Origin of the sequence: Streptomyces sp. NBC_01288, from assembly GCF_035982055.1 — a bacterium.
GTDB lineage: Bacteria > Actinomycetota > Actinomycetes > Streptomycetales > Streptomycetaceae > Streptomyces.
In genome coordinates this window covers 742166-799110 of the sequence record NZ_CP108427.1, presented here as the reverse complement: position 1 = coordinate 799110, position 56945 = coordinate 742166, and the positions used below count along the sequence as shown (strand labels likewise).

Sequence of the window (56945 nt, the reverse complement as noted above, 5' to 3'; positions counted from 1 at the left end):
CGGCCACAAGGCCCTGGGTCGCCGGGCCGGCCGCAAGACCCGCTCCGGCGTGGGCTACAGCTACCTGCACAACGCCGTCGACGATCACTCCCGCCTCGCCTACAGCGAGATCCTCACCGACGAGAAGAAGGAAACCGCAACCGCCTTCTGGAGCCGGGCCCGGACGTTCTTCGCCCAGGCCGGGATCACCGTCCAGCGGGTACTGACCGACAACGGCTCCTGCTACCGCTCACGCGACTGGCGCGATGCCCTCGCCGCGGCCGGGATCACCCACAAGCGAACCCGCCCCTACCGGCCGCAGACCAACGGCAAGGTCGAACGCTTCAACCGCACCCTGCTCGACGAGTGGGCCTACGCCCGCCCCTACCGCACGGAGACCGAACGACGCGACGCGTTCCCCGGCTGGCTGCACACCTACAATCACCACCGCGGACACACCGCGCTGAAAGGCCAACCACCCGCCAGCCGCGTCCCCAACCTCACAGGGCAATACACCTAGGGCTCGCGCTCCACGAGTTCCCTCGGTCGCTTGTGCGCGGTGAGTGTGTGGAGTTCGGCCTGGTCGAGCGGCCGGTGCAGTTCCACGTACTCGCCGTGCGGCAGGCGCTTGATCACGCCTGTCTCGCGGCCGTGCAACACCAGTTCCGTGTCCCGGAGTTGGAGACCGAGGCAGATGCGGCGGGTCACGACGAATGCGACCGCCGGGACGACGAACACCGCCACCCGTACCGCCCACGTCACCGTGTTGATCGACAGGTGGAGGCGGGTCGCCACGATGTCGTTGCCGCCGCCGGCGAGGAGGATCAGGTAGAGGCTGATCCAGGCCACGCCGATGCCCGTGCGGGTGGGGCGGTTGCGGGGGCGGTCCAGGAGGTGGTGTTCGCGTTTGTCGCCGGTCCGCCAGGACTCCAGGAACGGGTACACGCCGATGAAGACGAGGAGGAGGGGGAAGACGACGATGGGGATGAGCACGCCCAGCACCAACGTGTGGCCCCACAGCGTGACTTCCCAGCCCGGCATGACCCGCACCAGGCCCTCCGCGAAGCCCAGGTACCAGTCCGGCTGGGCACCCGTCGAGACCTGGTCGGCGCGGTAAGGGCCGTACGACCAGACCGGGTTGATCGACGCCACCGCCGCGAGGAGGGTGAGGGCGCCGAAGACCAGGAAGAAGAAGCCGCCCGCCTTCGCGAGGTAGACCGGCATGAACGGGGTGCCCACCACGTTGCGTTCGGTGCGGCCGGGGCCCGCGAACTGGGTGTGCTTGTGGTAAACGACCAGGAGGAGGTGGACGACCACAAGTGCCGCCATGATGCCGGGGATCAGCAGCACGTGGAGTGAGTAGAAGCGGGACACGATGTCGTGGCCGGGGTACTCGCCGCCGAACAGGAACATCGAGAGGTACGTCCCGACGATCGGGACCGAGAGCAGCGCGCCGTCCACGAAGCGCATGCCCGTGCCCGACAGCAGGTCGTCCGGGAGCGAGTAGCCGAAGAGGCCCTCGAACAGACCGAGGAACAACAAGGTCCAGCCGAACAGCCAGTTGAGCTCGCGCGGCTTGCGGAACGAGCCCGTGAAGAAGTGCCGCATCATGTGCGTGAGCATCGCGGCGATGAACACCAGCGCCGCCCAGTGGTGCAACTGCCGGACCAGCAGCCCGCCCCGCACGTCGAAGCTGAGGTGCAGCGTCGAGGCGTAGGCGTCGGACATGCGGATCCCGTTCAGAGGCACGTAACTCCCGTGGTACGTCACCTCGTTCATCGACGGGTGGAAGAACAGGGTGAGGTAGACGCCCGTGAGGATCAGCACCACGAAGCTGTAGAGGCAGATCTCGCCGAGCAGGAACGACCAGTGGTCCGGGAACACCTTCCGCAGATACCGCTTGCCGAGGGTGTGGATGCCGAGGCGGCCGTCGAACCAGTCGGCGACGCGTTCGCCCCGTGAGGGGTCGGGGGTGCCGGTCACTGGTCGTCCACCTCGTCGTCCTTGTGCACGTGTGTGAGCTTCTCGGGGTTGGTCACGATGTAGACGCCGGACACCTGGTCGCCCTCGGGCGTGAGGTCCATGACCATCACCGCGTACGGCGAGTCGCCCTCGAACAGCACGGCCGCGTCGTCGCCGTTGACGCGCCGGTAGCGCAGCTCCAGGTCCTGCGGGCCGCGGCGCCGGGCCGCGAACGAGTTGATGAGGCGGACCGCCTTGTCCCGCCCGTGCACCGGGCGCAGTCCCGCCGGCTTCCGATTGCCCCCGCTGTCGGTCCACACCGTGACGTCCGGCGCGAGGATCTCCATCAGCGAGGCGATGTCCCCGCCGATCGCGGCCCGCACGAACCGCTCGGTCGCCTCCCGCCGCACCCGGGGATGGGCCTCGTACAGCGGCCGCCGCGCGTGCACATGGGCCCGCGCCCGATGCGCGAGCTGTCGTACGGCGGCCGGGGTGCGGTCGATGATGTCCGCGATCTCGGTGTGGGCGTACCCGAACACCTCGTTGAGGACGAAGACCGCGCGCTCCAGGGGCGTGAGTGATTCCAGGACGACCAGCATCGCCATCGAGACCGACTCGGCGCGCAGGGCGGGGTCCTCGGGGTCGCCGTCGGCGGGCTGGTCGACCAGCGGCTCCGGGAGCCAGGGGCCCACGTACGTCTCGCGGCGGCGGGTGATCGTGGCGCGGCGCTGGAGCGCGTGGTTGACGGCGATGCGGACGAGATAGGCGCGCGGGTTGGTGATCGTGTCGAGCGGGGAGCGTCGGGCGCGGGCCGTCCAGGAGAGCCAGCTTTCCTGGAGGACGTCGTCGGTGTCGGCGACGCTGCCCAGCATGTTGTAGACGAGGCCGAACAGCAGCTCCCGATGGTCCATGAAGACAGTGGTCGCCTCAGTGGTCGCCTCATCGGTGACAGCGATCTCGGAGAACTCGGACATGTGTGCGCCTCCCCAGTGGCGTGCTCACTACTGCGAGGGGCGGCGGGGCTCGGAATGTGACAGCCGACGGCCTGAATGTGACGTACGTCTCGGGAAATTCGCGCGGTGTCACACCGTCGAGCGCCCGGCCCTCTTGAACGCGAGTCCGACCCGTCGTCGGACGCGCAGTCGGACGTAAGGAGTCGACATCGTGTTCAAGAAGTGGCACGGCAACCCCTGGGCGATCCTCATCACGCTCTCGCTCGGGTTCTTCATGACCCTCCTCGACCTGACGATCGTGAACATCGCGATCCCCCAGCTCGGCGAGGACCTCGACGCGTCGCTGGACGAGATCCTGTGGATCGTCAACGCCTACACGCTGGCGCTGGCCGTCCTGTTGATCACCGGCGGACGCCTCGGCGACCTGCGCGGCAAACGGAACCTGTTCGCCGCCGGAGTCACCGTCTTCACCCTGGCCAGCCTCGCCTGCGGCCTCGCGCAGGACCCCGCCCAACTCATCGGGTTCCGCGTGGTCCAGGGGCTGGGCGCGGCACTGCTCATGCCGCAGACCCTGTCGATCATCGCCGAGGTCTTCCCGGCCGACCGGCGCGGTGTCGCGATGGGCATCTGGGGCGCGGTGGCGGGCGTGTCCGGCGCGCTCGGCCCGATCCTCGGCGGGGTGCTCATCACCCATCTGTCCTGGCGCTGGATCTTCTTCGTCAACCTGCCGATCGGCGCGCTGGTGCTCGTCCTCACCATGGCGATCATCCCGGGCGCCCGGCGCACGGTACGGCGCCGCTTCGACACCCTGGGCGTCACCCTCGCCTCAACTGCCCTGTTCTGCCTGGCGTTCGGGCTGACCGAGGGGCAACGGTACGACTGGAACGCGTGGATCTGGAGCCTGTTCGGCGCGGCCGTCGTCCTCTTCGCCGGCTTCCTGCTGCACGAGCGCGGACAGCAGGACGGCGAACCCCTCGTCCCCTTCTCGCTGTTCAAGGACCGCGACTTCAGCCTCGTCAACTTCGTCGGCGTCACCGTGTCGTTCGGCGTGGTCGGGATGTTCCTGACGCTGACGATCTACCTCCAGTCCGTGCTCGGCTTCAGCGCGCAGAAGGCCGGGCTCGTGCTGTTGCCGGTGGCGCTCGGCTCGTTCGTCATGGCCGGGCCCGCCGGGGCGCTCGCGGACAAGGTCGGCGGCAAGTTCATCCTGATGGGCGGGCTGCTCGCCTGGGCGGGTGGGCTGGTGTGGGTCGTCGGTGTCGCGGACGTCGGTACGGGGTGGTTGACGATCGCGTTCCCGTTGTTCCTCACGGGGTTGGGCGTCGGCTGCACCTTCGCGCCGATGGCCACGGAGGTCATGCGTAACGTCCCGCCCCGGCTCGCGGGCGCCGCGTCCGGTGTCACCAACGCGCTCCGGCAGGTCGGTTCGGTGCTTGCCGGTGCGGTGATCGGAGCCGTGCTCCAGGCGCGGCTCGCCTCCTCCCTGACCGAGCAGGCACAGGCTCGTGCCGGTCAACTCCCCGCCGCCTACCGGGAGTCGTTCGTCGCCGCGTTCTCGAAGGCGGAGTCCGACGTCGGTGCCGGGCAGCAGGGTGGCGCGCCGGCCGGGGTTCCGCAGGGCGTCGCCGACCGCATGCGTGTCCTCGGCGGCCAGGTGTTCGGCCACGGCTTCGTCCACGCGATGGGGCCCGCCGTGTACGTCGCCGTCGCCGTCCTGCTGGCCGGCGCGCTCGCGTGTCTCGCCGTACGGCGACACCACGGGGCGTCCGCCAACCCGCACGCCCTGCCCATGTCCGAGCCCGAGTTGGAGGAAGCCGCACGATGACCATCGACTTCACGCCCATGTACGCCTCCCACGACGCGTTCCGGCGCGACCTGGAGCGGCTTGCCGCGGCGGTCGCGGAAGGGCGGGCGCATACCGGTCCTGTTCGCGCCGGGTGGGAGAACTTCAAGCACCAACTGCACGTCCATCACACCGCGGAGGACAGCGACTTGTGGCCGCGGGTTCGGGAACGGGTCGCGGGGCGGGTGCGGGACCTTGCGCTGCTCGATGACATGGAGGCCGAACATGGGCGTATCGACCCGCTGTTGGCCGCGGTGTCCGCTGCGCTGGCTGAGCGGGCGTTCGAACTTGCCGATCTTGTAAGGGCGTTGCGGGCCACGCTCGACGATCATCTCAAGCATGAGGAGGACGGGGCGTTGCCGTTGATGGGGGAGGTGCTGACCGGGGCGGACTGGGGGGCCTTTACCGGGCGGATGCGGGAGACGCAGGGGCTGCGTGGGGCTGCGGTGTTCGTGCCGTGGCTCGTGGACGGGGTGTCGGCGGTGGACCGTGAGCGGTTCCTGGGGGCTTTTCCCGCGCCGGTGCGGGTGCTCAACCGGGTGTTCTGGGAGGGGAGTTATCGGCGGCGGGGGCTTTGGGGCGGCTAGTGGGTGCGGGTCCGGTGGGGGCTGGTCGCGCAGTTCCCCGCGCCCCTGAGAGACCTGGCTTCGCCGGTCTCCGTGGGGCGCCCGTCCCGCGCCCCTGAAGACGGGGATCTGGCTTCGCCGGTCCCCGTCTTCAGGGGCGCTCCTCACGTCGCGTCGTGGAACACCAGCCCCAGCGCGTGGCGTTGGCCGGTGCGTACGGTGCTGACGCCGTGTCGCATCGCGCCGGCCGACCAGCCGCGTTTTGTTCGAACCGGTCGGTCCCGGGCGATGGGCAGCAGGCGTGGGTAGAGCGCGGCGCGCAGGGCGGCGACCGGTGCGGGCAGGTCGTGGGCGAAGTAGCGGTACGCGCCGGAGCCGAAGCGGTGCCGGGCCATGTCGACCGTGGTGCGGAACAGTTCCGGCTTCTCGTAGAGGGCTGCCAGGTCGTGGCACTCGGCCGGCGTCAGCAACTGTGCGGTCGGCGCGCTGCCGTACAGGTCCAACTCCTCGGCCAGAGCCGACCAGTTGGTGTTCTCCGCGCGCCGACGCGCCTCGGTGATGCGCATGACCTCCTCCTTTCGTCAGCCGAGCATCGGCTGCAACGCGCCCTCGTGGGTGAGCAGTTGGACCTTGCGTTCGATACCGGCGGCGTACCCCCGCATCGAGCCGTCCGCGCCGATCACCCGATGGCACGGGCGCACCAGCAGGAGCGGGTTGGCGCCCAGGGCCGCGCCCAGCGCCCGGACTTCGGCGCGCGGAACGCCCAGGCGTTCGGCGAGGGCGCCGTACGTCGTCGTCGTGCCGTACGGGATCGAGTCCAGGGCCTGCCATACCCGCTGCTGGAACTCCGTTCCCTCGGCGGCGAGGGGGAGTTCGAAGTGGGTGAGGTATCCGGCGAAGTACGCGGACAACTGGCGGGTGGCCTCGCTGAAGGCCCGGTCGTCGCGTTCCCAGTCGGCACCGATGGCCGGGTGGTCCGGCATGGTCAGGGAGGTGAGGATGGTGCCGTCGGCCGACCTCTCGCCGGTCAGGAGCAGCTCGCCCACGGGGCTGTCGGTGAGTGTGTAGATCGTGGTCATGGGGACGATTCTGCTCCGGAATCCTGGTCGGGACCGGCGGGATTCGGACATGGAGGTGCGACCCGCTCGGTACCGTCGGGCGTAGCTCTTGACCTGGGGGTATTTACGGTTAAGTACCCGAGCGGTACCGTGTTGGCATGCCAGCTCTCAACGTGGAGTTCAGCGACCGCGAGCTAGAGGACCTGCGGCAGATCGCCAAGGAGCGCGGTACGTCGATGAAGGCTCTGGTGCGTGAGGCGGCCGCGGCCGACATAGCTCGCCACCGGGCACTTCAGGAGGGCGCCGAGGCCTTCCGCCGGTTCTTCGCCACGCATGCCGACGAATTCGCCGCCGCGTTCCCAGACGACGAACCGGCGGCCAAGGGCGAGGGGCGGGTCGCCTGACGCATGCCCGTCACTCCGGTCATCCATATCGACGTGCCCTGGCTGCTCCAGCGCCATGAGGAAGTCCTGCCGGACCAGCCCACCATCAACGACTTCTCGGCGTTAGTGGCGGCCGTCGCCCGACATCGCGTCGACCCGCCCCGCCTCGGCATCGACTCCGACCCGGCCTGGCGGGCCACCGCCCTGCTGCACACCCTCGCCCTGCTCAAGCCCCTGCCCTCGGCCAACGCCCGCTTCGCCTGCGCCACGGCCGTCGCCTACATGTTCGTGAGTGGCGTCGGCATCGATCCGCCCTACGGCGCCCTCGTCGACCTCGCCCGCGATCTGATCTCCGGCAAGACGGATGTCTACGGCGCGGCGGACCGGCTGCGTTCCTGGCAGATCTGAGAGGCAGATCTGAGAGGCAGGCCTGAGAGGCAGGCCTGACAGGTAGGTCCGCCTAGCGGTCCTCGTCGAGGCGGGCGATTTCGTGGCGCCCAAGCGGAGTTCCCTGCGGGGGCGCTTCGCTGGACGCGGGCCGGGTGTCGCTTTGGCGGGGTGCTTCGCCGGCCGCGGTTCGCCGGTCGCTCCGATGGGAGGGCTCGCCGTCCGCCGCCCGCAGGGTTCCCTCGGAGGGCGTCTCGTCGGACGCGGCCGGTGAATCCTCCCGCCGGGGTGTCGCGCCGGACGCCGTCAGGCTGCCCAGCAGCCCCAGCAGTTCCGCGCTGCGGGTGCCCGGCTCGGCGTGGAAGACGACCAGGCTCAACGCGTTCGTGCCCGGGATCTCGAACTTGTTCGACCGCAGCTCGAAGTCGCCGACGAGCGGGTGGGTGAGGAGACTGGTCCGGCCGAGCATGGGCCGGACCTCGTGGCGGCTCCACAACAGCCGGAAGCGATCACTGCGCACGGACAGCTCGCCCACCAGCTCCACCAGTCGGGGTTCGTCGACGTCGGGGCCGATGTGGCCGCGCAGGGTCGCCACACCCTCGGCGGTCAACTCATCCCAGTCTCGGCGCAGTTCACGCTCGGCGGGGTCGAGGAACACCGCACGGAGGAGGTTCACGCCCGGCGTGTAGTTCGGGGACAGCGCCCGGCACAGCGCGTTGGCCGCGAGGCAGTCCGTGAACCGGTTCTGCACATACGCCGGGTGGCCGGACCAGGTGTCGAGCAGTTCGCGGACGCTCGTCGGGACCGCCTCGGGCTGCCTGACCCGCCGACGGGACACGGCCGGCCGCTCCGGCCGTGCGAGGCTCAGCAGATGGGCGGTCGCGGAGGCGTCCAGGCGCAGCACCCGGGCCAGCGCCTCCAGCACCTGCGCGGACGGGTTGCGGTCACGGCCCTGCTCCAGCCGCAGGTAGTAGTCGGAGCTGATACCGGCCAGCAGGGCGACCTCCTCCCGGCGCAGCCCCGGCACCCTGCGCAGCCCACCGCCGCTCAGGCCCACGTCCTCGGGCCGGACCCGCTCCCGGCGGGCCCGCAGAAACTCCCCGAGCGCGTTCATGCTGTCCACACCCACCACCGTAGGTCCGAATCCGCAGGGGTGCGTGTCCCTGTCACCACCAGGAACATCCGGGTACTGCCTGCCGGGCCGGGACAGGAGCAGAGTCGATGGCAGGACGCAGCACGCATCACCCATCGAAAGGCGCGCCATCATGGCCGACACCGTCTCCGGCGGCACCCTCACCCCCGCCGAGGGCCTCACCCTCACCCGCATGGGATACGGCGCCATGCAGCTCGCCGGCCCCCACGTCTTCGGCCCGCCGGAGGACCGCACCGAAGCGGTGGCCGTCCTCCGCGAGGCCGTCGAGCGGGGCATCACCCACATCGACACCAGCGACTTCTACGGCCCCGTCGTCGTCAACGAGATCATCCGGGAGGCGCTCCACCCCTACCCGGACGATCTGCACATCGTGACCAAGGTCGGCGCCCGGCGCGGCCCCGACGGCGGCTGGATCATGTCCCGGCACCCCGAGGACCTCAAGGCGCAGGTGTACGACAACCTCCGCAACCTCGGGCTCGACGCGCTCGACGTGGTGAACCTGCGGGTCGGTACCGATCACGGCGCCCACGAGGAGTCGATCGGGGAGGAGTTCGGGGCGCTCGCCGAAATGCAGAAGGCCGGGCTGATCCGGCACCTCGGGGTGAGCACGGTCTCCGCCGCCCAGCTGACCGAGGCCCAGGCCATCGCGCCGGTCGTCACCGTGCAGAACCTGTACAACCTGGCCAACCGGGAGGACGACGCCCTCGTCGAGCGGTGTGCCGCCGAGAACATCGCGTTCGCCGCGTACTTCCCGCTCGGCGGCTTCACCCCGCTCCAGTCGCGGACCCTGTCCGAGGTGGCCGCGCGGCTGGACGCCTCGGCCCAACAGGTCGCCCTCGCTTGGCTGTTGCAGCGGTCGGACACGACCGTCCTGATCCCCGGCACCTCCTCCCGCGCTCATCTGCGGGACAACATCGCCGCCGCGGACCTGGTGCTGCCCGCCGACGCGATCGCCGAACTCGACACCATCGGTGCGGCCGCGACCTGACGCGGAGGAGGGCGGGGGTGGGCCGCCCCCGCCCTCGGGGCCGCCGACCGAGGGCGGGAGGAGCAAGGTCGGCGGCCGTTTGGCGCGGGAGAGCCGCCGTCCAGCGCGTGGCCTCCGAGAAGGGCCGAACCCAGTGGACCGCGGTGAGTCGTGTGCCGGGAGCGTGCGCGGCGCACCGGCGTGTGCGCATGGTTCACACGGGGCGCATGGAAAGTCGAAAGCCGATGCTGGTGAACCGAGTTGTCACCGCATCTGACTTTCTTTCAATGGTATGGAAGTTACCCAAGTGCCTTGTTGGGTCGGGTGGGTTGTGCAAGGGTGAAACACCCGCGCGGGGGCTAATGCCCGGGGCTCATTGGCTTGTTGATGAACCGAATCCGAGGAATCCACTCTGTGTCCATCCCGCCTCCTCCTCGTCCTCCTTACCCGCCGCCGGACGGCGGGGCCCCCGAGGAATCCGACGAGACCCTGGCCGCCCGGCTGCGGGGCCGTCCGGAGGGTGAGGCCGCTCATTCCGTCGCGCTGCTCATGGCGCGGCACTGGCGGCCGGTCGAGGATTACGCGGGCATCTGTCTCGCCGCCGAGGGGACCGTGCCCGCCATGGCCGCGGCGGCCGCCTTCCATCGGGTGTTCGACCGGCTGACGCTCGGCGAACACGGTGTGGCGCTGCGGCCACGGCTGCTGCTGACCGTGCGCGACACGATCCGGGAGTGGTCGACGGAAGAGCGGATATCCAGTGTTGTTCCCGACCTGGAGAATCCCTCCGGGGGCCGCGCCATGCGTGGCGCGAAGTCCATGACGCCCGAAAATCGCAAGCTCGCGGAGCGGTCTTTCCAGACCCTTCCGCCGCTCGCCCAGTGTCTGCTGTGGCACACCGAGGTCGAGGCCGAGTCGATAACCGTGCCGGCGGCCCTGCTCGGCATGGACACCGACAACGCGTCGGCCGCTCTCCAGCAGGCGCACGAAAAATTCCGCGAAGGCTGTGTACGCGCCCACCGGGAACTCGCGCCGACCCAGGATTGCCGCTTCTACAACCGCCTCCTCGACGTCCCGATTCGGCGCGGCGGCGGACTGCTGCCGGATGTCCAGCAGCATCTCGCCGAGTGCCGTTACTGCCGTTTCGCCGCCGAACAACTCAGCTATTTCGAAGGCGGGTTGGGCGTCCTCCTCGCCGAGGCCGTGCTCGGCTGGGGAGCCCGCCCCTACCTCGCCTCGCGTCCGGGCCGCGCCGGCCGCGACACACGGACGAGGACCGCGTCCCGGCACGGCGGGCACACCGGCGGCAGCACGGGGCGGCACCGGCTGCTGTCCCGCATCCCCGCACCCGGCCGCCGTCTCGTGGACGCGGCCAGGGCGGCCCGGGCGGAACGGTCGAACCGATCGCTGTTCGTCGGCGTCGGCCTGATCGGTGCCGGGGTCCTCGCGACGGTGTTCGCCGTCGTCCTGTGGCCGGACGACAACGGCGGCACCGCCGGTCCCGTCGCCTCCAGCACCACGAACAGCGGCTCCGGACATGTGTCGTCGTCGGCACCCGGCACGGCCAGGCTCCCCGCCGCACCCCAGCAGACGCGGCTGCGCAACGCCGCCGCCGACCTGTGCCTCGACGTCCGGGGCACCGTGAAGGCCGGCGCCGGCGTCGTCCTGGCCGCGTGCTCGTCCGCCGGGACCCAGGAGTGGTCGTACGACACCGACGGGCTGCTGCGCAGTGTCGCGAGCCCGGGGCTCTGCCTGGACTCGCACGCGGACGCCGGTGTCGTCGTCCTCGGCACCTGCGCCGACGCGAAGTCCGAGCGCGGCAACGACGTCCGCTACGACCTCACCGTGCAGGGCGAGTTGCTGCCCCGCTGGAACTCGGACCTCGCGCTCACCTCCACCACCAAGGACCCGGGCGCCGACATCGTCCTCAAGGTCCGCGACGGCTCCACCGCACAGCGCTGGCTGACCGACTCGGTGACGGCCAGCCCCGGTTCGCTGTCGATCGTCGGCACGGGAGCCCCGTCACCACGCCCGGCGAAGATCGCGGCCCGGCTCAACTGACCACATCGGACGGCGACGTGCCGGTCAGGTAACCGGCGGCGTTCGCCACGGCGGCCAGCGCGATCCGGAGCACCGTCTCCCGGGTCACACCGCCGACGTGCGGCGAGAGCACCACGTTCGGGGCCTTGAGCAACCGCAGCGCCGGGGTTGGGGGTTCGGGGTCGAAGACGTCCAGGCCGGCACCCGCGAGGGCCCCGGCTTCGAGGGCGTCCGCGAGGGCGTCCTGGTCGATCAGGGCGCCCCGCGCGGTGTTGATCACGAACGCGCTCGGCTTGAGCAGCGCGAGCCGCTCCGCGTCCAGGAGATGCCGGGTCTCGGCGGTGAGCGGCGCGTGCAGGGTGACGTAGTCGGAGAGGCGCAGCAGGTCGTCGAGCGGTACATGACGGGCGCCGCCGAACCGTGCGGTCGTCTCCTCGGGGACGGGGCGTCGGCCGGCGTAGACGACGGTCATGTCGAACGCGGCCGCGCGGCGGGCGACTTGCTGCCCGATGGCGCCCAGTCCCACGATGCCGAGCGTCTTGCCGGACAGCTCGGTCAGGGAGCGTTGCAGGCGGGGGAGTGCCCAGTCGCCCTCGACGAGTGCGGTGTGCGCGGGGACGAGCTGCTTGGCCAGCGCCAGCATCAGGGCGAAGGTCTGCTCGGCCACGTTCTGTGCCTCTGCACCGCTGGAACCGATCGTGCAGACGACGACCCCCTGGGCGCGGGCGGCCTCCAGGTCGACGTAGTCGAAGCCGTGACTCGCGCACTGCACCAGCTCCAACTGCGGTGCGGCGGCGAGGTGTTCGGCGCTCACCGGGGAGAGCGCGGTGATGACGACGTGCGCCGCGCGCAGGGCCTGCGGGTCCTCGTCGACGGTCTCTACGACGGTGACGTCCACCCCGTCGGGCAGCAGTGTCGCGAGTCCGGCTCCCGCGGTGCGGCCGCCCATGTGGGGTGGGACGACGGCCAGGACGTGCTTCGTGGGGGACATACGGAATCCTCGTCGGAGTGGGGGTGGCGGGCGGGCGTCCGTGCGGGCGTCAGGACCGGGTGGCCGACTCGACCAGTATCCGGGCCAGTTCACGCGGCCGGGAGAACATCGGCCAGTGGCCCGTGTCCATCCGGACCAGCTCCCAGCGTCCGCTCGCGACCAGTTCGTCCGCCGGGGCCGGCAACTCGTCGCCGTCGAGCAGGCACTTGACGTAGGTGGCCGGGAGATCGGCCAACGGGTGCGCCAGGGCTGCCGGTTCGGTGAGCGTGGCACCGGGGTGGGCGGTCCCCTCGGTGACTATGCGGGTGATCTGCTCGTCCGTGAGGCCCTGGCCCGCGTAGTCGGCCGGGTCCAGGGGCGGCCAGGAGCCGCCGTTCTCGTCGAGCGACTTCCTGATGAAGTCGCTGGGGAAGCTGTCCAGGAACGACTGCCCGTCGACCGGCACGTTCGCGTCGACGAACACCACCCGGGCCAGCCGGTCGCCCATCCGCTCGGCCGCCTGACCGACAGGCACACCGGAGTAGCTGTGTCCGACCAGGACGACATCCCGCAGACCGAGGCGCTCGACCTCGTCGACGATGTCCTGGACATGGGTCTGCTGCCCGGCCGGAATCCCCTGCTTCTCCGCGAGCCCCGACAGGGTCAGGGCATACGTCTCGTGCCCGGCCCCGCGCAGTTCGGGCACCACCTCGTCCCACGCCCACGCACCGAGCCACGCGCCTGCCACCATCACGAATCGAGTCATGATCCCAACGTAACCGCCGGGTCTGACAACGACCTTCCGGAGGCGATCAGACCGTCCGCGCCACGGCCCGCACCGGCGCACCGTCCGCGCCCGGCAGCCGCAGCGGGAACAGGAACAGTTCCACGTCCGTGATGCCCACCAGCCGTTCCAGTCCCGTGAGGTTCTCCGCGATCACCCCGCCCGCGCCGCACAGCACACGATGGGCGGGCAGCCCGAAGTCGGCCGTCTCGTCGCCGGGTTGGGGCGTCGGATCGACGCTCAGCGCGTCGACCGCGACCGTACGGACCCCTGCCGCGACGAGCGCCTCGGCCGCCTCCGGGGTGAGCCACGGGTGGGCGAGGTAGTGGTCGGTGCCCCAGTGCGCCGACCAGCCCGTGGCCAGCAGAACGAGGGATCCGGGCCTCAACTGCCGCAGCGCCGGCGCCAGTAGCTCGGTCGTGATCGGTGCCCGCGCCGACAGCCCTCGTACATCCGCGACCACCGCGTGCCCGGCGAAGCGCTCCAGGGGCAGTTCGTCGAGGCGGGGCCACGCGTCGTCCACGTGGTAGGGGGCGTCGACATGCGTGCCCGACTGCGAACCCATGTGCAGCTGAAGGACGTTGACGCCGTCCCGGGGTGCGCGCAGGGCGGGGGAGACCTCGACGGCCGGGTCACCGGGATACACGGGCATCCCGGTGACCACGGGCACCGACAGGTCGATCCAGGCCGGCATCAGTTGCTCGCGGCGGCCGGTGCGGGGGCCTCGGCCTCCGCACCGGGCCCGGTGATCGGCGGCACCGGCACCTCGACGGTACGGGCCAGCCGCGCCCCCTCCGGCCCGTACGCGGCCCGGGGTTCGGGGAACAGCCGGAGCAGGCCCAGGAACAGCACGGCGGCGACGGCCAGCGACAGCGGCAGGCTGATGTCGACGCCGTTGGCCAGGTCGCCGAGCGGGCCGACGAACTGCCCCGGGATGTCGGTGAACAGCACACCGACGACGGCGGCCACCCACCAGGCGGTCATGCCGCGCCAGTTCCAGCCATGCGCGAACCAGTAACGCCCGCCGCGCTGACGGCGGTTGAAGACCTGGAGGGCGTCCGGGTCGTACCAGCCGCGCCGGGTGTAGAAGCCCAGCATCATCACGACCATCCACGGTGTCGTGCAGGTGATGATCATCGTGGCGAACGTGGAGATCGACTGCACCAGGTCGAAGCCGAACCGCCCGACGAAGATGAACGCGATCGACAGCACACCGACCAGGAACGTCGCCTGTACCCGGGACAGGCGCGGGAACACCGACGAGAAGTCGAGCCCGGTGCCGTAGAGCGAGGTCGTGCCCGTCGACATGCCGCCGATCAGGGCCAGCAGACAGACCGGCAGGAAGAACCAGCTCGGCGAGATCGCGAGGAGTCCGCCCACGAAGTTCGGGGCGGCCGGGTCGACGTACTTGGGGGCCTTCGTGGCGATGATGCTCGCGGTCGCCAGGCCGAAGACGAAGGGCAGGAGGGTCGCGATCTGGGAGAGGAAGGCGGCCCCGACTACCTTGCGGCGCGGGGTGTTCGCCGGGATGTAGCGCGACCAGTCGCCGAGGAACGCGCCGAAGGAGACCGGGTTGGAGAGCACGATCAGGGCCGCGCCGATGAACGACGGCCAGAACAGCGACTGGGTCGCCGCGTCCGCCGAGGACGTGAAGACTCCGGCGTACGACGGGTCGAAGTCACCGGCGAAGGCGATCGCGCCGAGCAGGAACAGGACCGTCGCGGATAGCACGGCGATCTTGTTGATGAACAGCATGAACCGGAAGCCGTAGACGCAGACCGCGAGGACCAGGACCGCGAACAGCGCGTACGCGATGACATAGGAGAGCGTGCTCTGTTCCAGGCCGAAGAGGCGGTGCGCGCCGCCGATCAGGGCGTCGCCGGAGCTCCACACCGAGATGGAGAAGAACGCGACCGCCGTGAGGAGGGACAGGAACGAGCCGACGACCCGGCCGTGCACGCCCAGGTGCGCGGAGGAGGCGACCGCGTTGTTCGTGCCGTTGACCGGGCCGAACACCGCCATCGGGCACAGGATCAGCGCGCCGACGACGACTCCCAGGAGCGTGGCCGCGAGGCCCTGCCAGAAGGAGAGGCCGAACAGGATCGGGAAGGCGCCCAGCACACAGGTGGAGAAGGTGTTGGCACCGCCGAACGCCACCCGGAACAGGTCGAGCGGGGTGGCGGTGCGGTCCGCGTCGGGGATGCGCTCGACGCCGTAGGTCTCGATCTCGGTCAGGGACTGGCTCGGCGCGGCGGGGGAGGGAGCGGGGGCGGGCTGCGAGGACAAGGGGGCTCCAGCGGGGGACGGCGGTGGAGCGCGTTGTAGCGCGGTGGCGGAGGGGACGGCCGTTCACGCGCGCGGGGTGGGCGGGGTGAAGGGATGCCGTCCTCAGGGGGTCTGCCGACGTTATGGCCGGCCGCGACACCCGCACCAGAGGACGGTTCATCCATCTTCCGTGCCGTGGGTGGAGGAATCATCCACCGCTGTTCCTATGCGGTGTCGCCCGGGGCGTCCTCCGGTTCGGCGTCGGGGCCCTGGGCGCGGACCCGCTGGACGTGTTCGAGGGAGTCGCGCAGTTCGCTGAGCCAGTCGTCGGTGTGGCGCTGGACGAGGCGGACGCACCAGGCCAGCGCGTCGCTGCGGCTGCGGGCCACGCCGGCGGCGATGAGAGTGTCGAGGACCTGGCGCTCGGGCTGGCGCAGCCGGGTCATCACGGGCGCGGAGATGTGCGTGAACAGGGACCGCTCCCCGGCGCACTCCACCCCCCACGAGACCTTCCTGCGGAACCGGTGCTCGGCCTCGCGCGCGAGGGCGATCCGGGTCTCCCGGGTGCGCTCGCGGAACTCCTGGACCCGGCCCTGGACGGCCGCCTCCCGCTCGGCGTCCGAGACGCCCTCGGCGAGCTTGGGCGCGGGGATGCGGCCGATCACGGTGACCTCCTCGCGGTCGACCGTGACCTCGACCAGCTCCTCGAAGAGGTCGTCGGGCAGACGGCCGGTGAACCAGCCGCGAAGCTTCTCCTGCTGCTCTGTCGTAATCATGTAATGACGATTACTCGCGAGCAGGGCGAACGCAAGGGGCTGCGGCGGAGTGCGCCGAGAGCTGAAGCGGAATGTTTCGGGACTGTTTCAGGACGATTGGCGAGCACGGGTAAACCGGCCATCCGACCCGCTTCGACGATCAAGAACCCCGTGGTTGCTGGGTTCGCGCGTTCGATTTCTGTGACTTCACGCCACTGATTCAACACGCAAGGTTACTGAAACCTGTGGGTGGGATGTGAGTTTCCGCGACGGACTCGGCAGAGTGGCGCCCGCCGGTCCGGCACCGACCGAGCGGGACCGGCACCACCTCGAACCGATCGGTTCACGATCGGTTCGTATCGAGCGGAAGGATGCACACAATGCGGAACACCGCGCGCTGGGCAGCGACCCTGGGTCTGACGGCCACCGCCGTCTGCGGACCCCTGACCGGGTCCGCCCTCGCCGCCCACGGAGCCGGCCCGGCCGCGCTCTACGCCCCCTCGGCCCTGGTGCTCACCATGGGCCACGGCGATGACGCCGCCCTCGCCACACCGGAACGCGCGGTGACCCTCACCTGCGCGCCCACCTCCTCCGGCACCCACCCGGCCGCCGCTGAGGCCTGCGCCGAACTGCGCGGCGTCGGGGGCGACTTCGACGCCCTCACGGCCCGGGGCGACGTGCTCTGCAACAAGCTCTACCGCCCCGTGGTCGTCACGATCGACGGTGTCTGGCAGGGCAGACGCGTCTCCTACGAGCGCGTCTTCTCCAACGAGTGCGTGAAGGACTCCTACGGATACGGAGGCGTCTTCACGTTCTGAGAGACCGGGACCGCACGGTCTCCGTGAGCACCAGGGAGGGTCCGTAGCTGGGGAGTGCGTGCCCCTGTCGCGGAGCAATGCGGTCCCGCATCCAGGGGCCGGCCGGGCGGTGTGGGGTCGCCCGAGCCGGCCCCTGTCATCGTTCCGGCCGCTCGGCCGTGTCCGCGAAGTCCCTCCCCCACTGCCTTAAAGGCGTGGGAGGTGCCCCCAGCCCCGCGACGCCCCGCACGCACTCTCGCCACACCGGGCGAAAGCCCAAGTACGCCCAGTACGAGGGCTCCCGCCCGGCACGGCGAGAGTACGCACCGGACGGCGCGGGGCCCGCTCTTCGGGCGGACGACGGGACTTTGCGGACACGACCTAGGCCTGCGCGGGCAGCACACGCAGCGGCGGGAATCGGACGAGCAGCCCCGAGGCACGCAACAGCCGGTCGATCCGCGGCCCGTCGGAGACGATCCGCAGCCGCCCGCCGCGTTCCCTGGCCCGCCGCTCGGCCCGGCACAGTACCCGCAGCCCCGAGCAGTCGAAGAACTCGACGGGCCGCAGATCCACCAGCACGTCGGGCTCGTCGATCGAGGTCGCGGCGTCCAGATGTTCCACGACGAAGCCGGCCGTCGCCATGTCGATCTCGCCCGAGACCTCGACCACCGTGAAGGGGCCCCTGGACCGCGTACGGGCACAGGAGTTGGCCGCGGGACTGTCGCGTTCGTCCGCTTCCGCTGTCATGGCCGCTCCACCTCGGCACGGGGCGCATTCGGTCTCGGTAGTTACCCCGGAGGAGCCCCGAGCATCCCCGACACGCCGTCCGCAAGATCTGGTTCACTCGACATGGTGAACTTCGGTAAGAAAGGTTGACTTTCTGTCAGTAAGGCAGTGAAGAGGGGCCGCCGTCTCCCTGTGGACGGCGGCCCCTCGGTCTGTGCGGCTCAGGCTCGGGCGGAGCCGGTCACATGTGGACGACCGGTGCGGCGTCCGCCTCCTGCTGCGGAACCCCGCGACGGTAGAGCGCCAGCGCGATCAGCGTGCCGGCGGCGAAGAAGCCCGCCGACCACCAGAACGCGGTGGTGTAGCTCTCGATCGTCGCCTGCGCCTGGACCAGCTTGCTGGACGCGTCCTTCCCGGCCAGGTAGTCGGTCGCGGCGCTCGCGGCCAGCGTGTTCAGCAGCGCCGTACCGATCGAACCGCCCACCTGCTGCATGGCGTTGACGGTCGCCGAGGCGACACCCGCGTCCTCCGCGGCCACACCGCCCGTGGCGAGCTGCATCGCCGGCGGCATCACCATGCCGAGACCGGCGCCGATCACGATCAGCTGCGGCAGCACATGCGTCGCGTAGGACGAGCTGGTCCCGATGTCGGTCAGCCAGGCCATGCCGACCATGGCGATGGCGAAGCCCAGCGGAATGATCACCTTCGGGCCGAGCCGCGGCACGAGCATCGTGGTGCCGATCTGCGCCATGACCATCAGGGCGCCGATCATCGGCAGGAACGCGACACCGGTCTTGGTCGGGCTGAAGCCCAGGTTCAGCTGGAGGTAGTAGGTGAGGAAGAGGAACACGCCGAACATGCCCGCACCGGTGATCAGCACGGCGAGGAACGAGGCGCCCCGGTTGCGGTCGAGCAGGATGCGCAGCGGTAGCAGCGGGTGCGCGGCACGGTTCTGCCACCAGGCGAAGGCCGCGAGCAGCACGACGCCCACGATCAGGAAGCCCCAGGTCTGCGGTGAACTCCAGTCGTGCGTCTCGGCGTTGGAGAAGCCGTAGACGAGGGAGAAGAGACCACCGGCGACCAGGACCGTGCCCGGCACGTCCAGCTTGGAGCCCGCGGCGTCGCGGTGGTTGCTGAGCAGGACCCAGCCGCCCGCGAAGGCGACGAAGGCGATGGCGACGTTGACGTAGAGCGTCCAGCGCCAGTCGAAGGCGTCGGTCAGCACACCGCCGAGCAGCAGACCCACCGCACCGCCGGCGCCGGCGATGGCGCCGTAGACGCTGAAGGCGCGGGCGCGTTCACGGGCGTCGGTGAAGGTCGTGTTGAGCAGGGACAGCGCGGCCGGTGCGAGCAGCGCGCCCGCGACACCCTGGAGGGCGCGTGCGGTGACCAGCATCTCGAAGCTGGTGGCGGCGCCGCCGAGCGCGGAGGCGGCGGCGAACCCGACGACACCGGCGAGGAAGGCGGTCTTGCGGCCGAACAGGTCGGCGATGCGGCCGCCGAGCAGCAGCAGGGAGGCGAACGCCAGGGCGTACGCGGTGACGATCCACTGCCGGTTGCCGTCGGAGAAGCCGAGGTCCTTCTGGGCCGACGGCAGGGCGATGTTCACGATGGTGGCGTCGAGGACCACCATCAACTGTGCGACGGCGACGATCGCGAGGATCCACCACCGCTTGGAGGACGCGGACTGCGCCTCCCCGGCACCCGACCGGGTGTCTTCGGTCAATGTCTTCTGGGACATCGGGAACCACTCCAGGGAAGTCGTTCGGGGTTTACCAAAACGTAAACGAAACGGTTTCGTACACATCGGAGACTAGACCACTTTCTGCGAAACGGCAACGTTTCGCAGAGGACGGGGAGCAGGCGTGCGCAGTGGCGTGTTCGAGGTCGAGGGGGCCGGGCTGTACTACGAGGTGCGCGGCACCGGCCCGGCGCTGTTGATGATCAGCGGGGCCGGGGGAGACGCCGGCTACTACTCCGGCATCGCCGCGACCCTTTCCGACGCATTCATGGTGATCTCGTACGACCGACGCGGCAACTCGCGGAGTTCCGGCAGGTCACGGGCGCCGATGGAACTCGCCGTGCAGGCCGCCGACGCCCGCGCGCTCATCGACGGGCTGGCCGGCGGCCGGGCGCTGGTCTTCGGCAACAGCGGAGGCGCGATCATCGGCCTCACCCTGGCCGCGCTGCACCCGGAGGTGATGGCGGGCCTCATCGCCCACGAACCCCCTGCCGTGAACGTCCTGCCCGACACCGACCCGGGCCACGGCTTCTTCGCCGAACTGGCCGCACTGTACGAGCAGGGCGGGGCACCCGCGGCGGGCCGCCGGTTCGCGGAGACGATCCGCGGCGAGGGGACGTACCGCTGGCCCGCCGACCTCTGGAAGCGGTTCCTCGGGAACCAGGACCACCTCTTCGGCACGGAGTGGCCCGGCTTCGCCGCCTTCCGGCTCGACGAGACGGTGCTCAAGTCGGCCCCGTTTCCTGTCGTGTTGGGGGCGGGTGCGGAGGACCGCGGTACGTACTACGCCCGGCCGTCGATCGAGATCGCCCGCCGGATCGGGGCGCCGTGGGTCGAATTCCCCGGCATCCACATGGAGTTCCTGCGCAATCCAGCTCAATTCGCCTCTGCCGTACGGGTGTTGGCGACCCAGATGCACAGCCGCGACGGTGACGTCCCGGAACTCTGGCAGGGCACCGCTCAGTGAGAACCGAGCAACTCCGCGACCAACACCCGCCGCAGCCAAGCCCGATAGGCGTCCCGCGTCCAACCCCGGTGCCTGCGCAGGAGTTGATGCATGTGCGGTGAGGCGAGGGCGTAGAGCGTGTCGGCGGCGGTGCGCGCGTCGAGGCCCGGGCGGAGGGCTCCGCGCTCCTCAAGTGCCGTGGTCAGGGCCAGATGCACGCCGTACGTCGCCTCGGCACCGGCGTCCGCCGACGCCCGCATGTCCGGGTCGGCGCCGGCCGCCTCGACGGTCACCATGATCAGGTCACCGGCGCGTTCCAGCAGGTCGGTCATCTGGTCGACGGCGCGGCCGATCGCGCGCTCGGGGTCGGGCTCGTCCCGGATCGCCAGGGTCTCGGAGCGCTCCGGGACGGCGACCGGCTCCTCGTCACCGGCGATCGTGACGCCCAGGGTGTGCCCGAACAGGGCCGCCTTGGTGGGGAAGGCGTCGTACAGCGTGCGCTCGCCGACACCGGCCAGCGCCGCCACCTCCTTCATCCGCGTGCCTGTGTATCCGTTCTCTGTGAAGAGCCGGGCGGCTGCTTCCCGGATGCGGATGCGGGTCGTCGCTGCCGCCTCGGCGCGCTTGGCCGAGCGATAGGACCTCTTCTGGTTGACGGGTTCGGGCATGGGGAGGAGTCTAGAGGAAATCGGCGCAGTCTTACTGCGGTGAAATGAGCGAGGAGCGTGAGAGTCATGCCGGAGCTCGCCGGAATCCACCACGTGAAGATGCCCGTCACCGACCTCGATCGCTCACGCGACTGGTACGGCCGCGTGCTCGGCTTCAAGGTCACGTATGAGTTCCAGGACGCGGACGGAGTCGTGCGCGGGGTGGCGGGGGAGGTCCCGGGACTCGGCGACTCCATGCTCTGCCTGCGTGTCAACTCCCAGGCGGCGCAAGGCTGTCAGGGCTTCGACCCGGTCAGCTTCGCGGTCCGGGACAAGGCCGACGTGGAGGCGTGGGCCGCTCATCTCGACACCCTCGGTGTCCCGCACTCGCCGGTGATCGAGGCGTCGATCGGTTGGCTGCTGGTGTTCAACGACCCGGACGGCCTCGACCTGCATCTGTACAGCTGGGCGGCGCACGGGGTGGATCACGGGGACGTCGCGGGGTACGGCCGCCCGGTCTCCTGAAGGGGCGTGCGTTCCGGGTTCCGGGTGCTGTATTCCTTGACTGGAATATAACCAGCGAGGCATATTGGGCTCATGTCCGACGCCTCGCTCTGGACCGCCCTCGCCGATCCCCACCGGCGGGCCATCGTCGGCCTGCTCCTGGAGCGGCCCCGGCCCGTCGGCGAGATCGTGGAGGCATGCGGTCTGAGCCAGCCCAGCACGTCGAAGCATCTACGGGTGCTGCGGGACGCGGGCCTGGTCCGGGTACGGCAGGACGCGCAACGCCGTGTCTACGCCCTCGACCCGGCCCCGATCGCCGAACTCGACGCCTGGCTCGCCCCCTACCGCGAGCTGTGGAACCGCAGCCTGGACAGGCTGGGGCAGCGCCTCGACGAGACGTCGGACGACGACACCTCGCCACCCACCCCGAAGGACTGATCCGCCATGTCCGTCGACCTCACCGGCACGTATCTGACCCTGGACGACGGTCGCCCCGCCGTCCGTTTCAGCCGCACCTACGACCAACCCCTCGACCGCGTCTGGCAGTTCGTGACCGACCCCGACGAACTCGCCCAATGGTTCCCCTCGCGGGCCGAGTTCGACCTGCGCCCCGGCGGCACGGTCACCTTCAGCGGCGACCCCAACATGCCCGAGTCGACCGGCCGGGTCATCGCCGTCGACGCACCCCGGCATCTGTCCTTCGAATGGGGCGGTGACGAACTGCACTTCGACCTGGAGGAGATCGAGGAGAAGCGCACCCGCTTCACGCTCACCAATGTCCTGAGCGCCGAGAACACCGCGTCCCGCAACGGTGCCGGCTGGGAGGTCTGCCTGGCCGCGCTCGACGCGAAGGCTCGCGGTGAGGCCGTAGAGGGTCCGCACACCGGCGCAGGTGTGCCCTGGAAGGCGTTCTACGACGGCTACTTGGCGGCCGGGGTTCCCTCCGGCGCTGTCGTGCCGGGCCTGGACTGACGCATCCCGGGCCCGGTCGACCCGTCACGCCATCTGCCGCCGTACCAGTTCGTGCAACCGTCCGCCCGTGTCCGCCAACAGCTGTGCGGGCGGCCCCTGTTGGGCGACCTTGCCGTCCTCCATGACGACGACGCGGTCCGCGTCGAGCACGGTCGACAGGCGGTGCGCTATGACGATCCGGGTGGCGTTGAGGGCCTTGGTGCTCTCGATCACCGTGCGCTGGGTCTCGTTGTCCAGGGCGCTGGTCGCCTCGTCGAAGAAGAGGATGCGCGGTCGGCGGATCAACGCCTGGGCGATCATGAGGCGTTGACGCTGGCCGCCCGACACCGCGCCACTGCCCGCGACGATCGTGTGCAGGCCCATCGGCATCCGCTTGATGTCCTCGGCGAGCCCCGCCATCTCGGCCGCCGCCATCGCCTCCTCGGGCGTGAACGGCTCGGCGCCGCAGATGACGTCCAGGATGGAACCGGTGAACGGCTGCGCGTGCTGGAGCACCACCCCGCACTGCCGCCGCACCGCCGACTGGTCGAGGGCGCCCAGGTCCTGGCCGTCGTAGAGGACGCTGCCGGAGACCGGTTTGTCGAAGCCGATGAGGAGACGGAGCAGGGTGGACTTGCCGCAGCCGCTGGGACCGACGATCGCCACGAACTCGCCCGCGCGGACATTGAAGGAGACGTCGTCGAGGACGAGGGGGCCGTCGTCGGCGTAGCGGAAGGAGACCCGGCGGGCCTCGATCGCGCCGGACAGCTGGCCGGGGCGGGTGCTCGCGGTGCGGACCTCCGGGGCCGCGTCCAGGACCGGCCTGATCTCCTCGAAGAGGGGGAGCGCGGAGACCGCGGAGACGAAGGCGCCGGTGAGGCTGGTGACGGAGGTCAGCAGCATCGTCACCGAGGTGTTGAAGCTGAGGAAGGAGGCCGCCGACATCGAGCCGCGTGCCGGGCCCGCGAGGATCATGAACATCAGCAGGGTGCAGACCGGCAGGTACACCGCGCCCATGACCGTGGTGAGGTTCTTGATCCGGCCGACCCGCTGTTGGAGTTCGCGGCTGCGGGCGAACTCGGAGGCCCAGGCGGCGTAGGCGTAGTTCTCGGCCGCCGCGACGCGGAGTTTCGGCAGGCCGCGCAGGGTCTGGAACGCCTGGTTGTTCAGCTTGTTGCTGAGCACGACCAGTTTGCGCTGCCAGCGCACCTGCCACAGGCCGAGGCCCAGGAACCCGGCCGCGATCACGACGAGCATGCCGATCGCCGCGAGCGCCATCGAGGGGTTGTACCAGAACAGCAGGCCCAGGTTCATCGCGCCGACCGTCACCGACTGGGCGACGACGGGTCCAAGTCCCGCCAGCAGACGGCGAATTGAGCTGATGCCCATCGCCGCGCTCGCCAGCTCGCCCGTCGAGCGTTCGGTGAAGAACTTCGTCGGGAGCCTCAACAGCCGGTCCCAGACCGCCGGTTGGAGCGTTGCCTCGATCCGGCCCTCCAGACGGAGGATGGTGAGGTTCTCCAGCAGCATGAAGGCCGCCGCCACCACGCTGGTGATCATCACCGCCAGGCAGACCTGGACGATCAGGTTCGTCTGCGCCTTCGGCACGAACTCGCCGAGCACCTTGCCCGTCGCGATCGGCACCAACGCCCCGATGGCGACGGTCACCAGCCCGCTGATGAGAAGGTTCGTCAGGTCGCTGGCGGTGCCCTGCATGGAGAAGCGCAGCAGCCCGAACGGGCTGAGTCGCCGCTCGGGCAGCGGGCGGTAGAACATCACCGCGCGCGGCTCGAACTCCTCCGCGTTCGCCTTCTCGATCGGTGTCTCGCGCCCGGTCGCCGGATGCACGGCGACATAGCCGCCACGCCGCCACAGCAGTGCGACCGGAGCCCCGGACAGTGCCCGATGGCCCACCAGCGGGCCGACGTTGTCCCGCCACCAGCGGCCGTCGAGCCGTACGGCACGCACCCGGACCCGGGAGGCGAGGGCGATGCGCTCGACCGGGTCGAGGCGGTCGCTCTCGCTGCCGCTCTGCGCGGGCTCGGCGAGGGTGAGACCGCCCGCCTCGGCGGCCAACTTGCAGGCCGCGTACGACGCGTCGGCATCCGCGGCCGTCGTGCGCCGGGCCGAGGACTTGCCGATCGACGCCAGCAGCGTCCGGTCGGCCTGTGCGCGCACCGCCTCACCGGCCTTGATTCCGGCGGCGGTTCGGGTCTCGTGGGTGCGCTCCAGCTGCTCGATCCACTTGTCCAGCGTGGACAGCAGCCGGTACTGCTGGTCGACCATGCCCTGCCAGACAGCCGGATCCATCAACAGGTCGGCGGCGGCCTCCGCGCCGTACATCGAGCCGTACTGCACGCTGCCCGGGGGGACCTGCATCCAGAAGACGTCGTCGTCGGTGGGCGCCGCGGCCCGTTCGGTGGCCATCGGGGCCTGGAAGAGGATGGAGAGGCCGCGGCCGACACCGAGGGCGAGGGCGTATTCGAGCGGGCTCGAAGTCGGCGGCACGTACTGGGGGTTGCCGTACTCGTCGTACGACCAGGTCTGGGTGTCCGCGGCCTGGTACAGCTCGCGCAGGTTGATGCGGCGCACCACGCAGTCCCGCAACGGGCGTGCCACCAGCGTGTGTTGGGGCCCGGTGACCGGGCCGAGCAGCAGCGAGCCCGCCTCCAGGCGGCCGAGGTGGTGCCAGTGCCCCTGCTGTACGGCGTCCACCGCGAACAGGTCGATGGCGCCCGACGCGACCAGCCACAGCACCTGCGGGCCTTCGAGGTCGAGGCGGTTGAACCCGGCGCAGTCGATCGGCGTGCCCAGGTTTCCCAGCGCGCCGAGGACCAGGTCGCCCTCGTGAACGGACGTCATCTCAGCGCTCCTTGACCAGCGTGGCGTACGCGCCGCCGGCCGCCACCAGGGCGTCGTGCCGCCCGCGTTCCACGATCGTCCCGTGTTCGAGGACGACGATCTCGTCGCTGTCGCGCACGGTGCTGAGCCGGTGGGCGATCACCACGCAGGCGCAGCCGCGCTTGCGCAGGTTGTCCATCACGACCAGCTCGGTCTCCGCGTCCAGGGCGCTCGTCACCTCGTCCAGCACCAGGATGCTGGGCCTGCGCACCAACGCCCGTGCGATCTCCAGGCGTTGACGCTGACCGCCGGAGAAGTTGCGGCCGTCCTGCTCGACCCGGCTGTGGATGCCGCCGGGCCGTCGCATGACCACGTCGTACAGGGCGGCGTCCCGCAGCGCGTCCGTCACGGCCTCGTCCGGGATCGATGGGTCCCACAGCGCCACGTTGTCGCGGACCGAGCCCTCGAAGAGGAACACGTCCTGGTCGACGAACGAGACCGAGGCGGCGAGGGCGCCGCGCGGGATGTCCTCCAGCCGGTGGTTGTCGATGCGGATCACGCCCTCCCAGGGCGTGTAGAGGCCCGAAATCAGCCTGGACACCGTCGACTTGCCGCTGCCGGAGCCGCCGACCAGCGCCACCTGCTGACCCGGGCCGACCGTCAGGTCGAAGCCGGTGAGCAGCGGCTTGTCGAGCGGGCTGTAGCCGAAGGTGATGTTCTCCAGCTCGACGTGCCCTTGCAGCCGACGGGTCGAATCGGCGCCGCCCGCACGGGAGTAGAGGGGATCGGCCTGGAAGTTCTCGACGTCCTTGAGGCGGGCCACGTCGGCGGCGAAGTCCTGGATGCGGCCCGCGACGCCGTTGAGCCGGGTGATCGGCGCGGTGAAGCGGGTGACGAGCGCCTGGAAGGCGACCAACAGGCCTACGGAGATGTGCCCTTCGACCGCCCGCATACCGCCGATCCACAGGATCAGCGCGCTGTTGAGCGAGGCGAGCGTCGGGGCGACCACGCCCAGCCAGGCGCTCGGCACCCCGAGCCGCTGCTGTTCCTCCAGGGTGGTGGCGTGCTGCCCGGCCCACTTGCGGAAGTAGCCGTCCTCACCGCCGGTCGCCTTCATCGTCTCGATCAACTGGAGCCCGGTGTATGCCGTGTTGGTGAGCCGGGCGCTGTCGGCGCGCAGCTTCGCGGTACGGGTCGCGCGCAGCCGGATGACGACCCGCATCGCCACCACGTTCAGCAGGGCAACACCTATGCCCACGTACGTGAGTTGGGGGTCGTACGTATAGAGGAGGAACGCGTAGAGCACCACGACCACCGCGTCCACGCCCGCCGCCGACAGGTCGCGGGCCAGGGTCTCGGCGACGGCGTCGTTCGACTGGAGGCGCTGGACCAGGTCGGCCGGGCTGCGCTGGGAGAAGAACGTCACCGGCAGCCGCAGCAGATGACGCAGGAAGCGGGCGCTGGAGAGGGTGGAGGAGATGATGCGGCCGTGCAGCAGGTTCGCCTGTTGCAGCCAGGTCAGCGCCAGTGTGAGCAGGACGCAGGTGCCCATCGACGCGAACAGGACGCCCAGCAGGGACGTCTGACCGCCTATCAGGAACATGTCGATGTAGGTCCGGCTGAGCGCGGGCATCGCCGCGCCGACCAGCACCAGCAGCAGGCTCGCGAGAACGGCGGCGGGCATCGTGCCCGCGGTGCCGCGCAACCGGGCCGGCATCGCGCCCAGGACACCCGGCTTGCGGCCGCCCTTCTCGAAACCGTCGCCCGGCTCCATGACGAGGACGACACCGGTGAAACTGGCGTCGAAGTCCTCCATGGGCACGAACCGGCGACCTTTTCCGGGGTCGTTGATGTACACCCCGCGGCGGCCGAGGCGGCGCCCCATGCCGTCGTAGACGACGTAGTGGTTGAACTCCCAGAACAGGACGGCGGGGGACCGCACTTCGGCGAGGGCGGCCGTGTCCATCTGCATGCCCTTGGCCGTGAGGCCGTAACTGCGCGCCGCCTTGAGGAGGTTGCTGGCGCGCGAGCCGTCCCGGGAGACGCCGCAGGCGATGCGCAGTTCCTCCAGCGGGATGTGGCGGCCGTAGAAGCCGAGGACCATCGCGAGGGAGGCGGCGCCGCATTCGACGGCCTCCATCTGGAGGACGGTGGGTGAACGGACCGTCTTCGCACGGCCCTTGGGGACCGGGCGTTTCGGCGGGGCGGAGCGGCGGCGCGAACGGGTGTCCTGTGCGGGGCTCATGGCAGCAGCCAATCGAGGGGGCGCTGATCGGCCAGCCGGATCGAGGCCGAGGCCATGGTCATGGAGGTGAGGGCGAAGGGGGGTCCGTCCTGGGACGACCACTTGTAACCGCTCTTCGTCCGCGCCGACTTGTCGAGCTTCACCAGCACGGCCACCGGCCGGCCCTTCTTGGTGAACTGCTCGCCGAGCTGGCTGTCCCCGAGGAACGCGGAGATCTGCTGCGCCGACTCGGCGGACCGGTCCACCGCCTTCACCTGGCCGCGCAGCACGCCGTACGTCTGCGTCGGAGCCGACGACACGGTCAGGTCGACGGCGGCGTTCGCGGGGATGGAGGCCGCGTTCTCGGCGGGCACGTACACCGTCGCGTACAGCGGGTCGGTGGCGTGCGCGACCTTCTCCACGGCGGCGACGTTCGCGCCGGTCTGGATGATCTGGCCGATGGTGGCGGCGAGCGCGGTGATCCGGCCCGCGGCGACCGTGCGCACGACGGAGTCGCCGTCGCTCGAACGGACCTTGAGGACGGGCGAGTTGGCGGGGAGCCGTTCGCCTTCCTCCGCGAGGACGGCGGTGACCTGTCCGGCCACGGGGCTCTGCAGGATGTAACTGCCCTCCCCGTGCGTGAGGATGGCGGACGCGCTGACGGTCGACGCCACCGAACCGGTCACCGCCCACACGGACGCGGCGGCCACGACCATCACCGTCACGGAGAGCACGAGCCAGCCCTGGGGACGCGCGAAGCGCACCGGAAGATCGAGCTCTTCGGGCGACTGGAGCTTGGCGAGGGCCTGTTGGCGGAACTGCACGAATTTCCCTCACCTGCGAAGGCGCTGTTGTCTGGCCCGGCGAGTGAGCCGAAGGGGCGCGCCTGTGTCGAGAGTTCGAGCGCGCGGAGGCCCGAAGGGTCGAGCACGGTCGGGCACTCGACACAGGCTTTGGCGCCCCGGAGGTGAACCGAGCCCCAAAAAAAGGGGGGCATCCAAGAGTCCCGGAGCCGGGAAACGGCTCCGGGACTCGGTGGAACAAGGTGCGGTCAGAGACCGGCGACCAGGCCCGTGACCGGGGCCACGTTCAGGCCGGTGGTGCCCTCGACCGTGCCGATGACCGAGTCGACCAGGCCGGAGACCGGGACAACGCCGTCGACCAGGTTGGTGACGGTGCCAAGGGCGTTCACGGACAGACCACCGGAGACGTTGTCGAGCTCGGCGTCGGAGATCTCGACGGTCTGGACCTGGGGGGTGGAGTTCATGGGGGAACTTCCCTTCATATGGATATTCACAAGGGGGGAGCGGCCCCCTCTGGGGACAGACGACGGCCGCGACCGCAGGCGCCGGGCGCCGTTTCCGGAGCCCTCGTGGCCCCTGCGGTGCGATGGATCAAAGCACGCGGCGGGTGGACGCAGCCAATCAAACTCCCGTCCCACCAGGGCACTTGAGCCCCAGGAGCCCCGAACCGTGCAGGCGTGGGCACGAGGTGTCGGCGACTTCTTCACACGCTGCACGGCATCGTTCCGCGGGAGGCCTTGCGGCACCGAAGCGGAATCGGGCACTCCCCACCAAAGGCGTTGCAGGGGGCGTGTGCATGTGCAGATCCGTGGAGACCGGTGACTTCGTTGGGTACGCGCTGTGCAGATTCCCTGAAGCGAGGATTCTGTCCGCTGTTCTCGACGGACCGTTGCCGACCGATCGCCGTCCGTGTCGGTTCGGGAGTGGACCGGTGGCGGACCGGGAGTCTGTGAACTGCCCACCCGCACAGGCAGGTTTGAGCGGCACCGATTCGATCAAGACATCCGCCCGCTCGCCGCGCGCCGGACGGACAGCGGCCGATATGCCGTGGGCACTGGCCCGCAGCCCTTCGTACCCGCATCGGGTCAGGGCTTGCACATGGCCGATTCCTGGTTTCGCAAAGGAAGTTGAGAAACGGAATTGAACGGCCCACGTGACACGTGCGTATCAACGGGCATCCAGGCGCCCCCCCCATAAGCCGCCACCCCGGCGGCACAGACCCCGGTCCCCAGGAGGTCGAGCAGTTTGAGTCACAAGCGAATTCCGAAGCGCAAGGCCGTCATAGCCGTCGGAGGTGTCGCTGCTCTCGGAGCGGCGGCGATCCTGCTGCCGAACGCCAACGCGTCCCAGGACAACTCGGCAGGCGCCGCCACCCCCAAGACCCTCAAGGCGACGGGCGCCTCCGACCTCTCCTCGCAGATCGCCGGACTGCTGGGCGACGCCTTCGCCGGGTCCTACTACGACAGCGCCACGCAGCAGCTCGTCGTCAACGTGATCTCGGGCGACAACAACAACGTGGTCGTGCAGGCGGAGAAGGCCGGCGCCAAGGTGCGCGAGGTGCAGAACAGCACCGCCGAACTCACCGCCGCCGCCCAGGTGTTGAAGACCAAGGCGACCGTCCCCGGCACCGCCTGGTCGGTCGACCCGAAGACCAACAAGATCCAGGTCCTCGCCGACAGCACCGTCACGGGCACCAAGTGGGACACCGTGCTGTCGACGGTCAAGAGCCTCGGCACGAGCATGGCCACCGTCAAGAAGACCGCCGGCTCCTTCAAGACGCTGGTATCGGGCGGTGACGCGATCTTCGCCCAGACCGACCAGGGCGGCGTGCGCTGCTCCCTCGGCTTCAACGTCACCGCGAGCGACGGCACCCCCGCCTTCCTGACCGCCGGACACTGCGGTGTCGCGGCGAAGCAGTGGTCCGACTCGCAGGACGGCCAGCCGATCGCCACGGTCGACCAGGCCACGTTCCCCGTCAGCGACTTCTCCCTCGTGAAGTACGACGACCCGGCCACGCAGACCACCAGCGACGTCAACGTCGGCAACGGCCAGACCGTCCAGATCACCCAGGCCGAGGACGCCACGGTCGGCACCCAGGTCTTCCGGATGGGCTCCACCACCGGTCTGCACGACGGCTCGGTCACCGGGCTCGACGCGACGGTCAACTTCCAGAGCGAGACCGACCCCAACGGTGTCGACACCGTCAACGGCCTCATCCAGACGGACGTCTGCGCCGAGGCGGGTGACAGCGGCGGCTCGCTCTTCACCCAGGACGGCGGCGCGGTCGGCCTCACCTCCGGCGGCAGCGGCGACTGCACCGCCGGCGGCGAGACCTTCTTCCAGCCGGTCACCGCCGCGCTCACCGCGACCGGTGCCACCCTCGGCGACGCCGGCGCCGGCGCTGGTGCGGGCGACGACACCGCCACGGCGGACCCGTCGGCCACCGCCGCCGACCCGTCCGCGACCGATGGCACGGGCGACCAGTCCGGCGCCGTGGACCCGAACGCGACCGACGGCACCGGTGACCAGTCCGGCGCTGTCGACCCGTCGGCGACCGACGGCACCGGCACCGGCGCGGACCAGAACGGCACCGGCCAGGACACCGGCAACGGGGCCGACGACGGTTCGTCGCTCACCTCGAACCACTGATCCGACCCCTTCCATCAGGTCGGCGGTGGATCGGTCCGGCCCTCCGGCGGGAGGGCCGGACCGCCCTGCGTTCACGTCAGGTGATCCGGTCCCGGCTCCCGGGCCCGCAGCAGAAGCAGCGCCACGTCGTCGATCCGCTCCTGTGCGGCCGCACTGTGCCGCACCAGTTCGTCGGCGATCTCCTCCAGCGGCAAGTCCCCGGCCGTTGCGAGGCGTTGGCCCAGTTCGACCAGGGCGTCCTCGATGTCGACGCCGGGTGACTCGATGAGCCCGTCGGTGTAGAGGACGAGGACGGAACCGGGCGCGAGATCGACCTCCGTCGTCGGATAGACGGCGTCGGCGTCGATGCCCAGCAGCGGACCGCCCGCCAGGTCCAGCACCCGCACCCGTCCGTCGGGGCGGCGCAGCAACGGCGGCGGATGCCCGGCCCGCGCCATCACGGCCGTACCGCGCGCGGGATCCAGCCGTAGATACAGACAGCTCGCGAAGAGTTCGGAACCGAGGTCGATCAGCAGCCGGTTGGTGCTGCGCATGACCTCCTCCGGAGCCTGACCGACCGTCGTGTACGCGCGGACGGCGGTCCGGATCTGCCCCATCAGCCCGGCCGCGGTCACGTTGTGCCCCTGTACGTCACCGATCACGGCGGCGAGTCCCTCGGAGGTCACGAGGTCGTAGAAGTCGCCGCCGATCTCCATGCCCTGGGTGGCCGGCAGATAGCGGGCGGCGGCCTCGATGCCCGGCAGCGGCGGCAGCGAGTGCGGGAGCAGCGCCTCCTGCAACCCGTGCGCCAGCTGGTTCTTCGCGTCGTAGAGCAGCGCGCGCTCCAGCGCCTGTGCGATCAGGCCGCCCAGACTCGTCAGCACGGCCCGTTCGTCCGCGGGGAAGACATGCGGCTCGCCGTAGGCCAGCACACAGGTGCCGACCGGGCGTCCGGACGCGATCAGCGGGAGATACGCCCAGGCCGCGAACCCGTCGGGGGTGGAGTGCCGGCTCGGATACAGCCGTTCCAACTCCCGCCGGGAGTCGAAGAACGCGGGCACACCGCTGTTCAGCGCGACCGTCCCCGGTGTCGACCCGTTCAGCGCCATCCCGTCGAAGCGCTCCACCACATGCGGGTCCGGATAGCCACGGTGTCCCAGCACATGCAGCCGCCCGCCCTGTGAACCGAGCACCACCAGCGCCTGGCTGCCCACCGCCGGGGCGACCTCGTCCGCGATCAGTTGCACCACGTCCTCCACCCCGACCGCCTCGGTGAGCGCCCCGGCCAGGCTCAGCACCTGCGAGATGGTCACAAGGCGCGACGGCCCCTCGCCCGGCTCCGGTGCCGCCCGGCTCAGCTCCGTCACCGCCCGCGCCCGGCTGATCCGTACGCTCAGCCCGGTCGTGTTCGGATACAGCCGGAACGACAGCCACTCGCCCGGCGGCCGCAGCGCCACGAACGACGTGACCTGCTGACTGAGCAGCGCGGCCCGGTAACGGTCCTCATACACCGGGTCGTTGAGCCAGGGCACCGCCGCCCACAACTGGGTGCCGAGCAGAGCGCTCACCGACATGCCGAGCAGATCCCCGGCCGCCGCGTTCGCGAAGCCGACCCGCCCGTGCAGATCCAGCGAACACAGCCCGTACGGCAGCCGGGCCACCATCCGCGCCGCCTCGACCGTGCCCAGCGTCCCGGCCACGCTCGACGCGGGCCCGGTGGCGAGCAGATCGGGCTCCGCGCGCACCGGATGCCGATCCTCGACGGCACGCTCCAGCCGTAGCGCGAGCCGGTCGCAGGCGGAGATGAGCTGGTCGCGGTCCCGGTCGGAGAGGACCGGCGGATGCGAACCGGGCCAGGTCACGAAGACCGAGCCGTAGACCCTGGAGGCCGTGGCCACGGGCACGGCGGCCAGCGCGAAGGGGTACGGCAGCACCACCGCGATGCGCGGATAGTGGCGCGCCATGTCCTCCTCGCCGCCGACCCAGATCAGCCGCCGCTCGCGCACCGCCTCGGCCACCGGGATCGGCGCGCTCAGCCCGACCCGCTCCCAGGGCGCCGCGAACGCGCGGGGCAGCCCGGCCATCACCGCCATCTCCAGCACCGGCTCGTCGGGCGTCAGCAGATACACCGCACCCGAGTGCGCGTGGACGCCGTCCATCATCGCGGCCAGCGCCAGAGACAGCATCGGCCGCCCGACCGGCGCCTGCCGGGACGCCTGCCCGTCGGACACGCCGACCACCTCCTCGTACGGCCGAAGGGGCGCGGCTGTGTCGAGAGTCCGAGCGCACGGAGGCCCGAAGGGCTGAGCACGGTCGGGCGCTCGACACGGACTTCGGCGCCCCGGAGGCCATTCAGTGTCACAGCGCGGTCCTGGTCCCAGTGATCAGGCTCCACCCTGGGGGCCCGACGCGCACGGCGAGCGAGGTCGTTCCCGTGCGGAGAAGCGGTTCGGCGTACCCCGAACTCCCCGGTCGTATACCTCCCGAGTCGAAGCGCGCGGCGGCGTACGGGCGCCCCGCGTGCGCCCCCGCGCACCCTGTTGGCCGGAACTCCGTGACCGCGCGCGGTCACGGTCGCGAACAATGGGGAACACGCGAAACCACCGTGAAACCGGCGAACGGCTAGCTGAGGGGACGGCAGTGATCCGGCTACTTCTGGTGCACGACGCGTGTCTGGTGCGATCGGTCCTGGCGGAGTGGCTCCGCCGCGAACCCGGCCTCGGGGTCTGGGACACCCCGTGGCGCAGCGCACCCGGTCGCGTCCGGTCCGTACGGCCGGACGTCTGCGCGGCGGACCTCGACTGCGACGACGCGTACGGAATCCCGCCACTCGGCGAAGTGGGCCCGCGCGGCACCGGCCCCACCCCGCCCGGCCTCCTCGTCCTGGCCACCGCGCACCGCCCCGGCCTGCTGAAACGCGCGCTGGAGGAGGGCGCGCTCGGCTACGTCGACAAGGCGAGCCCGCCCGATCGGCTGGTGCACGCCATCCGGCGCGTCGCCGAGGGGAAACGTTTCGTTGACGACTCGCTGGGCTTCGGATTCCTCAAGGCCGCGGAGATGCCGCTGACCCGTCGTGAGCTGAGCGTGTTAACCCTGGCCGCCGAGGGCGCCTCCGTCGCGGAGATCGCGGGGAGCCTGCACCTGTCCCACGGGACCGTGCGCAACTACATGGCGGCCATCACCCGTAAGACCGGGGCCCGCAACCGAATCGACGCGATCCGTATCTCGCAGGGCGAGGGCTGGCTCTGACGACCAGCTGCCCACCAGTTCCCGATAGAGCGGGGAGCGACGTAGCAAATCCTCGTGCGTGCCGAGCGCGGTCTCCCGCCCGTCCATGACCAGCACCCGCCCGGCCCGCCGCGCCGAACTGATCCGATGCGCCACGACGACCAACGCGCCGCCGCTCCGCTCCCGCCGGGCGAAGGCACGCTCCGCGCGCTCCTCCGCCTCCGGGTCGAGATGACAGGTCGCCTCGTCGAGGAGGGCGAGCGGGGCGTACGAGAGGTAGGCCCGGGTGAGGGCGATCAGCTGGCGCCCGCCGGCGGACAGGGCGGCCGGGTCGACGGGGGAGTCGGGTCCGCCGAGGGCATCGAGCAGCGGGGAGAGCCCGACGGCTTCGGCTGCGGCGAGCAACTCCGCCTCGGGTATGGGGTCAGGCCGTAGATGGCCCAGGTTCTCGGCGAGCGTCCCACTGAAGACGTACGCCTCCTGCGGGATGAGCACGCGCTGGTCGACTGTCTCGGACACCGACTGCCCGTACATCCGGATCGTGCCGCGTCCGGGCTTCAGGAGTCCGGCGGCGAGGGCGGTGAGCGTGGATTTCCCGATGCCGCTCGGGCCTACGACGGCCAGGTGGGCGCCTTGGGGGAGGGCGAGGGTGAGGTCGCGGAGGACGGGGTCGCAGGCGGTTCCGTAGGCGAAGGTGACGCAGGTCAGGGAGAGGGCTGGGGGGTTGGGGTGGTGGGAAGTGGGTTCGGTGGCTGGTGGTGGGGCGGGGTGGACGTCTTGAGGGAGGGGGAGGTGGACAGGCTCGCCGGCCTGTTGTGAGGCGAGGTGGGGGACGGTGGTCGGAGTACCGCTCGGGTCTACGACGGCCAGGTCGTCGCTTTGGGGGAGGGCGGGGTCGGTATCGCGAAGGGCGGGCTCGCCCGGTGGTGGCGCAGCGGGAAGGGGGGCCGAGGCCGGCGCAGGTGCCAGCCGGCGCAGGACCACCGCGAGGCGGGAGCCGCTCGTGCCCAGGCCGTGGACCAGGCTCTGGAGAGCGGGCAGTAGGGACTGGGTGACGTAGGCGAGCGCGCCGACCAGGCCGCCCGGGGTGACGCCGTGGGCGAGGAGCCAGGGGGCGGTGGCGAGGAGCAGCACGATCGGCAACTGGCCGCCGATCGCCAGGGACGCGACGCGTAGGACGCCCCAGCGGGCCAGTGAACGGGCGGCACGCAGTTCGGCGTCGACGAGGAGCCCGGTGTCGGTGGCGACCCGTTCCTCGGCACCGGCCGCCGTGATGTCCCGCAGGCCGGGGCAGACGGTGCCCAGTCGGCTGGCGAGGGCCTCGTCCGCGAGGAGGAAGGTCTCCTGCCGCCGGGCCAGCGGACGCAGGGTCGCCGCGAACAGGCACACCCCTGCGCTCAGCGGTGGCGCCACGACCAGAAACAGCAGCGGGTCGAGTGAGAAGAGCCCCGCCAGCGCGCCCACCGCGGTGAACAGGAACGACCGGGACACCATCACCAGCCCCGCGAAGGTGTCCCGGGCCAGCTCCACCTGCTGGGTCAGCCCGGACAACGCCCCGCCGTCCGCCTCCCGCACCCCGCGCGCGACGACCCGCTCCACGAGCAGGTCCCGGAGCGGTTCGACCAGATCGGCCACACCCCGATAGACCCGCCCGGTCCCGAACGCCCCGACGACGACCCCGACTCCCGCCACTCCGAGCCACGCGAGCCCGACCCCATTCCGTCCAGCGAGGAACCCGGCGTCCAACGCCCTTGCGAGCCCGTACCCGACGAGAAAGGTCTGCCCGGTTTCCAGCACGGACCAGCAAGCGAGCCGTACGAGGACCGGCCGGCGGGCACGGAGGAAACGGAGGCCGCGGCGAGGGACGGTGGCGGTGTTCTGCGGTGGGGTGGTCTTTTGCGGTGGGGCTCCGGGCGGTGGGGGTCGGCGGCGGAGGAAGCGCAGGCCGCGCTGGGGCGATGGCGTGGCCTCTGTCGACCGGGTTTCGGGTTGCGCGGGTTCTTGCCGTCGCAGGTGAAGGAAGTACAGGCCGCGCCTAGGGGCGCTGCTGCCGTCGTGGGGCCGGACGGGGCGCGGGGTTGCCTCCGGCCGGGCATCGAGCGGCGCCGGTTCCTGTCGCTGCCGCCGAAGGAAGCGGAGGCGGTGCTGATGGATGTCGCCGCCGCGCTGGGGCGCGGTGCGTCGCCAGGTGTCCGCCGACTCGGTATCGGGCGGCACCGAGTCCTGCCGTCGACCGCGCAGGAAGCGGAGGCCGCGCTGGGGGGTGTTGCCACTGTCGTGGGACTGGGGGGACGGCATGGTCTCTGCCGACCGGGCTTCGGGTGGTGTGGCTTCCCGCCGCCGGTGAAGGAAGCGCAGGCTGCGCCGAGGGTCGCTGGTGTCGGCATGGGGCTCGGTGGGTCGCGCGGTCTTGTTCGGGTGGGCGTCGAGCGGTGTCGGGTCCGGTTGTTCCCGACGAAGGACGTGGCGGTGCTGATTCATGTCGTCGTCGGTGCGTCGACGGGTCTCCGTCGGCTCAATGTCGGGCGGCGCCGGGTTCTGTCGTCGCCCACGCAGATCACGGAGGCCGCGTAGATCAGGGAGGTCGCGCCTACGGCCACCACCGTCGTCCTCGGTCCCGGTGCGCCGTCCGGAATCGGCCGCGCCACTCCGCGGATGTTCCCGGAGCCCTCGCCGCGTCAGCTCTTCCGCGAGGTCCGTCGGCGGGTTCGGTTCCGGGTGACCGCCGATGTCGTCGTGGCAGGTGGGCGCCCCCTGGCAGACCCGATCGTCCTCGTTCGACATCGGCCCGGTCGGCCCGCTCTGTCCCTCCGCCCGTTCCTCCCCGCCCGGCATCGGCGACCTCTCCCCACCGGACATCAGCCTGCCCCGCCCTCTGCGCCCCGAGGCCCTCCGGGCAATGCCCTCTCGGTACTCCCTGATCCCTCTACGCCCCGAGCCCCTCCACGCAAGCCCCACCCCGCACCCCGCGCCTCCACCCCCACGTCGATCTCATCCCCCGCCCCGAACACCCCCCGATATCCCGCCACCCCCCACAACTCCGCATGCGCACCCACCGCCCGCACCCGCCCCCCGTCCAGCCACGCCACCAGATCCGCCCGGGCGGCCGTAGCCGCGCGGTGGGCGATGAGGAGGCGGGTGCCTGTGGAGGCAGGGCCCGTGAGGGAGTTCGTGATGTGGTGTTCCGTGATGGTGTCGAGGCTGGAGAGGGCGTCGTCGAGGATCAGGACGCGGCCCGGATGGGCGAACGCCCTTGCCAGGCCGAGGCGTTGGGACTCGCCGCCGGAGTGGGGGGCGTCGGCGACGGGGGTGGCGTAGCCATGGGGGAGGCGGCGGATGAACGTGTCCGCGTGGGCTTTTCCCGCCGCCTCCCGGACCCGGGCGGGGGACGGGGATCGTAGGCCGAACGCGATCGTGTCCTCCATCGTCGTGCCGAGCAGGGTCGGGCGGTCGAAGGCGTAGCCGATCGCGTCGCGCAGCGCGTCGTGGCGCAGGGTGTGGAGCGGGACGCCGTCGAGGAGGACCTCGCCCGTGTCCGGGTCGGTCAGGCGGCCCGCGATCGCCGCGAGGAGCGACTTGCCGGCGCCGGAGCGGCCGACCACGGCGAGGGTCGTGCCGCCGGGGATCACCAGGTCGATGCCGTCCAGTACGGTGCGTTCGCCGTGCCGGGCCGTGACACCGCGCAGCTCCAAGTGGCCCGGACCCGGCGGGAGTTCGCGGTGTCCGTGGACGGGGGTCGGTTCGGTCAGGATCTCGGCCAGGCGCTGGGTCGCCGCCTTCGCGCGGAGCAGGCCCGACAGTTGGCCGACGAGGACGCCTACGCCGGTCGCCAGCACCGCGTACCGGGACGCGGCCAGCACCTCGCCCACCGTCAGCCGGTGTCTGGTCAGCAGGTAGCCCGCCACGGCTACGACGGCGAGTTGGAGGAGGGGCGCCACGGTGACCGCCTGCGCTGCGGCTCGTCCCTGCACCCGCCACATGCGGTGGCCGGCGCGGGAGAGTTCGGGCAGCGGTCGCAGGATCCGTGCCGTCTCGCGGTCCGCCGTTCCCGCCGCCTGGATCGTGCGGAAGCCGCCCATCGCCTCCGCGAGCGCTGCCGCGATCCTGCCCTGGACCTGCTGGTAGCGCGTCACGCACTCCGAGGTGTCCCGGGCGAAGGCGCGTAGGAGGAAGGTGAGAATCGGGGTCCCGGCCAGGAACACGGCCGCCAGCCACGGGTCGATCAACGCCAGCGCGACCACGCCCCCGACCGGCCCCGCCAGCGCCGCGAACAGCGCGGCCACCGCACCCGGCGCCGCCCCGGCCTGCGCGGCGTTCCCCACCAGCCGGGCCACCAACTCCCCGGCGTCGAAACGGGTGTTGGCCCGTGGGCCGAGGGCCAGTACGTGCCCGGTGACGCGTCGGCGCAGCCATGCCGTCGAACCGGCCGTGACCGTGCCGCCGAGCACCGTCCCGCACGCGTCCAGCACTCCGATCAGCAGCACCAGCCCCGCGCACCCCCACACCCAACGCGCAGCCGGGGTGTGCGCCAGCAGGTGGTCCAGGGTGCGGCCCAGCACGGCGGGCAGCAGCAGCGCGGCCGCCGTGGACGTCGTACTGACCGCGCCCAGCGCCACACAGCGCAACCCGGCGGCGCGGACGGCCGACCGCAGCAGCGAACCGTTCACCGGATCGCCCTCGGCGTGCGTCGTCATGCGGCGGCCCCTCGGGGTGACGTGACGTGGACCCCGGGCGGCCCTCCCCTCGTGGAAGGGGGCCGCCCGGAGCCGTGGGTTCACCGTGTGGTCAGAGACAGAGCAGAACGCTCGCCGCGCTGACGCAGGAGAGCAGGCTGACGGTGCTCGCGCCGCCGTCGTTGTGCTCGTCGGATTCCATCGTCTGAAGGTCGAGAAGTGCCATGAGAAGTCCTTTCGTTGTGGGGACGGGGTGGTGTCACGACTCCGTCAGTTCGCGGAGCCGCGCTGAGTGGGCCGCCGGAGCGGCGGCAGGAAGGGCAGCCCGGGCGCCGACTCGACGTCGCCGAACGCCGCGCCGAGCGCGAGCAGGCACCCGGCGGTACCAGTGCCCAGGTCCATGGACAGCCGCATCATCTGGTGCCCGGGGAAGGCGAGTTGGCCCTCGTACGACATCGCGAACCAGCCGAGGCCGGTGACCTGTTCGGCCAGCCTGTGGGCGTCGGCGCCCGGCGCGGTCGTCCGGGCGAGGTGCAGGATCATCCCCGCGCGGCCCTGGAAGAGACCGGGCTGCGCGTAGAAACGGGAGGTGGCCGCGGTGCGGATGCCTGCGCGGGCACGCTCGAACTCCCCAGTCTCGTCGTCGACTTGGGCCAGGAGGTCGTCGACGACCATGCCTACGCCCACGCTCCCGTCGCCGAGGTAGGGCAGCGTCCGCCACCCCTCGTCGACCTCCAGGCCGCCACCGCGCTGCACGACACAGCACTCAAGGTCCCGGCGCAGGGCGTCAGTTGCCGCGTCGAGCAGGAGCCGGTCGCCCGTCGACTCGTACTGCCGCAGCAGGAACAGCGCGGGACCGCTCGCACCCCGCAGCAGCCCGGCGCGCCGCCGGGGCGTGGCAGGGCGTGGCTCGGCGAGGCGTCGTACGAGGATGTCCGCGGCCTCCGCCGCCCGCTCGCGCAGCTCCGACTCGCCTGTGCCTGCGGCCAGTTGAGCGAGGACCAGGCCGAGACCGGCCAGGCCGCCGTGCAGGTCGGAGGAGAGGTTCTGCCAGCGTTCCGCGAGGATGCCGGAGATCAGGTCGAGGGCGCGTTGGCGGTGGCCGAGCCGGTCGAGGACGTGGGCGACGCCCGCGAGTCCGTCGTACAGGCCCAGCGGGGTGCCGATCGGGGGCGGGGCGGTGCGGTCGAGGAGCCAGCGTTCGCCCTCCTCGTAGCGGTCGGCGCCGGTCGCGTCGAGCGCGTACAGGACACCGGCCGCGCCATGGGCCAGGCCGAGGCCGCCGCCGTCGGAGAACTGGGCGACATCGCCCGGGAAAAGGCGGTCGTCCCGGTCCGGGGTCGCGGAGGCGAGGATCGCCTTGACCATCGAGTCGCGGCTGTAGGGCCAGTCGCCGGGCCGTACGAAGGCCGGGGAGATCGTGCCTGTGCCCCGGGTGATCTCCGCCACCGCCTTGTCCAGGAACTCCCTCGGTACGTCCGGGAATTGGCCCGCGATCACCTCGGCCAGGTGCGCCGCCTTGCCGCGGTCGACGACGAACAGCGTGGTCACCGGCAGGAACAGGGCGAGCCGCAGACAGGCCAGCGCGTATCGGTCGACGCCGATGCCCCGGCGGTCCGGCGGAGCGAAGAAGCCCGGGTGGGCGACGACTTGGCGGCCGTTCTCCTCGGCGGGGGCCGCCGCCTCGAAGTCGATGAGGAACACCGACTCCTCGTCGGGCGCGACGATGACGTTGAAGATGTGCAGGTCGTTGAAGACGATCCCGCGCGCGTGCACCGCCTCCATCGCCCGCTCCACCGCCGCGTGGATCCTCAGGGCCCACGCCGTGTACGCGGCCACCGCGTCCGGGTCGGGGTCCGGGGTGAGCAGCGGATGCCGTTCCGCGAAGAAGGAGTTGAGAGGGCGACCCTCGACGAAGTCCATGACCAGGAACCGGTGTTCACCCAGCAGGAACCAGTCCCGCACCTCGGGCACCACCCCGGTCCCGGCGACCCGCTCCAGCGCCAGCTTCTCCCGTTCCAGCCGGACGATCGCGTCGGCACCGTCCGAGGCGAGCCCCGCGTGCGGCCGCCCCTCCTTGAGGACGACCTTGCGCCCGTCCCGGGTGTCGGTGCCCGCGTACACCCCGCCACCGTTCGAGAAGTGCAGCGCCTTCTCGATGCGGTACGGCAGTTCGCCCACCGTCGTGGTGTTGCGCGCCGCGAGATGCGGTTCCAGGAACGCCGGCAGCGTCACCCACTCCGGGACCTGGAAGGACGGCGCCCGCCGGTCCGGCACCGACCGCCCCGAGCCGTCCCGCACCGCCGGCACCAGCGAGCCCCGCTCGTCGACGACGAAGGTTCGCGCGAAGGCGCCGTAGCGGACGTAGAGCGGGCCGTCGTACCAGCGGAGGTCGGTGAGGATGTACGGGCCCTCGAAGCCCTCCAGGATTGTGCCCAACTCGCTGAGGATCTCGTGGAGTTGGTCCTCGTCGGACGGGTAGACCGTGACGAACTTGCCGCTGGTGTCGCGGCCCGCGTACTTCGTGTTGCGCAGGTGCAGCAGGTGCGGTCCCGGGACGAACTTGAACGGGATGCGGCGCGGGACGCAGTAGTCCCGGACGAGGGCGGCGACGCGGTCCGCGTTCGCCCGGGTGGCCGAGGCGTGGATCTTCCAGCCCTGGGCCGGGCCGGGTAAGGGGCCGCCGTCCTCGTCGAGCGGGGTCAGCGTCAGCCAGTCGCCGATGCGGGCCGAGCTCCAGCCCTCGGGGACCTCGCGGCGCGCCGTGTCGAACAGGGGCGCGGCGGTGTCCGTGCCGGGCGCGGACAGGCGGTCCGGTGTCTCGTAGAAATGCCGGTCGGCGAGCGCGTACACCTCGTACCGCTTGTCCATGGTCGTCCCCCTTCGTGGCCCGGCTCGAATCTCTCAGTCGGGCGACGGACGCGGACAGTCACGCCTGTCACGACATCCCTGTGCGGAACGCATGCGTAAAGACTTGTTCGGCACCTTTCGAGCCGGAAGAGGGCCATCCGGACCCTCATCTCCACGGAACGGTCACAGGGGCTGCGCAGTCGGCGCATAAGCGCTGTAATTGCGGACGTGGTCAGTGAGGGCGCTGAGGGACGCGGAACGCGAACGCTGCGTGCCGAACTTGCCCTCAAGACGCTCACGGTCGATCTCGACCCCCGCGAACGGCTGCGCCGCGTCCTCGAACAGGCCCTCGTCTTCGCCGGTGCGAGCTTCGCCGGGGTGTACACACCCGGTGACGACGCCGACCTCCTCTGCCTGGTCGAGTCGGTCGGGGTGCCGCGCACGCTGTACGGGCTGCGGGACGGCTATCCGGCGGCCGGGGGATCACCGGTCGCCGAGGTGCGGCGGGCCGGGCACGCGGTGTGGCTCGGCCCCGAGGAACTGGCCGCCGGCTGCGACGCGCGCCGGCTGCCGGCGGGGGAGTTCCATCTGGCGGCACTGCCCGTGCGCGGCGACCGGGGCGGCGGCTGTCTGCTCGCGGTCGGCGAACGCCCGGACGGCTTCGGCACCGAGGACCGCGAGTGCCTCGCGCTGATCGCCGAGGCCGTCGCGATCCCGGTACCGGCCGAGTCGGTGGCGGGCGAGGACGTGGCCGCGGGCGCGTTCGACCTGGCCATGGACACCGGGCGGGTCGAGGTCGGCGGCGACGTCCTGGAACTGTTCGGACTCGGCCCCGGCGACTTCGACGGCAAGGTCGAGACCCTGCTCGGGATGACCGTGCCGGAGGACCTGCCCTCGCTGATGTCCGTCGTCGAGGCCGACCACATGGCCATCGGCGACCGGGAGTTGGAGTTCCGGGTGCTCCAGCCCTCGGGAACACCGAAGTGGCTGCGGCTGCGCGGCCGGCTCCTGCCCGGCGGCGACGGTCGCCCGGCCCGCCTCGTCGGCACCGTCGGCGCCGCCTCCCAGCTGCGCTCCGGCGTCAACGACGTGGCCCGCGTCCAGCGCCTCGCCGCCGCCCTCGCCATGGCTGGCACGGTCCGCGACGTCAGCCAGGCCGTGGTCGCCGCCCTGCGCAAACCGCTGCGCGCCGACCGCATCGCGCTCGCCGAACTGGAGGGCGACCGACTCGTCGTCACCGTCCTCGACCCGCCCGAACCGGAGGCCTGGCCCGAGCTGTGGCGCCTGGAGTGGCGCAGCGAATGGCCCGACGCACCCGTCCGCACGATGCCCACCCTCGCCGCCGCCCTGCGCGAGGGCCGCGCCGCGATCTGGCCCGCGGGCACCGACCTGGAACCCGCCCTCGCCGAGGTCGGACCGGGCGGCCTCGCCGTACTCCCGCTGTCCGCCGGCGGCCGGGTCTCCGGGGCCTGCCTCATCGGCTGGGACGCCCCGCACGTCTTCGGCCCCGACGAACGCGCCCTGCTCACCGCCTCCGCGGGCCTCGCAGGCCAGGCCCTGATGCGCGCCCACGCCTTCGACGCCGAGCACGAACTCGTCGGCATGCTCCAGCGCCAGCTGCTGCCGCGCCGCCTGCCCACCCTGCCCGGCGCGGTCGCCGTCGCCCGCTATCTGCCGACCACGGCCGGACTCGAGGTCGGCGGCGACTGGTACGACGTGATCCCGCTGCCCGACAACCACGTCGCCCTCGTCATCGGCGACGTCCAGGGCCACAACGCCGGCGCCGCCACCCTCATGGGCCAGATGCGCACCGCGCTGCGCGCCTACGCCGTCGAGGGACACCCGCCCGACGTCGTCGTCTCGCACGCCAACCGCCTCCTCATCGACCTGGAGACCGACCTCTTCGCCACCTGCTGCTACGTCGACGTCGACCTGGAGGAAGGTTCCGCCTGGTACGTGCGGGCCGGCCATCTCCCGCCCGTCCTGCGGCACCCGGACGGCAGCACCGAGATCCCCTACGCGGACGGCGGACCACCGCTCGGCGTGGTCACCCAGGCCGACTTCCCCATGAGTCCGCTGCGGCTCCAGCCCGGCACGGTCGTCGCCCTCACCACCGACGGCCTCGTGGAGTCCAAGGAGGCCGACATCGACGAGGGTCTCGACCGGCTCGCGCACGGCCTCGCCGTCTCCGACCCCGCGCACCTCGGCCTCGTCGCCGACGCGCTGCTCGGCAACGCCCGCCGCGAGGACGACGTAGCCCTCCTCCTCATGCGCTACGACGGCCTCGCCACCCGCCCGCGCCGCGAGAACTGGACGGTGTGGCGCGTCCCCGAGGCGGCCCGGCACGCCCGCCGCTTCACCAAGCGGACCCTGCGCACCTGGGGTGTCACCGAGGAGACCGACACCATCCTGCTCGTCGTCTCCGAACTGGTCACCAACGCCCTGGTGCACACCGACGGGCCGGTCCGCCTCGACCTCACCCTCGTCAACCGGCGGTTCCGCGTCGCCGTCGCCGACTCCTCGCCGCGCACCCCGGTCAAACCGACCAGCATCGGCTGGGAGGCCACCGGAGGGCGGGGCATCCTCCTCGTCGAGGCCATGTCGGCGGCCTGGGGCACGGTGCCGGTGAGCGGCGGCAAACAGGTGTGGGCCGAGGTCGCCCTCGACCGGTAGACCGCCGCACGGGTGCCTGTCCGGACGTGGAGCGGCAGGTCGGGACGGTCGAGCGCCCCTGCCGTGATGGGGTGCCTGCTTGTGGCACACACCTTCGAAGAACTGGTCGAGAAGCACCGCGCGGCCCAGGCGGCACGCGCCCGCGTGCAGGAGATGCGGGACTCCCTGGGAGCCCCCGCCCACGAGTCCTGGACCGAGGCCGAGACCGACATCTACGAGACCGCCTGGCGGGCCTGGCGCGACCTCGCCCGTGACATGCAGGCCGCCGCCGACGAGTACGCGAGGGACGAGGGCCTCGACAGGACCGAGGTCGAGGCGGACGTGGCACGGGCCGCGGGCGATTTGCCCGGTCCGTCGGCGGGCTAGACACCTCATAGCCCCCTCATTGTTGGCCGGTCGTAATAAACGAACATAGGGAGGAACGATGCACGTCCGAAGATGACGCTAAGGTGAAGCGATGAAGGCTCTCGTTCTCTCCGGCGGCACTGGATCCCGCCTGAGGCCGATCACACACACATCGGCAAAACAGCTCGTCCCGGTGGCCAACAAGGCCGTCCTTTTCTACGGGATCGAATCACTCGCCGACGCGGGAATCACCGAGGTCGGCATCATCGTCGGTGACACCGCGGCGGAGATCGAGGAGGCGGTGGGTGACGGGTCGAAGTTCGGCCTGAAGATCACCTACATCCCGCAGGACCGTCCCCTCGGACTGGCTCACGCCGTACTGATCGCGCGCGACTACCTCGGCGACGACGACTTCGTGATGTACCTCGGTGACAACTTCATCGTCGGCGGCATCACCGGTCTCGTCGAGGGCTTCCAGGCCAACAAGCCCGACGCGCAGATCCTCCTCACCCACGTGCCCGACCCCCGCTCCTTCGGCGTCGCCGAACTCAGCGAATCCGGCCAGGTCATCGGCCTGGAGGAGAAGCCGGAGCACCCCAAGAGCGACCTCGCTCTGGTTGGTGTCTACCTGTTCACGCCCGCCATCCACGACGCCGTGCGCGCCATCAAGCCGTCCTGGCGCGGCGAGTTGGAGATCACCCACGCTATCCAGCAGCTGATCGACGACGGCGCCGACGTGCGCTCCTCGGTCATCCACGGCTACTGGAAGGACACGGGCAACGTCGTCGACATGCTTGAGGTCAACCGGACCGTCCTGGAGAGCATGGACCGCCGCATCGACGGCGAGGTGGACGACGTGTCCGAGACCATCGGCCGCGTGGTGATCGAAGAGGGCGCGCGCATCGAGCGCTCGCGCATCGTCGGACCCGTCATCATCGGGGCCGGAACCGTGGTGAGCGACTCCTACGTCGGCCCCTTCACCTCGGTCGCGGAGAACTGCAGGATCACTGACAGTGAGCTGGAGTTCTCCATAGTGCTGCAGGACTCGTCCATCGCCGGGGTGGGCCGGATCGAGTCCTCGCTCATCGGCAAGCACGTCGAAGTGACCCCCGCTCCGGGGGTACCCAGCGCCCACCGCCTCGTTCTCGGAGACCACAGCAAGGTGCAGATCCGTTCATGAATCTCCTCGTCACCGGCGCCGCCGGCTTCATCGGTTCCACGTACGTCCGCACACTCCTCGCCTCGGACGCGGCCGACGCGCCCCGCATCACGGTGCTGGACAAGCTCACGTACGCGGGCACCCTCGACAACCTCGAAATAGGCCACCCGCGCCTCGAGTTCGTCCAGGGCGACATCTGCGACGCCGAACTGGTCGACAAGCTGATGGCCGAGGCGGACCAGGTCGTCCACTTCGCGGCCGAGTCCCACGTGGACCGCTCGATCAACGGCGCCGCCGACTTCGTCCGCACCAACGTGGTGGGCACCCAGGTCCTGCTGGACGCGGCCCTGCGCTACCGCACCCCGTTCGTGCACATCTCCACCGACGAGGTCTACGGCTCCATCGAGACCGGCTCCTGGCCCGAGACCCACCCGCTGGCGCCCAACTCGCCGTACTCCGCGTCGAAGGCGTCCTCGGACCTGCTCGCCCTGGCCTACCACCGCACCCACGGCCTGGACGTGCGCGTCACCCGCTGCTCGAACAACTACGGGCCGCACCAGTTCCCCGAGAAGGTCATCCCGCTGTTCGTCAGCAACCTCCTCGACGGCAAGAAGGTCCCCCTCTACGGCGAGGGCCTGAACGTCCGCGACTGGCTGCACGTCGAGGACCACTGCCAGGGCATCGAGCTGGTGCGCACCAAGGGCCGGGCCGGCGAGGTCTACAACATCGGCGGCGGCACCGAGCTCAGCAACAAGGAGCTCACCGGCCTCCTCCTCGAAGCCTGCGGAGCGGACTGGGACCGGGTCGAGCGCGTCGAGGACCGCAAGGGCCACGACCTGCGCTACTCCGTCGACTGGTCCAAGATCCACGACGAGCTCGGCTACCAGCCGCAGCACGACTTCGCGAGCGGCCTGGCCGACACCGTCGCCTGGTACCGCGACAACCGTGCCTGGTGGGAGCCCCTCAAGGCCCGGGTGGAGCGCGGCTGATGAAGTGGCTGGTCACCGGTGCCGGCGGGATGCTCGGCCACGATGTGCTGGAGGAACTCGCCCGCCGCGGTGAGCAGTTCGTCGGTCTCGACCGCGCCGCCCTGGACATCACCGACCCCGCGTCGGTGGACCGGGCGTTCGCGGAGCACCACCCCGACGTGGTGGTGAACTGCGCGGCGTACACCGCCGTCGACGACGCCGAGACCGACGAGGAGCGGGCCCTTCGCATCAACGGCGAGGGGCCCCGGCTCCTCGCCCGGGCCTGCGCCGCCTCGGGCGCGCGCATGGTGCACGTCTCCACCGACTACGTCTTCGACGGCGAGGCCCGCAGCACGCCGTACCCGGAGAATCACTCCACCGACCCGCGCACCGCCTACGGCCGTACCAAACTCGCGGGCGAGCAGGCCGTGTTGGCGGAACTGCCCGGTGCGAGCGCCGTCGTGCGCACGGCTTGGCTGTATGGAGCCTGTGGGGGTAACTTCGTCCGCACAATGATCGAGCTGGAGGCGCGGCGCGACACTCTCGACGTCGTCGACGACCAGCACGGTCAACCGACCTGGACCGCCGACGTCGCCGTGCGGATCGCCGATCTCGGCGCCCGTATCGGCCAAGTCGAAGGCGCGCACGGGGTGTTCCACGCGACCAGCTCCGGCGAGACCAGCTGGCACGGTCTCGCACAGGAGGTGTTCCGGCTCATCGACGCAGACCCGGAGCGTGTCCGCCCCACCACGAGCGCGGCCTTCGTCCGTCCCGCGCCCCGCCCCGCCTACAGCGCCCTCGGGCACGAGCGGTGGCGGGAGGTCGGTCTGGAACCGCCTCGGGACTGGCGGTCCGCCCTGCACGAAGCACTTCCTCACATCCGCAAGGAGATTTCTTCGTGAAACGTCATGAGTTCCTGCGGGGGCTCCACAAGTCAACCGCGAACCGCAACTACCTGGAGATCGGCGTCAACGACGGCCGCAGCCTGACGCTCTCCCGGGTGCCCAGCGTCGCGATCGATCCCGCGTTCAAGGTGGTCACGGAGATCCGCTGTGACGTCCACCTGGCCAAGGCCACCAGTGACGACTTCTTCGCCCGGGACAACCCGCTGGTGCACCTGCGCGGCGGCCGGCACCCGCTGCGTCAACTGGCCCGCAACCGCAGCCCGTTGGGCTGGTGGAAGACCACCACGCTGGACCTGTCGTTCATCGACGGCATGCACCTCTTCGAGTACGCGCTGCGCGACTTCATCAACGTGGAGAAGCACTCGGACTGGGCCAGCGTCATCGTCTTCGACGACATGCTGCCCCGCAGCATCGACGAGGCGGCCCGGGACCGGCACACCGACGCCTGGACCGGTGACGTCTACAAGCTCGTCGAGATTCTCAACCGCTACCGTCCCGACCTCCTGACGGTCCTGGTCGACACCCAGCCCACCGGTCAGCTCGTGGTCTTCGGCGCCGACCCCAGCAGCACCGTCCTCAAGGACAAGTACGACGAGATCGTCGCCGAGTTCGAGGTCCCGGACCCGCAGAAGGTGCCCGAGGCGATCCTGGAGCGCACCACCGCGGTGAAGCCCGAGACGCTGCTCGGCGCCGGTTTCTGGGGCCCCCTCGCCAAAGCGCGGGACCGCGGGACCAAGCGGTCCCGCGGCTGGGAGCCCCTGCGCCGCTCGGTGGAGCAGCTCAGCGTCAGTCGCTGAGCTGCCCACTCCGCAGTCGCTCGTAGTAGGCGGAGCAGTCCGCGTAGGACGGAAGAAGTCCTGACTGCTCCGCCTCTGCCAATGTCGGAGCCTCCGCGTCCTTGTCGGAGAGCACCGGCTCGAAGCCCTCGGGCCAGGCGATGCCCAGCGCCGGGTCGAGCGGGTTGATCCCGTGCTCACGGCCGGGGGAGTACCCCGTCGAGCACAGGTACACGACCGTCGCGTCGTCGGTCAGCGCCATGAACGCGTGACCGAGCCCCTCCGCGAGGAACACGGCGTGCTTGGTCTCGTCGTCCAGCCGGACGGCCTCCCACTGACCGAACGTGGGAGAGCCGACGCGGATGTCCACGATCACGTCGAGGACGGCGCCCCGCACGCACTTGACGTACTTGGCCTGGCTCGGCGGCACGTCGGAGAAGTGCACTCCGCGCACCACACCCCGCCGCGAGACCGAGCAGTTGGCCTGGGACAGAGCCAGGTCGTACCCGGTGGCCTCGCGGAACTCCTCGCCCCGGTACCACTCGTGGAAACTGCCCCGGTCGTCAGGGAAGACCTTGGGTTCCAGGACCCAGGCGCCTTCAATCCCCAGTGATCGCACGTTCTTCCGTCCTTCGACTTGCTCGGGCACTTCTGCTTGCTCGGGTACCGCAACTCGCTCTCGGGTACCGCTACTTGCTCAGCACGCGCTTCAGCTTGCGCGCCACCCGGTAGGCCAGCCCCGGCTTGGGCTTGGCGGCCACCGGCTTCGGCGCCGGCTTGGGCTGGGCGGACTTGGCGGCGGACTTCGGCGCCGCCTCCACCCGGATACCGCCGGCGTCACCGGTCAACCGCACCGGCAGCGCCAGGAAACGCTGCCCGGTCGCGGCCGGGGTCAGGCACACCGACGCGTTCCACGCCGCGTCCTTCAGCTCCGCGGCCGGCACCTCGGCGGCCAGCCGTGCGCCGGAGGACTCGGGGGAGACCACACCGGGTACGTCCAGCGTCGTACCGGACGACTTGTGGGTCAGCCGCAGCAGTACGTCGGTGGTGGCGGGGACGTAGAAGGGGAGCAGGACGCCGACGCGGGCGCCGGTGACGGTGAAGTCGCCGGGCTTGAGGTCGGCGAGGCCGAGGCGCGTGCTCGCCTTGTCGACGTCCAGGGAGAAGTTGCCGTGCGGCTCCGTGTAGTACGGGAGCATGACCTGGCCGGCGACGACACCGGCGTGCCCGGCGTTCTCGCCGTGCTGCGGGACCGGGCCGAGGCGGCACTCCTTGTTCCAGGAGCCGATGACGACGCGGACGTAGGTGTCCCAGAGGCCGCTGCCCAGCGGGGCGCCGACGGCCGCGGTGGCCGGGTCGATGGTGGCTGTGGCGTGCAGCACCAGGCGGACGCCGGCGCCGTCGGCGACCGTCTCGTGCGAGATCTGCACGGGCTGGAAGTGCGAGGCGGCGCTGGTGCGTTCACGGACGACGAGGTCGGCCGTCGCCTTCTTGAAGTTGGCGGTGGCGTCGGCCGTCAGCATGGCCGTCGCCTCGGCGAGGGTCTTCGGCTCCGGGTGCTTGGGAGCGGGGGCACCCTTGGCCTCGAAGACCGCCGGCTTGCCGTCGATGACGAACTCGGCCTGGTAGTGGACGAGCAGCTTGCCGTCGCGCCACTCGATCTCGCCCGGGACGGCCTTCGGCTTGAGGGAGGCCTCCCACTTGGCCAGCTCGACGAGGTCGTCGTAGCGGTCGGCGGCGGCGAGGGCCGCGACGACCCGCAGCCGCGGGCCGAGACCGGCCGCGACACCGGGGCCGAAGCGCTCGGTCATGACACCGCGGATCTCCTTGAGGAGTTCACGGCGGTAGTCGTCGGGGACCTTGAGCAGCCGGCCGCCGCCGAGGCGCTCCATCATCTCCACGCGCAGCCAGCGGCGGAAGATCTTGTCGCGGGCCGCACCCGGCTCGGTGTACTTCTCGACGACGTCGAGGGCCTCGCGCAGGTTCTTGAAGTAGCCGACGGGGTCGAAGCGTTGGAAGCCGGCGTTCGCGGCGTCCTCGCGCTTGATGTGGTAGTAGCAGACGTAGTCGCTGAGCACGGCGACGTTGTCCGCGGCGAGGTAGGCCTCCGTCACGAAGACATGGTCCTCCAGGCGGCGACGCCCCTCGGGGAACCGCAGGTTGATGCGGTCGAGGAACGCGCGGCGGAGCATCTTGTGCGGGGTGAGGCTGTCCATCAGCGGCGCGGTCGCGACCGACGCGTGCGGATAGTTCTTGCGGAACAGCTCCACGGGTACGGCGCGGCCCTTGCCGGCCATCTTGCCGACGATGACATCGGCGCCGTTGGCCACGCCGTACTCGTACATCCGCTCCAGGGCCTCGTCGCCGAGGTAGTCGTCGTTGTCGACGAACATCACGAACTCGCCCTTGGAGGCGGCGATCCCGACGTTGCGGGGCTTGCCCGACCAGCCCGACGCCTCCTGGTGGATCACGTGCATGTGGGGGTGCTCGGCGGCGATCTCGTCGAGCCGCGCGGGCGTGCCGTCCGTCGAGCCGTCGTCGACGAAGATCGCCTCGTACTCGTCGTTAGGCAGCGACTGCCTGAGGAGAGAGGAGATGCAATCCTCGATATAAGGCCCTGGATTGTAGACAGGGACGACGACACTGACTTTGACCGACATCCGGCTTCTAGCCCCCTTGTTTGCGCTGCCCGTCCCCCGTAGTTGGAACGGCGCGGTGGGCTGATGCTAACCCGGTCTGTCTCGATGCCGCCCATTGGGCCGGTGTTGGGCAACGGTTAACCCGACGTGGACGGACGTCACCTCATGTCGTGGGTCTTGGTCAGAAGTTCCAGGATTTCGGCGGAGGTTCCCGTTTCGCCCAGTCGCGGGAAGATCCGCTCGATGCTGTGGGTGTGCGAGACGGCGTCCAGGTCGCTCATCGCGTCCGTGGCCAGGGTCACGTGGTAGCCGTGCTCGTGGGCGGCACGGGCGGTGGACTCGACGCCGATGCTGGTGGCGATGCCGGTCAGCACGATCTGCGTGACACCGCGGCGGCGCAACTGTACGTCGAGGTCGGTGCCGTGGAAGGCGCCCCAGTTCCGCTTGGTCACGTGGATGTCTCCGGGGTGCCCGGCCAGCTCGTCGACGATGACGTCCCAGCCCTCGGGGCGGGCCCCGCCACCGGGACGCTGCTGCTCGTTGCGGCCGGGGACCGCGTCCGCGCCGTCGGCGGCGAAGGTGACCCGGACCAGGACCACGGGAAGGTCGGCGGCCCGGAAGGCGTCGGCGAGTTCGACGGTACGGGCGACGACCTCGGGCCCGCTGTACGGCTGGGTCGGGGCGCCGACGATGCCGCCCTGGAGGTCGATCACGACGAGGGCGGTGCGCGGGTCGAGGGTGGTGAGTGCCATGGGAGAAGGCCTTTCAGGAGGTACGGGGGCTCAGGCGGTCTTGGGGATGAGGGTGCGCAGGGAACGGTCGGGCAGGGTGATCGCCAGGAGCAGCGCCGACCCGATCGCCATGAACAGGGCCAGGTCGTGCAGTCCCGGGGTGTCGGCGCGGTGCGGGAAGAAGGCCGCGGTGGCCGCGGAGGCGGCCAGTGCGCCGAGGTACATGAAGGTGCGCAGCAGTCCGGCGGCGGACGCGATGCGCGCGGGCTCGGCCTGCCGATACAGGGCGTTCTGCCCGGCCAGACCCAACAGTCCCTGCGGTACGCCCAGCACGGCGCCGACGGCGAGCAGTAGCCAGACCGGGCTGTCGGAGCCGACCAGCAACAGCGCGACGCAGCCGACGATCTGGATCGCGCTGCCGACGAGCAGCTTGGCGCGGATCGCCTCACGGCGCCCGGTGAGGGTGGAGACACCGAGAGCGGTGATCGACAGGGGCAGCAGGATGAGCCCGGCGGCGGAGGCGTGCAGGCCGCGCCCCTCCTCCAGCCACTGCGTGTAGCCGTAGAGGAAGGCGTACGAGGTGGTGTAGCCGAGGAACTGGCGGATGTACGTCGTCACCAGGGGGAGGTTGCCGCCGAGGACGCGCAGGTCCACGAAGGGTTCCGGGACGCGGAGTTCGCGTTTCGCGAAGGCGACGGCCGCGGCGGCGCTGAGGACCGGGAGGTACCACTCGGAGAGCTTGGGGGCGGTCAGGAACATCATCAGCGAGACCAGCATGACGGCGAACAGGAGCATGCCGGGCGGGTCGACATCGCGCCGGGTGCCGGCGGTGTCCTTGTCCTTGCTCGTCCTCGGCAGTCGCAGTGCGCCGAGGACGAGACAGGCCACGGACAGCGGCACGTTGACGGTGAAGATGGCGCGCCAGCCGCCGACGCCGATGAGGAAGCCGCCGAGTGTGGGTCCGATCACCGACACCGTCTGGGCGGAGACGGCGAGCGCGGTGAGGACACCGGCCGGGCTGTCCTTGCCGGTGCGTTCCGCCTCGCTGCGGGTCAGCTGCATCGCGGCCGGATACGCGGCCGAGGTGCCGAAGCCGAGCAGGACCCGGGCGGCGATCAGCACGCCGAGCGACGGCGCGAGGGCGCCCATGACTCCGGCGATGCCGACCAGGGCCGTACCGATGAGGTAAAGACGACGCGGCCCGTACATGTCGACGAGCCGCCCGATGACCGGTTGCCCCACGGCCGTGGCGAGATACAGCGCGGAGACCAGCCAGACCGTCTGCGAGGGCGGCGCCCCGAAGGCGATGCCGATGGGCACGAGGGCCACGGCGATCATCGAGGAGTTGATCGGGTTGAGCACGGAGCCGAGGACCATGGGCGCGATCAGGCGCCGGTCGAAGCCGGTGGGGGCGGGGTGCGTGGCCCGTAGTGCCTGGGTGGGCTTCGATATCACTGCTCGGACAGCCGTTCCAGCAACGTCAGGGCGTCGAGGATCGTCCGCCGTTCCGTCTCGGTGTACCGGTCCTCGAAGGCCCGCGCGAGCCACTCCTCGCGGACCTGCCGGTTGTCCTCGATCCGCGCGCGGCCGGCCTCGGTGAGGGTGACGAGTTGTCTACGGCCGTCCTCGGGGTCGGGGCTGCGCCGGATCAGCCCGTGCTGGTCGAGGGCGGCGAGGGTGGCGGCCATCGACTGCGGTCGGACCCCCTCGGCCGACGCGAGGGCACTGGCCGTGGCCGCGCCGTGCTTGCCGACGAGCGTGAGCGCCGACTCCTGCGACGGGGTGAGGTCCTCGTCCGCCGCGACCTCACGCAGTCTGCGCCGCAGTCGACTGAACACCACCCGCAGGTCGCGCGCGGAGCGGGCCGCGGAGTCGGAGATGCCCGCGGGGGTGCCGGTGAGGTGGTGATCCATGCCCCCACCGTAAGACTCGCAGGTTCACCTGTCCAGTTGAAACTGCACAGGTTCACCTGAAGATCTGCGGCCCCTAGGCTGGGGCCGTGCGTCTGCTCCTGATGTCCGACACCCACCTCCCCAAGCGCGCCAAGGAACTCCCCGCGCGACTCCTCGCCGAACTCCCGCGCGCCGACGTCGTGTTCCACGCCGGCGACTGGGTCGACACGGCCACCCTCGACCTGCTGGAGAGCCGCAGCCGACGGCTCGTGGGCGTCCACGGCAACAACGACGGCCCCGAACTGCGCGCCCGGCTCCCCGAGTTGGCGTACACCGAACTGGGCGGCCTGCGCTTCGGCACCATCCACGAGACGGGCCCCGCCCAGGGCCGCGAGGCACGCTGCGCGGCCCGTTTCCCCGACCTGGACGTGCTGGTCTTCGGGCACAGCCACATTCCCTGGGACACGACGGCTGCGGGCGGCCTGCGCCTGCTGAACCCGGGCTCTCCGACGGATCGGCGGCGCCAGCCGTACTGCACGTACATGACGGCGACGGTGGAGGACGGCACGCTGACGGACGTCGTATTGCATCGGTTGCCGACCAGAAGCTGACCGGGATCACCTGCGGCCGGTGGGGTACGCGGGACAGTCTGGCCGATATGCGGTGGGGCTGCGCGGTCGTTGGGGGCCTGCGAACTGGCAGGGCTGGTACGGCTGTTGGATGCGTGTGAACTGGCAGGATTGCCGCGGTAGTTGAGGACGTGAGCGCCCGTATTCGACGGCCGGCGCGAGGTCGACACCGGTAGGCAGCTCACCGCCAGGGCTCCCGGACCGGCGTAACTGCCCATCTCCCGGGCCCCGTTGCCGGGCGCGATGCGCGCCCCCTTCCGCCGGGGCGCGTGGGGGCCTGGGCAACGACCGGCGTCGATACGGCTGCCCCGACCCGCCAACCGAGTCGGCCAGGTCACCCCACCGGCCCCCGATGAATCGCCCCCGCCGCTCCCGTCAGCGGCACCCCCGTCCCACCCCACCGCAGCGCGACGATCTCCGCGGCCACGGACACGGCGACCTCCTCCGGCGTACGCGCGCCGAGGTCCAGGCCGACCGGTGAGCGCAGGCGGGCCAACTCGCCCTCCTCCAGGCCCGATTGGAGAAGCTGCCGCATACGGTCGTTGTGTGTACGGCGGCTGCCCATCGCCCCGATGTACGCGGCCGGCCGGCGCAACGCCTCCTCCAGCAGCGGTACGTCGAACTTCGGGTCGTGGGTGAGGACGCAGATCACCGTCCGTTCGTCGGTGTCCGTGCCGTGCAGATAGCGGTGCGGCCAGTCCACGACCACCTCCACGCCCGCCGGGAACCGCTTCGGCGTGGCGAACACCGGGCGGGCGTCGCACACGGTGACCCGGTAGCCGAGGAAGTCACCGATGCGGGCGACCGCCGCCGCGTAGTCGATCGCACCGAAAATCAGCATCCGGGGCGGCGGTGCGAAGGAGTGCAGGAACACGCTGACGGAGTCCTCACGCCGCTCACCGCGCGGGCCGTAGTGCCGCAACCCGGTTGCGCCGAGGGCGAGTTCACCACGGGCATCGGCTGCGACGGCCACGTCCAGGCCGGGTGGGCCGAGGGTGCCGAGAGTGCCGGGGATGTCGAAGACGTCGGGGGCGACCGAAGCGTCAGGGGTGCTTGCGGTGCCGAGAACGCCGGGGGTGCCGGGAGGGCTGGGCATGCCGGGGGAGCCAGCGGTGCCGGGGGCGATGGGCGCGCCAGGAGTGCCGAGGGTGACAGGGGCACCGGGAGTGCCTGGGGTACCGAGAGTGCCAGGGGTACTGGGAGCGCCAGAAGCGTCAGAGGCGTCGGGCGCGCGAGCAGGATCGAGGGTGCTGGGAGTACCGGGGGCGTCAGAGGTGTCGAGACCGGGGTCACCAGGCGAACCGGGAGCGTCGAGGGCGTCAGAGGTGCCGATGACGCCGGTGGCGCCAAAAGCGCCAGAGGTCTCAGCGCCGCCGAGGGTGCCGGGAGCACCGACGGCGTCAGAGGTACTGGAGCCGCCGACAGCATCAGCCCCGCCCCTCACCCCCTCGGCCCAGACAGCGAGCGCAGCGCCCCGCACCCCCGGACCATCGATCACCGTCGCCACCGTCACAGGCTCACCCGCGGCGACCGACCGAGCCACCGCCCCGAACGCGGGGTCGACCTCGGGTGTGACAAGCCGGATCAGCACGGTGATCTCGCCCCCGCAGGTCAGCCCCACCGCGAACGCGTCCTCGTCGCTGTACCCGAAGGTCTCCAGCCGGGCCTCGCCGCTCGCCAGGACCTCCCGCGCCAGTTCGAAGACCGCCCCCTCCACGCAGCCACCCGACACACTCCCCACTACCTCGTCACCCGGCCCCACCGCCATCGCCGCACCGGGATCACGCGGCGCGCTGCGGCTGACCGCGACCACCGTCGCCAGGCCGAAGGGGGCGCCTGCGGCGTACCAGCCGCTCAGTACCGGGAGAAGGTCACGCATGCTCGGCTCCTGTCACCACCGCTACCGCCGCCGGACGGCGCAAGCGTCGCATCCGGGCCCTGGCCTGCACCGGAGCGCCACGCGCCCACCCGGCCGCACCTCCCGCCCGGCGTTAATCCGTTGCCGCAACACCCCCACCCCTGCTGAACTACCGAAGACGAGTCAGCGACGACCGAGGAGTACTGAGATGCGCGCACCGTTCATGTCCACCCAGGAAGGAAGGCCCCCCTCTTCAAAGGACATGACACCAGGTGCACTTGCTCAACCTCGGGATTCTCGCGCACGTAGACGCAGGTAAGACCAGCCTGACCGAGCGCCTCCTGCACTCGGCCGGTGTGATCGACGAGATCGGCAGCGTCGACGACGGGAACACCCGCACCGACACCCTCGCGCTGGAGCGCCGGCGCGGCATCACCATCAAGTCGGCCGTCGTCTCGTTCCCGGTCGACGACGTGACCGTCAACCTGATCGACACCCCCGGCCACCCGGACTTCATCGCCGAGGTGGAACGGGTCCTCGGCGTGCTCGACGGCGCGGTTCTCGTCGTCTCGGCCGTCGAAGGCGTCCAGCCGCAGACCCGCATCCTGATGCGCACACTCCAACGGCTGCGCATCCCCACCCTCCTCTTCGTCAACAAGATCGACCGACGAGGGGCACGCTACGACGACCTCCTCTCGGAGATCTCCGAACGGCTCAGGGCGGCCGTCGTGCCCATGGGCTCGGTCGAG

49 protein-coding genes and 3 pseudogenes (2 of these 52 running past the window's edge) are annotated in these 56945 nt (G+C 70.9%); 23 read left to right on the top strand and 29 right to left on the bottom strand.

The annotated features are described in order from the left end of the window. A protein-coding gene (locus OG194_RS03630) for an IS481 family transposase (protein WP_327399357.1) crosses the window boundary here: on the top strand, nucleotides 1–499 show its 3' portion. Its footprint begins 455 nt before the window's first position; only the last 499 of its 954 coding nucleotides appear in the window; the start codon falls outside the window, past its left edge; its stop codon occupies nucleotides 497–499. Here OG194_RS03630 and qcrB read toward each other — a convergent pair. Both qcrB and sigJ read right to left on the bottom strand, forming a co-directional pair. Beyond that, complete coding sequence (gene qcrB / locus OG194_RS03625; RefSeq protein WP_327399356.1) at nucleotides 496–1962, bottom strand: cytochrome bc1 complex cytochrome b subunit; 1467 nt, start codon at nucleotides 1960–1962, stop codon at nucleotides 496–498. The two genes, OG194_RS03630 and qcrB, sit on opposite strands and share 4 nt — an antisense overlap. Beyond that, nucleotides 1959–2915, bottom strand: a complete 957-nt coding sequence (gene sigJ / locus OG194_RS03620) for an RNA polymerase sigma factor SigJ (protein ID WP_327399355.1) — start codon at nucleotides 2913–2915, stop codon at nucleotides 1959–1961. The genes qcrB and sigJ overlap by 4 nt, the downstream gene beginning before the upstream one ends. Before the next feature lie 190 nt (nucleotides 2916–3105). Between sigJ and OG194_RS03615 the strand changes: the two genes are divergently transcribed. Both OG194_RS03615 and OG194_RS03610 read left to right on the top strand, forming a co-directional pair. After that, nucleotides 3106–4719: a DHA2 family efflux MFS transporter permease subunit gene (locus OG194_RS03615; RefSeq protein WP_327399354.1), complete on the top strand. Its 1614-nt coding sequence runs from the start codon at nucleotides 3106–3108 to the stop codon at nucleotides 4717–4719. Next, entirely contained in the window at nucleotides 4716–5324 is a 609-nt protein-coding gene (locus OG194_RS03610; protein ID WP_327399353.1) for a hemerythrin domain-containing protein, read from the top strand. The genes OG194_RS03615 and OG194_RS03610 overlap by 4 nt, the downstream gene beginning before the upstream one ends. 143 nt (nucleotides 5325–5467) lie before the next feature. Here OG194_RS03610 and OG194_RS03605 read toward each other — a convergent pair whose 3' ends face one another. Further along, nucleotides 5468–5869: a 2OG-Fe(II) oxygenase gene (locus tag OG194_RS03605; protein ID WP_327399352.1), complete on the bottom strand. Its 402-nt coding sequence runs from the start codon at nucleotides 5867–5869 to the stop codon at nucleotides 5468–5470. Nucleotides 5870–5884: 15 nt separating this feature from the next. Further along, complete coding sequence (locus OG194_RS03600) at nucleotides 5885–6382, bottom strand: methylated-DNA--[protein]-cysteine S-methyltransferase (protein ID WP_327399351.1); 498 nt, start codon at nucleotides 6380–6382, stop codon at nucleotides 5885–5887. Between the two features lie 137 nt (nucleotides 6383–6519). Between OG194_RS03600 and OG194_RS03595 the strand changes: the two genes are divergently transcribed. Both OG194_RS03595 and OG194_RS03590 read left to right on the top strand, forming a co-directional pair. After that, nucleotides 6520–6765, top strand: a complete 246-nt coding sequence (locus OG194_RS03595; protein ID WP_318020629.1) for a hypothetical protein — start codon at nucleotides 6520–6522, stop codon at nucleotides 6763–6765. 3 nt (nucleotides 6766–6768) lie between these two features. Next, entirely contained in the window at nucleotides 6769–7152 is a 384-nt protein-coding gene (locus tag OG194_RS03590; RefSeq protein ID WP_266865812.1) for a toxin Doc, read from the top strand. Between the two features lie 52 nt (nucleotides 7153–7204). Here OG194_RS03590 and OG194_RS03585 read toward each other — a convergent pair whose 3' ends face one another. Beyond that, nucleotides 7205–8245, bottom strand: a complete 1041-nt coding sequence (locus tag OG194_RS03585) for a helix-turn-helix domain-containing protein (protein WP_327406967.1) — start codon at nucleotides 8243–8245, stop codon at nucleotides 7205–7207. 151 nt (nucleotides 8246–8396) lie between these two features. Between OG194_RS03585 and OG194_RS03580 the strand changes: the two genes are divergently transcribed. Both OG194_RS03580 and OG194_RS03575 read left to right on the top strand, forming a co-directional pair. Further along, complete coding sequence (locus tag OG194_RS03580; protein ID WP_327399350.1) at nucleotides 8397–9272, top strand: oxidoreductase; 876 nt, start codon at nucleotides 8397–8399, stop codon at nucleotides 9270–9272. A gap of 393 nt (nucleotides 9273–9665) precedes the next feature. Beyond that, entirely contained in the window at nucleotides 9666–11309 is a 1644-nt protein-coding gene (locus OG194_RS03575; RefSeq protein ID WP_327399349.1) for an RICIN domain-containing protein, read from the top strand. On the opposite strand, the gene OG194_RS03570 is transcribed toward OG194_RS03575, so the two are convergent. From OG194_RS03570 to OG194_RS03550, 5 genes are all read right to left on the bottom strand, one after another. Beyond that, the gene (locus OG194_RS03570) at nucleotides 11302–12279 is read right to left on the bottom strand and encodes a 2-hydroxyacid dehydrogenase (RefSeq protein ID WP_327399348.1); all 978 of its coding nucleotides are present in this window, start codon (nucleotides 12277–12279) and stop codon (nucleotides 11302–11304) included. The two genes, OG194_RS03575 and OG194_RS03570, sit on opposite strands and share 8 nt — an antisense overlap. A gap of 49 nt (nucleotides 12280–12328) precedes the next feature. Beyond that, on the bottom strand, nucleotides 12329–13024 hold the full coding sequence (locus tag OG194_RS03565; protein ID WP_327399347.1) for an alpha/beta fold hydrolase: 696 nt from the start codon (nucleotides 13022–13024) through the stop codon (nucleotides 12329–12331). Between the two features lie 46 nt (nucleotides 13025–13070). Further along, nucleotides 13071–13736: a cyclase family protein gene (locus tag OG194_RS03560; protein WP_327399346.1), complete on the bottom strand. Its 666-nt coding sequence runs from the start codon at nucleotides 13734–13736 to the stop codon at nucleotides 13071–13073. Continuing rightward, a complete protein-coding gene (locus OG194_RS03555) occupies nucleotides 13736–15328 on the bottom strand; it encodes a purine-cytosine permease family protein (RefSeq protein ID WP_327399345.1) in 1593 nt (530 codons plus the stop codon). Before OG194_RS03555 ends, OG194_RS03560 begins: the two co-directional genes overlap by 1 nt. A gap of 203 nt (nucleotides 15329–15531) precedes the next feature. Next, nucleotides 15532–16083, bottom strand: coding sequence for a hypothetical protein (locus OG194_RS03550; RefSeq protein WP_327399344.1), 552 nt, complete (start codon nucleotides 16081–16083; stop codon nucleotides 15532–15534). A gap of 359 nt (nucleotides 16084–16442) precedes the next feature. Here OG194_RS03550 and OG194_RS03545 point away from each other — a divergent pair, with 359 nt between their 5' ends. Further along, the gene (locus tag OG194_RS03545; protein WP_327399343.1) at nucleotides 16443–16880 is read left to right on the top strand and encodes a protease inhibitor; all 438 of its coding nucleotides are present in this window, start codon (nucleotides 16443–16445) and stop codon (nucleotides 16878–16880) included. A gap of 360 nt (nucleotides 16881–17240) precedes the next feature. On the opposite strand, the gene OG194_RS03540 is transcribed toward OG194_RS03545, so the two are convergent. Together OG194_RS03540 and OG194_RS03535 are read right to left on the bottom strand one after the other, a co-directional pair. After that, nucleotides 17241–17606: an STAS domain-containing protein gene (locus OG194_RS03540; protein WP_327399342.1), complete on the bottom strand. Its 366-nt coding sequence runs from the start codon at nucleotides 17604–17606 to the stop codon at nucleotides 17241–17243. 220 nt (nucleotides 17607–17826) lie between these two features. Continuing rightward, on the bottom strand, nucleotides 17827–19326 hold the full coding sequence (locus OG194_RS03535; RefSeq protein WP_327399341.1) for an MFS transporter: 1500 nt from the start codon (nucleotides 19324–19326) through the stop codon (nucleotides 17827–17829). A 124-nt stretch (nucleotides 19327–19450) separates the two neighbouring features. Between OG194_RS03535 and OG194_RS03530 the strand changes: the two genes are divergently transcribed. After that, the gene (locus tag OG194_RS03530; RefSeq protein ID WP_327399340.1) at nucleotides 19451–20293 is read left to right on the top strand and encodes an alpha/beta fold hydrolase; all 843 of its coding nucleotides are present in this window, start codon (nucleotides 19451–19453) and stop codon (nucleotides 20291–20293) included. Here OG194_RS03530 and OG194_RS03525 read toward each other — a convergent pair. After that, complete coding sequence (locus tag OG194_RS03525; RefSeq protein ID WP_327399339.1) at nucleotides 20287–20940, bottom strand: TetR/AcrR family transcriptional regulator; 654 nt, start codon at nucleotides 20938–20940, stop codon at nucleotides 20287–20289. The genes OG194_RS03530 and OG194_RS03525 overlap by 7 nt on opposite strands. Before the next feature lie 66 nt (nucleotides 20941–21006). Here OG194_RS03525 and OG194_RS03520 point away from each other — a divergent pair, with 66 nt between their 5' ends. The 3 genes from OG194_RS03520 to OG194_RS03510 all read left to right on the top strand — a co-directional run bounded on the left by OG194_RS03520 (nucleotide 21007) and on the right by OG194_RS03510 (nucleotide 22395). After that, nucleotides 21007–21444, top strand: coding sequence for a VOC family protein (locus OG194_RS03520; RefSeq protein WP_327399338.1), 438 nt, complete (start codon nucleotides 21007–21009; stop codon nucleotides 21442–21444). A 72-nt stretch (nucleotides 21445–21516) separates the two neighbouring features. Then, on the top strand, nucleotides 21517–21861 hold the full coding sequence (locus tag OG194_RS03515; protein WP_327399337.1) for an ArsR/SmtB family transcription factor: 345 nt from the start codon (nucleotides 21517–21519) through the stop codon (nucleotides 21859–21861). Nucleotides 21862–21867: 6 nt separating this feature from the next. Continuing rightward, nucleotides 21868–22395 carry an SRPBCC family protein gene (locus tag OG194_RS03510; protein WP_327399336.1) on the top strand — a complete coding sequence of 176 codons (528 nt, stop codon included), beginning with the start codon at nucleotides 21868–21870 and terminating at the stop codon, nucleotides 22393–22395. A 24-nt stretch (nucleotides 22396–22419) separates the two neighbouring features. On the opposite strand, the gene OG194_RS03505 is transcribed toward OG194_RS03510, so the two are convergent. The 4 genes from OG194_RS03505 to OG194_RS03490 form a co-directional block, all read right to left on the bottom strand. Continuing rightward, nucleotides 22420–25236, bottom strand: a complete 2817-nt coding sequence (locus OG194_RS03505; protein ID WP_327399335.1) for an NHLP bacteriocin export ABC transporter permease/ATPase subunit — start codon at nucleotides 25234–25236, stop codon at nucleotides 22420–22422. Nucleotide 25237: 1 nt separating this feature from the next. After that, a complete protein-coding gene (locus OG194_RS03500) occupies nucleotides 25238–27460 on the bottom strand; it encodes an NHLP family bacteriocin export ABC transporter peptidase/permease/ATPase subunit (protein ID WP_327399334.1) in 2223 nt (740 codons plus the stop codon). Continuing rightward, nucleotides 27457–28263 carry an HlyD family efflux transporter periplasmic adaptor subunit gene (locus OG194_RS03495; RefSeq protein ID WP_327399333.1) on the bottom strand — a complete coding sequence of 269 codons (807 nt, stop codon included), beginning with the start codon at nucleotides 28261–28263 and terminating at the stop codon, nucleotides 27457–27459. The genes OG194_RS03500 and OG194_RS03495 overlap by 4 nt, the downstream gene beginning before the upstream one ends. Nucleotides 28264–28490: 227 nt before the next feature. After that, nucleotides 28491–28706 carry a type A2 lantipeptide gene (locus OG194_RS03490; RefSeq protein ID WP_327399332.1) on the bottom strand — a complete coding sequence of 72 codons (216 nt, stop codon included), beginning with the start codon at nucleotides 28704–28706 and terminating at the stop codon, nucleotides 28491–28493. Between the two features lie 781 nt (nucleotides 28707–29487). Here OG194_RS03490 and OG194_RS03485 point away from each other — a divergent pair. Next, nucleotides 29488–30891 carry a S1 family peptidase gene (locus tag OG194_RS03485; RefSeq protein ID WP_327399331.1) on the top strand — a complete coding sequence of 468 codons (1404 nt, stop codon included), beginning with the start codon at nucleotides 29488–29490 and terminating at the stop codon, nucleotides 30889–30891. Nucleotides 30892–30962: 71 nt separating this feature from the next. Here the strand turns inward: OG194_RS03485 and OG194_RS03480 are convergent, their stop codons facing one another. Continuing rightward, nucleotides 30963–33110, bottom strand: a complete 2148-nt coding sequence (locus OG194_RS03480; RefSeq protein WP_327399330.1) for a SpoIIE family protein phosphatase — start codon at nucleotides 33108–33110, stop codon at nucleotides 30963–30965. Between the two features lie 343 nt (nucleotides 33111–33453). Here OG194_RS03480 and OG194_RS03475 point away from each other — a divergent pair. Next, a pseudogene (locus OG194_RS03475) lies at nucleotides 33454–34035 on the top strand (LuxR C-terminal-related transcriptional regulator); the annotation flags it as partial. Here OG194_RS03475 and OG194_RS03470 read toward each other — a convergent pair. Then, on the bottom strand, nucleotides 33958–35895 hold the full coding sequence (locus OG194_RS03470) for an ABC transporter ATP-binding protein (protein ID WP_327399329.1): 1938 nt from the start codon (nucleotides 35893–35895) through the stop codon (nucleotides 33958–33960). The pseudogene OG194_RS03475 and the gene OG194_RS03470 sit on opposite strands and share 78 nt — an antisense overlap. 204 nt (nucleotides 35896–36099) lie before the next feature. On the opposite strand from OG194_RS03470, the gene OG194_RS03465 reads away from it, so the two are divergent. Continuing rightward, nucleotides 36100–36672 (top strand): hypothetical protein, encoded by a 573-nt coding sequence (locus tag OG194_RS03465; protein ID WP_327399328.1) that lies wholly within the window; start codon nucleotides 36100–36102, stop codon nucleotides 36670–36672. 284 nt (nucleotides 36673–36956) lie between these two features. Here the strand turns inward: OG194_RS03465 and OG194_RS03460 are convergent, their stop codons facing one another. From OG194_RS03460 to lanKC, 3 genes are all read right to left on the bottom strand, one after another. Further along, the gene (locus OG194_RS03460; RefSeq protein ID WP_327399327.1) at nucleotides 36957–38792 is read right to left on the bottom strand and encodes an ABC transporter ATP-binding protein; all 1836 of its coding nucleotides are present in this window, start codon (nucleotides 38790–38792) and stop codon (nucleotides 36957–36959) included. 91 nt (nucleotides 38793–38883) lie between these two features. Beyond that, nucleotides 38884–38997, bottom strand: coding sequence for a SapB/AmfS family lanthipeptide (locus OG194_RS03455; protein WP_327399326.1), 114 nt, complete (start codon nucleotides 38995–38997; stop codon nucleotides 38884–38886). 44 nt (nucleotides 38998–39041) lie between these two features. Beyond that, nucleotides 39042–41642, bottom strand: a complete 2601-nt coding sequence (lanKC, locus tag OG194_RS03450; RefSeq protein ID WP_327399325.1) for a class III lanthionine synthetase LanKC — start codon at nucleotides 41640–41642, stop codon at nucleotides 39042–39044. Between the two features lie 207 nt (nucleotides 41643–41849). Here lanKC and OG194_RS03445 point away from each other — a divergent pair, with 207 nt between their 5' ends. The 6 genes from OG194_RS03445 to OG194_RS03420 all read left to right on the top strand — a co-directional run bounded on the left by OG194_RS03445 (nucleotide 41850) and on the right by OG194_RS03420 (nucleotide 48468). Then, nucleotides 41850–44294: a SpoIIE family protein phosphatase gene (locus OG194_RS03445; RefSeq protein ID WP_327399324.1), complete on the top strand. Its 2445-nt coding sequence runs from the start codon at nucleotides 41850–41852 to the stop codon at nucleotides 44292–44294. Between the two features lie 81 nt (nucleotides 44295–44375). Next, the gene (locus tag OG194_RS03440) at nucleotides 44376–44660 is read left to right on the top strand and encodes a hypothetical protein (RefSeq protein WP_327399322.1); all 285 of its coding nucleotides are present in this window, start codon (nucleotides 44376–44378) and stop codon (nucleotides 44658–44660) included. 91 nt (nucleotides 44661–44751) lie between these two features. Next, the gene (locus OG194_RS03435; RefSeq protein ID WP_327399321.1) at nucleotides 44752–45819 is read left to right on the top strand and encodes a glucose-1-phosphate thymidylyltransferase; all 1068 of its coding nucleotides are present in this window, start codon (nucleotides 44752–44754) and stop codon (nucleotides 45817–45819) included. Next, the gene (gene rfbB, locus OG194_RS03430) at nucleotides 45816–46787 is read left to right on the top strand and encodes a dTDP-glucose 4,6-dehydratase (protein WP_019057837.1); all 972 of its coding nucleotides are present in this window, start codon (nucleotides 45816–45818) and stop codon (nucleotides 46785–46787) included. The genes OG194_RS03435 and rfbB overlap by 4 nt, the downstream gene beginning before the upstream one ends. Then, entirely contained in the window at nucleotides 46787–47668 is an 882-nt protein-coding gene (gene rfbD / locus OG194_RS03425) for a dTDP-4-dehydrorhamnose reductase (protein WP_327399320.1), read from the top strand. Before rfbB ends, rfbD begins: the two co-directional genes overlap by 1 nt. Then, the gene (locus tag OG194_RS03420) at nucleotides 47665–48468 is read left to right on the top strand and encodes a class I SAM-dependent methyltransferase (protein ID WP_327399319.1); all 804 of its coding nucleotides are present in this window, start codon (nucleotides 47665–47667) and stop codon (nucleotides 48466–48468) included. Before rfbD ends, OG194_RS03420 begins: the two co-directional genes overlap by 4 nt. Here the strand turns inward: OG194_RS03420 and rfbC are convergent. The 5 genes from rfbC to OG194_RS03395 form a co-directional block, all read right to left on the bottom strand. Beyond that, complete coding sequence (rfbC, locus tag OG194_RS03415) at nucleotides 48458–49066, bottom strand: dTDP-4-dehydrorhamnose 3,5-epimerase (protein ID WP_318020658.1); 609 nt, start codon at nucleotides 49064–49066, stop codon at nucleotides 48458–48460. The two genes, OG194_RS03420 and rfbC, sit on opposite strands and share 11 nt — an antisense overlap. A gap of 70 nt (nucleotides 49067–49136) precedes the next feature. Further along, complete coding sequence (locus OG194_RS03410) at nucleotides 49137–51107, bottom strand: glycosyltransferase family 2 protein (protein WP_327399318.1); 1971 nt, start codon at nucleotides 51105–51107, stop codon at nucleotides 49137–49139. Nucleotides 51108–51244: 137 nt separating this feature from the next. Beyond that, nucleotides 51245–51838, bottom strand: a complete 594-nt coding sequence (locus tag OG194_RS03405; protein WP_327399317.1) for a hydrolase — start codon at nucleotides 51836–51838, stop codon at nucleotides 51245–51247. Between the two features lie 30 nt (nucleotides 51839–51868). Then, nucleotides 51869–53272, bottom strand: coding sequence for an MFS transporter (locus tag OG194_RS03400; protein WP_327399316.1), 1404 nt, complete (start codon nucleotides 53270–53272; stop codon nucleotides 51869–51871). Then, nucleotides 53269–53730, bottom strand: a complete 462-nt coding sequence (locus OG194_RS03395) for a MarR family winged helix-turn-helix transcriptional regulator (protein WP_327399315.1) — start codon at nucleotides 53728–53730, stop codon at nucleotides 53269–53271. The genes OG194_RS03400 and OG194_RS03395 overlap by 4 nt, the downstream gene beginning before the upstream one ends. Before the next feature lie 86 nt (nucleotides 53731–53816). Here OG194_RS03395 and OG194_RS03390 point away from each other — a divergent pair, with 86 nt between their 5' ends. Then, entirely contained in the window at nucleotides 53817–54320 is a 504-nt protein-coding gene (locus OG194_RS03390) for a metallophosphoesterase family protein (RefSeq protein ID WP_327399314.1), read from the top strand. 352 nt (nucleotides 54321–54672) lie between these two features. Here OG194_RS03390 and OG194_RS03385 read toward each other — a convergent pair. Both OG194_RS03385 and OG194_RS47575 read right to left on the bottom strand, forming a co-directional pair. Beyond that, nucleotides 54673–55341, bottom strand: a pseudogene (locus OG194_RS03385) (XdhC family protein); the annotation flags it as partial. Nucleotides 55342–55995: 654 nt separating this feature from the next. Beyond that, nucleotides 55996–56217: pseudogene (locus tag OG194_RS47575) on the bottom strand (XdhC family protein); the annotation flags it as partial. Between the two features lie 251 nt (nucleotides 56218–56468). Between OG194_RS47575 and OG194_RS03375 the strand changes: the two are divergent. Further along, nucleotides 56469–56945, top strand: the 5' portion of a protein-coding gene (locus tag OG194_RS03375; protein ID WP_327399313.1) for a translation factor GTPase family protein. The gene runs 1617 nt beyond the window's last position; only the first 477 of its 2094 coding nucleotides appear in the window; it begins with the start codon at nucleotides 56469–56471; the stop codon falls past the right edge of the window.

Excerpts from the sequence above, each read along its gene's own strand:
- sigJ (WP_327399355.1), bottom strand. The coding sequence starts at position 2,915 with ATGTCCGAGTTCTCCGAGATCGCTGTCACCGATGAGGCGACCACTGAG.
- OG194_RS03610 (WP_327399353.1), top strand. The coding sequence starts at position 4,716 with ATGACCATCGACTTCACGCCCATGTACGCCTCCCACGACGCGTTCCGG.
- OG194_RS03605 (WP_327399352.1), bottom strand. The coding sequence starts at position 5,869 with ATGCGCATCACCGAGGCGCGTCGGCGCGCGGAGAACACCAACTGGTCG.
- OG194_RS03600 (WP_327399351.1), bottom strand. The coding sequence starts at position 6,382 with ATGACCACGATCTACACACTCACCGACAGCCCCGTGGGCGAGCTGCTC.
- OG194_RS03595 (WP_318020629.1), top strand. The coding sequence starts at position 6,520 with ATGCCAGCTCTCAACGTGGAGTTCAGCGACCGCGAGCTAGAGGACCTG.
- OG194_RS03590 (WP_266865812.1), top strand. The coding sequence starts at position 6,769 with ATGCCCGTCACTCCGGTCATCCATATCGACGTGCCCTGGCTGCTCCAG.
- OG194_RS03585 (WP_327406967.1), bottom strand. The coding sequence starts at position 8,245 with ATGAACGCGCTCGGGGAGTTTCTGCGGGCCCGCCGGGAGCGGGTCCGG.
- OG194_RS03580 (WP_327399350.1), top strand. The coding sequence starts at position 8,397 with ATGGCCGACACCGTCTCCGGCGGCACCCTCACCCCCGCCGAGGGCCTC.
- OG194_RS03570 (WP_327399348.1), bottom strand. The coding sequence starts at position 12,279 with ATGTCCCCCACGAAGCACGTCCTGGCCGTCGTCCCACCCCACATGGGC.
- OG194_RS03565 (WP_327399347.1), bottom strand. The coding sequence starts at position 13,024 with ATGACTCGATTCGTGATGGTGGCAGGCGCGTGGCTCGGTGCGTGGGCG.
- OG194_RS03560 (WP_327399346.1), bottom strand. The coding sequence starts at position 13,736 with ATGCCGGCCTGGATCGACCTGTCGGTGCCCGTGGTCACCGGGATGCCC.
- OG194_RS03550 (WP_327399344.1), bottom strand. The coding sequence starts at position 16,083 with ATGATTACGACAGAGCAGCAGGAGAAGCTTCGCGGCTGGTTCACCGGC.
- OG194_RS03545 (WP_327399343.1), top strand. The coding sequence starts at position 16,443 with ATGCGGAACACCGCGCGCTGGGCAGCGACCCTGGGTCTGACGGCCACC.
- OG194_RS03540 (WP_327399342.1), bottom strand. The coding sequence starts at position 17,606 with ATGACAGCGGAAGCGGACGAACGCGACAGTCCCGCGGCCAACTCCTGT.
- OG194_RS03535 (WP_327399341.1), bottom strand. The coding sequence starts at position 19,326 with ATGTCCCAGAAGACATTGACCGAAGACACCCGGTCGGGTGCCGGGGAG.
- OG194_RS03525 (WP_327399339.1), bottom strand. The coding sequence starts at position 20,940 with ATGCCCGAACCCGTCAACCAGAAGAGGTCCTATCGCTCGGCCAAGCGC.
- OG194_RS03520 (WP_327399338.1), top strand. The coding sequence starts at position 21,007 with ATGCCGGAGCTCGCCGGAATCCACCACGTGAAGATGCCCGTCACCGAC.
- OG194_RS03515 (WP_327399337.1), top strand. The coding sequence starts at position 21,517 with ATGTCCGACGCCTCGCTCTGGACCGCCCTCGCCGATCCCCACCGGCGG.
- OG194_RS03510 (WP_327399336.1), top strand. The coding sequence starts at position 21,868 with ATGTCCGTCGACCTCACCGGCACGTATCTGACCCTGGACGACGGTCGC.
- OG194_RS03505 (WP_327399335.1), bottom strand. The coding sequence starts at position 25,236 with ATGACGTCCGTTCACGAGGGCGACCTGGTCCTCGGCGCGCTGGGAAAC.
- OG194_RS03500 (WP_327399334.1), bottom strand. The coding sequence starts at position 27,460 with ATGAGCCCCGCACAGGACACCCGTTCGCGCCGCCGCTCCGCCCCGCCG.
- OG194_RS03490 (WP_327399332.1), bottom strand. The coding sequence starts at position 28,706 with ATGAACTCCACCCCCCAGGTCCAGACCGTCGAGATCTCCGACGCCGAG.
- OG194_RS03460 (WP_327399327.1), bottom strand. The coding sequence starts at position 38,792 with ATGACGACGCACGCCGAGGGCGATCCGGTGAACGGTTCGCTGCTGCGG.
- OG194_RS03455 (WP_327399326.1), bottom strand. The coding sequence starts at position 38,997 with ATGGCACTTCTCGACCTTCAGACGATGGAATCCGACGAGCACAACGAC.
- lanKC (WP_327399325.1), bottom strand. The coding sequence starts at position 41,642 with ATGGACAAGCGGTACGAGGTGTACGCGCTCGCCGACCGGCATTTCTAC.
- OG194_RS03435 (WP_327399321.1), top strand. The coding sequence starts at position 44,752 with ATGAAGGCTCTCGTTCTCTCCGGCGGCACTGGATCCCGCCTGAGGCCG.
- rfbB (WP_019057837.1), top strand. The coding sequence starts at position 45,816 with ATGAATCTCCTCGTCACCGGCGCCGCCGGCTTCATCGGTTCCACGTAC.
- rfbD (WP_327399320.1), top strand. The coding sequence starts at position 46,787 with ATGAAGTGGCTGGTCACCGGTGCCGGCGGGATGCTCGGCCACGATGTG.
- OG194_RS03410 (WP_327399318.1), bottom strand. The coding sequence starts at position 51,107 with ATGTCGGTCAAAGTCAGTGTCGTCGTCCCTGTCTACAATCCAGGGCCT.
- OG194_RS03405 (WP_327399317.1), bottom strand. The coding sequence starts at position 51,838 with ATGGCACTCACCACCCTCGACCCGCGCACCGCCCTCGTCGTGATCGAC.
- OG194_RS03395 (WP_327399315.1), bottom strand. The coding sequence starts at position 53,730 with ATGGATCACCACCTCACCGGCACCCCCGCGGGCATCTCCGACTCCGCG.